This window comes from Acidisoma cellulosilyticum, from assembly GCF_020621385.1.
GTDB classification, from domain to species: domain Bacteria; phylum Pseudomonadota; class Alphaproteobacteria; order Acetobacterales; family Acetobacteraceae; genus Acidisoma; species Acidisoma cellulosilyticum.
Genome location: NZ_JAESVA010000016.1, coordinates 57,672 through 99,737 on the forward strand (window position 1 = coordinate 57,672; position 42,066 = coordinate 99,737).

The following is a 42,066-nucleotide window of genomic DNA, read 5'->3' on the forward strand; positions in this document are numbered from 1 at the left end:
GCGGCAAGGTCCAAAATTGGGAACTTAACCGTGACGTCGGCGCCATGGTGCTGGGGCAAGACGGGCGTGCCGTCTTGGCGCTCGACGATGGCTTTTATTTCTTCGACTTCGAATCCGGCCAGATCGAACCGATCGGCCTGGTCGATGAAGATCAGCCGCGCACGCGCCTCAACGATGGCAAGTGCGATCGACAGGGTCGTTTCTTTGCCGGCGGCATGGATGACAAGGAGGAACTGAAGATTTGCGGCCTATGGCGGCTTGATGCCGACCTGTCGATCACCAAGGTCGATGGTGGAATTATTTGCTCCAACGGGCCCTGCTGGAGCCCGGATGACAAGACATTCTACTTCGCCGATACCTTCCAGGAAGAGATTTGGGCCTATGACTACGATATCGCCACTGGCCTACCCTCGGGTAGACGCCTTTTTGCGAGCACCCGCGACGATCTCGGCGTCGCAGATGGATCGACGGTCGATGCGGAAGGTTATCTTTGGAATGCCCAGTTGATATCCGGGGACCTCGTTCGCTATGCGCCGGATGGCAGCGTCGAGCGGCGTATCTCCATGCCGGTGAAGAATATCACCAGTGTCAATTTCGGCGGTCCCAATCTCGATGAGATCTATGTGACCTCGATGGCTCGGGTCAAGCATCCGGCCGTTCATGACCTCTTCGCGGTCGAGGCCAAACCGCAATTCGGCGCGGGCAATCTGTTCCGCATCAAAGGGCTTGGCATTCGTGGCTTGCCCGAGCCGCGCTTTGCGCTTTAGAAGACCCGGTCAGCAATGCATATGTCGTGTTGCTGAAACTCGATCTCTCAGCAGCAATTGTTCCGTTCCTACGGGAAAGAAAAACTGGGAATTCAACGCCCGTGGGCCGATGCAGACCGCCTGGCCAGCATGAGCGATCTGCCGATCAAAGAGGCCCGAGCGGCTATTTCATTGGCCGCTCGGCCGGCGCCCAGACGATCATCCGGGTCCTTTCGAACTCGGTCTCTGTCGGATCAGGCAGCCGACAGCCGTGCCTGAGCCGGCCGCACCTCAGCCGGCCGCACCTCTGCCAGCATGGAGGCCGCGAGCGCCGCGCGAGCAAGCTCGACCTCCATGCCGGTGACCCGCAGAGGGGCATAGGACAGGCCATCCGTCAGCAGAGCGATATCCCGCGCTTCGGAACCCCAGGCCGGATGCAGTTCGGTGACGGAATGGCCATAGGCGAAGGACGTCCGATCACCGGTATCGAGATAGCTTTCGCAAGCCAGCCCTTCCGCGAGCAGCACGTCATGAGCGTCCAGCTCGACATGGAAATAAGTGACGCTGTCGGCCGTTGTTTGCGCTATGGTTTTGCCGTTGATGAGGTGCTTCACCGGGATCAGCACGTCTTCGGTATAGAGCGCGTGATCGGGCGATAAAAAGAGATCGCGCGTCGGAACGCCGAGGCCGAAAGCGCCGGCTTGGACGCGTACAGGATAGACGGCGGCGGGGCGTCCGTGATGCGCGCAATCGACGTTGCGAGAGCCGAGCCATTTGACCGGCCTGAGCACGCCGGAGACGGTGACGATGAGATCGCCGATGGCCAGATCCTCGACAGCGATATCGCCCCTGGCCGTGCGGATGCCGGTGCCGGACGCGAAACAGGCGGGCGCGGTGAGATTGACCACATGCTGCGTCAGCGACTTGAGCGAACCGATGACATTGCCCGTTGAAGGGTCCAGTAGCTCGACGGTGAAGACTTCATCGCGCGGTGCGGCGGCATCGGCCGAGAGCTCGATGGAAAAAGCTTCATCCGCACTGGTGGCGTTGGAACTGAAGGTGAGGGTGCCGGAAGTCGGGCCCGTGAAGTCTTTGAGCAGCGGGCCATCGGCGCCGGTGAGAATTTTCCATTCGACCGTGCCTGTCTTCGGGCTGGCACCGCTCAACGACTGCGCGTCATAGGTGAAGGTAGTGGGCTTCGACCCGGAGATATTCACGGTCGAGGCTTGGCCGGACAGGTCCGTATTGAGGTCGAAAATACGGCCGTTGATGGTGAGCTTGCCGCTTTCGGTTCCGCCGTCGTTCAGAATATCCTTGGTGGCGGTGCCGGCGGCGCCTGTCACGCCGGTATGGCCTTCATTGCCGGCACTACCGGCGAGGCCGTTGCTGCCGAAGGGATCTCCGGATCCGCCGGTCCCGCCTGCGCCACCCGTTCCGGGGTCGGCCCCAAGACCGCCTTTGCCGCCCGAACCGGCCGTCGCGCTGTCATTCGCCAATACAGCGGCGCCCACGACCGTGACCTTGCCGGTATTGAGGATGCCGCCGACGGCCGATCCTCCGGCACCGCCGTCGCCGCCATTGCCGCCCGATCCGCCATTGCCACCGTCGCCACCGTTGCCGCCGGCACTGGGGTTTACCGGTGGCTGCTTCGGCGCACCGATGCCGATACTGAAGCCGCCGCCGCCACCGGCACCTCCCGCGGCACCGGCACCGCCCTTACCCCCGGCCCCGCCGGCCCCACCGGTGGCCTTGCCGGTGACGATGCTGTCCTCGAGCGTCAGATCGCCAGTGTTGATGATGCCCCCGACCGCTTCCGCGCCGTCGGTGCCGCTGCTGCCGGATCCGCCATCCCCGCCCGTGCCCCCGTTGGCGCCATTGCCGCCGTTCACAAATCCGCTCGGTGAGGCAAAACCGGTACCACCCGTGCCGCCGGCGCCGCCCTGGCCGCCAACAGCGCCCCCAGCACCGCCTGCACCCTTGCCGCCGCTGGCCGTGCCGGTGACCGTGGAGTTGATCAGGGTCAGCTTGCCATCGTTCTCAATGGCTGGCGTGCCGGCGAGCGCGGCAGCGCCATTGGCTGCAGTCGCATCACCACCGGGATCGCCGTCACCCCCCTTTGTACCCGGCTGCCCCGTTTGTGTGCCGGGTAACCCATCGGTTCCCACGCTGCCCTTGACCCCGGCCTGGGCATTCGCGGTCGCCGCCAGACCGGCGCTGGTGCTGACGACCCGCATATCGTTCATCGTCACGTTGCCGGTCAACTGGACGATGACTTCCCCATTGATGGTGACGCTTGCGTTATTATGAGCGTGGTCGCCGTCGATGGTGACGGCCTGGTCGATCACCAGCGGCGAGGTCAGAGAGATGCTGGTGACGCCCGATGCAAAAGCAATCGTGTCGCCGGGGGCCGCTGCGGCGAGCGCGGCACGAAGCGAGCCTGTGCCACTGTCACCCGAGTTTGTGACGGTAATGACGCTCATAGCCGGTCCTCCGAGGATTTTTTAGACATCGCATCGCAACGCATGGCAATCGGCACAGGTCTTTTGCGTTCCGACGCGGCAGGAACGCGTTTCGCCCGCTGCTTCGATATCAGAACGAGAATGCCATCTCAAAGTCAAATATGAAGTTGATCTCGTGAAAGAAGGGGAGCGAAAAAAAGCTGGTCAGACTGGTGTGCGGTCGGGAAGATCTCTCTTTAGGCGACATGGAGGGCAGCCATGGAATGGGTGCTCTTCCGGCCCAAGCCGGGCAATTAAAAGATGCTACATCTCGGATGCGCAGCAACCCAGGCGACCGCGATTCCGCGGATGCGTGAACCCGCAACCACTTCGGCCTGCACACCCCTGGGGACAACAAATTGACGTCGGTAAGGGCAGGGTAGAGGGATGGGCTCTATCCCGCCACAGGCACGCCGCGCTGCTCGGGGATCAGCGTCAGCAGCGCGACGAGAATAAGGATATAGAGGATGCTCAGCACCGCGATCGCGGTGCCGGGTGCGCGCTGCGCCCCAATCCATGTCATGACCACGGGTGCTAAGCCGGAAGCGCCACGCCCCAGATTGAACAGCACGATTAGCGGCGAGCCCCGCGCTGCGTTCGAACAGCGCCGCTTCATGCGAGGTGCGGCGGATGATCGCGGAGAGCAGCGCCGGCAGCAGAACCTACGTCAGCAGCGCCGCCGCCGGTGCGCCGCATTGCGAAGCTACAAGCAGCTTTGACAATGCCAAATATTCAGATCGAGAGCTTGTCAGTTCCGGCGCGGCGTGCGCCTTCGAGGCTTGCTTCGTTCATGCGCTCTCCATTCCACAGGGTTTGAAACTATCAGCCAGTGGACCGGGCCGCGAAGCAACCGCATTAGCTTGCGATCGTCGTCCTCCAGATAAATCGTCCACTTGCCTCGCCATGGAAAATAGCCGCAGCGTACGATGGCTAGAGCACGTTCAGGCAGTCTTACCAAGGTGCGCGGTCCATATCGGAGGGCTGAGGCTATCGTTTTCCGTTCATTCGGTTTGATATAAAAGCGAAGCCATGGATTACATCGTCAGCGCCTTCTACAAATTCTTTCCTCTGCCGGATTATGCCGGCCGTAGAACCGAACTGCTTCGGTTGCTCGAGTCCGAGGGCATTCGCGGCTCGATTATGTTGGCCGCTGAAGGGATCAACGGCACCGTATCCGGTGCCGAAAAGGCAATCGAACACTTGCACCGGGTGCTCGAAGCAATACCCGGCGCCAATCCCCTGTCGCGCAAGATTAGCCGGCACGAAGCCCAACCGTTCAGACGCGCCAAGGTGCGTCTGAAGAAGGAGCTGATCTCCCTGGGAGAAATCGCCGAGCCAGCAAGACGGGTCGGCCGCTATGTAAGCCCCGCCGAATGGAACGTCCTGATCGCCCGAGATGACGTCATCACGATCGACGCGCGCAATCATTACGAAACGCACGTCGGCAAGTTCGAGCATGCGGTCGATCCCGGAACCCGGAATTTTCGCCAGCTTCCCACCTTCAGCCGTCAGATGCTCGATCCGGTCCGCACGCCCCGCGTCGCCACCTATTGCACTGGCGGCATCCGCTGCGAAAAATACACCGCTTGGCTGCTCGACCAGGGGTTCGAGGAGGTCTACCATCTAGAAGGTGGCATCCTGAACTACATGGCGCAAATGCCGGAGAAGGAAAGCCTGTTCGAAGGCGCCTGCTATGTATTCGACGAGCGGGTCGCCGTGCGCTCCGGTCCGCACGGACTCGCCGCCGATCTTTCGATCACCGCCTGCACTGCCTGCGGCTCTGCACTGACGGAGCGGGACCGCGCGCATCCCACTTACCGCGCCGGCTGTCATTGCGCGCATTGCGATGGTTAACTCTCGCCGAACGCGTGAAGCGATGCCACCCACCCAGCCATCCATTATAAGCGTCGCATCCTGCGGCCCAAGACCTGTACGCGGATAGCTCTGTTGGTAGAGCAAGGGACTAAAAATCCGAAACTGATGTTTCGCTCTATTCACGAATCCCGAGCCTGAGTCACTTTTTTAATTTAACATAAAAAATATTCTGCGATTTTGAATTGCTAGCGCCTGGTAGAAATGTCCCCATCGCGCCGGATAAAAATGTCCTTCTTCCCCATGGCTTTGGTCCGGTTCGATTGGGGGTTGGCATGGGTTTGGTGCTGATGAACGAGCGCGACCTGCATCGTGTTGGGGTTCTGGCTGAGATCCTGTCTGGCGATCGGACAGTCGCCTCTGGGGCAGCCTTGCTGGGGCTGACGGCACGGCATGTGCGACGACTTGTGGCGCGCTATGCGCAGTCTGGTGCGGTGGGCCTGGTGCATGGGCACCGCGGCCATCCATTCAATCGACGTCGGCCGATTGCCGAGCGTGACGGCGTTTTGGCGCTCGTGCAGGCGCATTACGGCGGCTATGGGCCCACATTGGCCTTTGAGGGGTGCTGTCAAGTTGTTGGAGCGCGTATGCGTTTGGGCATGAATGGTTGCCAAGTCACGGCGTGATTGCGATGCGGGCGACATCCCGCCAGACACGGAAAGCCGCGTCACGAAAGGAGCGATAATCGTCTGCGGGAATGAGATGGCGGCGAAGTTGGAAGTGGCTATGCATACGGCTATGAGCGGAGAGGAAGCGTTGGGCTTGCCGTGTCGATTTGAAACGCTGCATCTGCCGCTCTCGCCGCCGGGTCGGTTGATGCGAAACCTCTATTCGGTTGTTCAGATAACGGCTTTTCCGGTGTTCGACCTTCGGTAGGATGTCTCGTTTGGCCGCCGCTTAGCTTTTCAGCTTGTCCGTGACGATCACCCGAGGCGCTTCAGTTCCGCCGCTGAGCAGCTTTCGGAAAAACCTCTTTGCCGCATTCGTATCGCGGCGTTTTTGCACCAGAATGTCCAGCACTACCCCGTCCTGATCGATAGCCCGCCAGAGATAATGGATCTTGCCACGGATGCGGATAAACACCTCATCGAGATGCCATTTATCCCCGGGTTTGGGGCGACGGCGCTTGAGGGCGGCAGCGTATTGCCGGCCAAAACGGATGCCCCAGTCCCGGATGCTTTCATAGCTGACGGTCACGCCCCGGGCCGCTAGAATCAGTTCGACATCCCGCAGGCTAAGGCAGAAACAGTGATACAGCCAGACCGCATGGGCGATGATCTCCGGCGGAAAACGGAAGCCTCGGTAGAGGTTCAGGAATCGTCTCATGCTCAGAGCTTGCCAGCGCCTCCCCACCCAGGCAACCTGACAGCACCCATAGACTACCAATGCCGATGCAAAAGGAGCGGAATTCCCGGCATCCTCAAACGCCAGCCGCCCGCGGTGAAACATCACATGCCCATCGTCGGCAACATGGTCATGCCACCATGCGGTATCTGTTCTGGCAGGAATCAACGCGAAAATGGGGCCGCCGTTCTCCTCGGCCTGCTCTCTGCATTTGGCGGTCCATTGACCGATGAGAGTGAGGGCGGCTCTGATGGCGGGAGTGCTGTGTGTGGCGGCGGCGGCCAAAGTGTTATGGGCGGCCTGCGCGGGAGTGTGGCGGCTAGAGATGGTGGAGGCGAACTATAAGTATAGATGCGTTGGATGGGAATTGAGGTGCCTGAACAAATCGTTGGGATCCTAGTCTGAAATCAAGTTGAGTGGTATACGGCGGTTAGCTTGACCACCGAGCATGTCGCGCAACTAGGTAAATCGCCAAAGCGGAGGAAAAGCGTGCTTAGAAATGGCATCTTTGCGCAAGCAGTTAGAAACCAGATGGCACGGCAGGCGGGCGCGCGCAAGCGTGCGGAGGAAAAGGAGCGCGAGGAGCGCGAAGCCGAATTCGCTGCGAAGCCCCTGGTTGAACGTAACGCAATTAAACTAACGGACCTGGAACTCGAATGGTCCGTGCTCGGCCCGCTGCGCATGATTACCTTTTCGGTTTGCCTCGGTCCAGATGGAGACGTGGCGCGAGCTTTCGCAGATGATGTAGAGACGCTAGGCTTTAAATCCCAGTTATCCTTCGATACAGACGAAAAACAATGGTCACTCAATGCAACCCGCGCCATGGAGCCGACCGCAGCGAACGTCACGCATTGGGAAGAATGGTTCAACGCGCGGGTAGAGAAATGCCAATACTCCTCGGAATCAGAGGATTTGGTGAGTTTCGAAGGCTGGCGCTATCCGAAAAGAGTGGCGCCAACGTTTTCGCTGGAAGGAGGCCGCTGGAGAGATGCGAGCGAGCGTGAGCGTGGGCGGATATTGTTTGGGCAGACCCTCGGTTATGATCCGGTCTCTCTCAAGCGTCAATTTGATTATTATCGATCGACACCAATGGCACCACCTTTTCGGCTCGTACCTTCGCAGTTCCTGAGCAAGGCTCGCGCGCAAAGGCCGCACAATGCGGAACCCACAGCTTCCAAATTCGCGCAATGGCTCTATTCGCTTTATGCTGACGCCTACGGAAGCCCGCATGATCGGGACGAAGGTAAGAAAGCGCAAGATGCAATTCTTGCCGCCCGTCGCGGCGCCTATGCCTGTGTCGATGCCGATGTCTTATTGGCCTCGTTCCCGGAATGGCAGTTAGTGCACAACGGCATGCAGATGGCGCAGAGCGCGATACCGGATTATTTCAAGATCGACGACCTGAAGGTCTTCGGAGAAGCGCTGCGCGTGCTGCCGGACCTTATCTATCGCAACCAGAGGACGGGCGAAATCATCATCGTCGAGATCAAGCATTCGCGTATGGCGATTCCATCTAATCTCTGGCCCAATATATGGGGGCAACTCTGGTGCTATGCGCAGCTTGAGCAAGTTCGAGAATCACCAAGCGTGACGATAATCGGCGAAGTGTGGGGGGATGCCTGGGCGTATTTCAAGTGGCGGCGGAGCACGAGCCATCTCGTCTGCCTGCGCGCGAGCGTGCGACGAGATTCACGTGCACCAGCGTATGATCGCTTCTTCCGCACGCTGTTCGACATCTACCGTGGCGTTGAATGAGTTGACCAACGAAATGCTGGCTGGGCTCGGCTCTAGGCGGCTCGGCAGATGGCGTGTCCGAATCCAGCAACAAAATTTATGCGGCGGTCAGCAGCACATTATCGAAAGCAATGGTCCCAGCAAGCAAGGCTATGTTGATACCGGGGCAACACTGGTTCTCCCGCAGAGGTGCTGTCAGGTTGCCTGGGTGGGGAGGCGCTGGCAAGCTCTGAGCATGAGACGATCCCTGAACCTCTACCGAGGCTTCCGTTTTCCGCCGGAGATCATCGCCCATGCGGTCTGGCTGTATCACTGTTTCAGCCTTAGCCTACGGGATGTCGAACTGATCTTGGCCGCCCGGGGCGTGACCGTCAGCCATGAGAGTATTCGGGACTGGGGCATCCGTTTTGGCCGGCAATACGCGGCCGCCCTCAAGCGCCGTCGTCCAAAACCCGGTGATAAATGGCACCTCGATGAGGTATTTATCCGGATCCGTGGCAAGATCCATTATCTCTGGCGGGCTGTCGATCAGAACGGGGTTGTTTGACATCCTGGTGCAAAAACACTGTGACACGAGTGCCGCCAAACGTTTCTTCCGGAAGCTGCTCAGCGGCGGAGCTGAAGCGCCTCGCGTGATCGTCATAGACAAGCTGAAAAGCTACGCGGCGGCCAAACGAGACATCCTACCGAAGGTCGAACACCGGCAAAGCCGTTATCTGAGCAATCGAATAGAGGTTTCGCATCAACCGACCCAGCGACGAGAGCGGCAGATGCAGCGGTTCAAATCGATACGGCAAGCCCAACGCTTCCTCTCCGCTCATAGCCGCATGCACAGCCACTTCCAGCTCCGCCGCCATCTCATTCCCGCAGCCGATTATCGCTCCTTTCGTGACGCGGCTTTCCGTGTCTGGCGGGATGTCGCCCGCATCGCAATCACGCCGTGACTTGGCAACCGTCATGCCCAAACGCACTCGCATTTCAACAACCTGACAGCACCGTCGCGGGCGGCGAATCGGGCCTTGCGGGAAAGACCGACTACCGGCGGGCGGATGGCCCGTTCGAGGAGCCTTCGCAATATGCAGTGATGAGCCTACCGCCCATAACGCTGCGTATTTCCTCCCCGGGTGGGGGTGGCTACGGAGCACCGATGCGAAGAGATCCGGCGCAGGTTCTGCGCGACGTCGAGGACGAACTCGTCAGTGTAGTTGCCGCTCGCAACTTATATGGTGTGAGGATAGACGAGGAGTCGATGACGATCGACGCAGAAGCGACGAAGGCGCTTCGCTCACAACAGATGGACGAGCACAGCCTCTCTATGTAGAGCATTGTCACGTTCACTGGCGGTCCGTAGTGGTTTGGACCAGGATAGCAGCATAAGGTGAGTTGCCCGAACATCAGTCAGCGGTAAGAAACAGGCCGGTGACGAAGACGGTCTGCCTTTTCATATCCGACCCCCGATGGTTCGAACTGCCCTTGCTCAGCTCCACCATTCGACGTGACAATGCCGGTTCTGCAGCTGGACGTTCACCTGGGGTATCGTCCGTGGTATCTTGCTACAACCGCGAAAAGGTGACAAAAAGCAACGAGCCAAGGCAGGGAGGACAGATGGGCAATATCGATCTTGAAACCCTCGGCTTCGTCGATCGAGGCGGAACCTTGTCCGATCAGGTCTATCTGACTGATGCCGCTTGAGATGACTGCGCGGCCACCAAGTTCCGTGATCCTCGGCGCCATCGGGGATGATTTCACAGGTGCGGTCGAACTGGCAGGCATGCTGACGGCGGGCGGCGCACGCACGCTGCTCGTCACCAGCGTCGCCGATATCCCTTCCCAGCTCGTGGCGATCGATGCAGTGGTGATGGCCTTGCGGTCCAGAGTGGCTCCGGCATCGGAAGCGCTGCATGAGATCGGACGGGCTGCGGCAGCGTTCCAGGCGCTGGATGTGCGACAGATCTTCTTCAAATACTGCGCAACCTTCGACAGCACTGATGACGGCAATATCGGAAACTGCGCCGAGTTGCTCATGGCCCATACGGATGCCCGGTCTGTCCTCTTCTGTCCGAGCTTTCCGGAAGCGGGGCGCACCGTCTATCAGGGTCACCACTTCGTCGGCGACCAGCTTCTCGAGAACTCACCCAAGCGTCTCGATCCGCTGACTCCCATGACGCGGTCCGACCTGATGGCCGTTCTGGCACCGCAGACCGCGAAGACGGTCGGGCTCCTTCCCTGGGCCACGGTTCAAGCTGGGGAGGCGGCCGTTCGCGCCTATGCAGCGGCGCGCGCAGCCGCGGGAGTTCCTTTCCTCATCGTCGACGCCCTCAACGAAAACGATCTTCGTGCCATTGCCGCCGCAACCTGGGACTGGCCGCTGATGACAGGCGGATCGAGTGTAGCCGCTTATTTTCCGGCCCAATGGCGGGCCAACGGCCTCGTCGCCGACAACCCCGCGCCGCGACCCGAACGCATCCGCGGAGCTGCTGCCGTTCTAGCTGGCAGCTGCGCGGACCGCACGCGCGAACAGATCGATGCTTTCGCGCAAAACCATCCGATGCTGACGCTCGACCTCAAGGCGGATGAAGACGCAACGATTGCGGCCGCACTATCATGGGCGCACAGAATCGGACCATCCGTCCCGATCTGCATCGCAAGCTCTTCCGGTCCTGAGGCCGTTGCCGAGGTGCAGGCTCGCTTCGGCGTGATCGCAGCCGGCCGGCGGGCGGAGCGGCTGCTCGGTAAGATCGCCATCGGTCTTGTCGATCTGGGCGTGCGGCGCTTCCTAGTGGCGGGCGGAGAGACATCTGGCGCCGTCATCCAGGCGCTCGGCATCAGCCAACTGCGCGTGGCCCCTTATGCTGGCCTCGGCGTCGGCCGCTGCATGGCGGATCATCCCAGCCGTCTGTCCTTCTGCCTGAAGTCGGGTAAGCTCGGAGATATCGACATGTTTGCGCGTGTTCTGACGGAGATGGGAGACGAGGCTTGAGCCTTTCAATCGGTGATGTTGCCTGGACATACCGGGAGATGGGCCGCCTTGGCCTTAACTTCGGCAGCGCGGGCAACGTCAGCCGCCGTCACGGCGCTAGAATGCTCATAACGCCGTCCGGCGCCACGACGGACGGGATACTTGATGCTGCTGTCGTCGAGATGACATTTCAGGGTGAGGTGACTCGCGGGGATGTGCCGTCCAGCGAATGGGCCATGCATGCGGCGATTTACGAGGCCTATCCGCAGGCTGGCGCGATCATCCATAGCCACGCCGATGCGTGTACGGCGCTCGCTTGCCTGCGTGAGCCTCTGCCGCCCTTCCACTACATGGTAGCGGGCTTCGGTGGAGACGATGTCCGCTGCACACCCTATACGACATTCGGCACCAAGGCGCTTGCCGACCTCGCCGTCGAGGCACTGCGGGACCGCACGGCGTGCCTGCTCGGCAACCATGGCATGACCTGTCATGGCCGCGATCTCAAAGCCGCGCTCTCGGCAGCGGTCCGGCTGGAAACCCTCGCGCGGCAATACATGCTCGCCCGCAGCGTCAAGACGCCACAGTTGCTGAATCCGGACGAACTTCTTGCAGCGCGTGAACGCTACCGCAGCTATGGCCAGTCTGCCGCACAAGAAAGCGCCGCCTGAAAAGCAATCAGATGTCGATCGTGATGAGCTGGCCGGGCAGGCCGAGGGTCACCCATAAGCGTCGATCCTGAACACAGCAATTCGTCGGGGTACTGCCCGTCCCGAGATCCATCATCGCCGTGATCCGCGCGACAGGATCCAGCTCGGCGACGCGGTCGCCATTGCTGCCCGTGACGAACAAGCGGTCACCGTCAAAGATCATGCCGTCCGGCGCGAAGGCATCATCGAAGCGGCACCATTCCTCCGGCGGTCCCACGGCATCCCCTAGCCAGGGGAAACGGACAATCCGATGCTCTTTCGATATGCCGACAAGCAAGGATCCGTCGGGATGAAAGGTCAAGCCATTCGGAAACCCCGTCATGCCCGCCAGCCGGGTCACCACGCCATCCGGTCGCGCGAGTAGAAGCTGGCCGCCATTGTAGCCGGACGCGGTCCTCGGCTCGCTCAGCACCTCCCAATTCTGCGGATCGGTGAAGATGATGTCACCCTCTGCGGTGAAGATGAGGTCGTTCGGACGGTTGGGCGTTTCCCCGGGGAGATCGACCGCGAAATCCGTCCACGCGCCATCCAGGGTGACCCGCTGCAGGCGGCCATTGATCGGAGGATCCGACCAATGAATCGCCTTCGCGGCTTCGGGAGAGATGCCACCGTTGTTGCATATCCACAACGCACCATCCGGCCCCAGACGCATGCCGTTCGGCCCACCGGGAAGCGTACAGAGCGTCCGACATACCCCATCGCGGTAGATGCGAATCTTGGCATGCAGGAGATCCACGAAGGCGATCGAGCCATCCGGAAGCACCACCGGGCCTTCCGGAAATCCCAAATTCTCGACGTGGACCTCGTGTTTCGTCATGCCCTCTCCTGGCGCGCCACGCTTGGCTACTTCGGCTCCATACGATAGAGCACGCTGGTCGGGATAGGGTCGGCCGCCGGCCATTGCTCCATCACATGGTCTTTCCCATCCCGGACATCCTCGACCAGCATAGGCGCTGTCGCCTGGATATGCAGCTTGGGAGTGAATGAGCGCGCGCCGAGCGCCGTCGGCTCGTCCCTGAAGGAGTTCATCGCCGCCGTCACTGCCTTCGAATCCACTGAACCGACCTGAGTGACAGCCTTCGCCCAGAGTTGTAGCCAGGAATAAATCGGATAGGCCGCATTCGAAGCGGGCGGTACTCCATACTTCGCCTTGAAGTCCGCCGTCATTGCCTGCACGGCGGGCCTCGGATCAGCGACGGCGGCGATGGCCGCGAAGTAGAAATCGCTCAACCCCGGAACCGCGGCAAGCCAATAGGTGCCATCCATCGAACTGCCGTTCATGATCGGTAACGTGATCCCGGCATCCCTGAGCTGCCGCACGACACCGGTGCCGCCCGGAGTGTGTGTGCAAAGCATCACGGAGTCGACGCCCTGTTCCTTGATCGCCCGATCCAGGCGCGTGATCTGAGATGCGATGGAGGGGTCGGCATTCTTGAAGGTGTCACGGCCAACGATCTGGCCGCCATTCTTCGGAAATGCCCAATCGAAACCGGCACAGACCGACTTGTCGTATTCGGCGGAATCATCGAGCAGCACGTAGGACTTTCGATACTTCTGCTTCTGATAGCCCCAGTTCGCCATCGTCGCGCCCTCAACCTGCGCCGCGATCGAGGAGGTGAACGAAAGCGAGCCCACGCCCAGGACACCGGCTTTCGGATCCTCGGCGCATAAAAAGACTGACATCGTCTTCGCACGCTGAGCCTGGAGGGCGGCAGGTGCGCCATAGTCATAGTCGCAGGTGACGACGACAAGCGACGCACCCTTGTGCAGGACGGCCAAACCCGCCCTTGCGCCCTCGACCCGATCTGACTTTGTATCGACAACGACCGCACGAAGCTGTCGCCCGAGAAGGCCGCCCTTTGCGTTCGTCTGGTCGATAAACAGCTGCGCCATCTTCGCACCATCGGAGTCATAGGCCGCGACCGGCCCGCTTAAAGCCACCGCCATGCCAATGACGATATCATTGTTCGCCGCCAAGCTTGCGCCTGATTGGAACCCGCAGATCATCGTGGCTGCCGCGAGGGAAAGACCCCTCCAACTGTTCAGCATAAATTTTCCCTAATCGGTTCCAGAAACTCTCGAGCCCCGCGCCCGCGCGACATTGACAATACAAGTTATGATATGATGATTAGGCTTTAGCAAACGCTAGATTTGAGCAAGGCCGCCGAAGTAGATCTCCCGGGTGAGCTTATTGGCCCGTAATTCTGCGCCCGTTCCCGATAACACGACCCTCGCGCGCTGCATGACGTAGCCGCGGTCCGCAATCCGCAAGGCCGCCTCGGCATCCTGCTCAACTAAGATGATCGAGAGTCCCGAAGTATCCCTCAGCGACACCAGCGTGCGGAAGATCTGACGGATCACTAGCGGGGCGAGGCCCAATGAGGGTTCGTCGAGCAGGAGGCAGGTCGGTCGCGACATCAGGCCTCGGCCGACGGCCACCATCTGCTGCTGACCGCCCGACAAGGTTCCGGCCAGCTGAGTTTTCCGACGCAGCAGATCGGGAAACAGCGCGTAGACTTTCGCGAGTTCGCTGTCTATCTCACCGCGATGGGCTTTTCGCCGCCAGTGGAAAGCGCCGAGCCTAAGATTCTCGTCGACCGTCAGATCGGCGAAGAGATGCCGGCCCTCGGGAACAAGCGTGATGCCCTGGCGGATCAGGTGATGCGATCCGAGACGCGTCACATCCCTGCCCGCGAACGTGATCGTTCCTGCCACCGGCTGCAGCAATCCCGCAAGCGTACGCATCAGGGTCGTCTTGCCCACACCGTTTGCGCCGACGATGGCAACGATCTCTCCGCCGTCCATCTTCACGGATACATTGTCGAGCGCGACGACAGGACCGTATCGCACCTGGAGATCGGAGGCCTCAAGCATCGTCATCATCCGGCACGCCGAGATAGGCGGCGATCACGTCCTGATCACGACGGATCTCGTCAGGCGATCCTTCGGCAATCTTGCGGCCGAAATCCAGCACCGCGATGCGATCGCTGACGCCCATCACCAGGGTCATGGCATGCTCGACCAACAGGATCGTCACGCCGGTCTCGCGGATGCGGCGAATGAGGACGCCCAGCGCCTCGGTCTCGGCATCATTGAGCCCGGCCGCCGGTTCGTCGAGGAGCAGCAGTTTGGGCTGCATGGCGAGCGCACGGGCGAGTTCGATCAGCCGCTGCTGGCCGTAGGCGAGTTCGCCGGCCTCGCGGGACGCGAGTTTCGCCAGTCCCACAAGCGTCAGCGCCTCCGTCGCCAGCTGCCGTATGGCCAGTTCCTCGCGCCGCTGCCTGGGCAGTCGCAGGACCGCGCCCATCATGCCGCTCCGCCCCCGCAAATGGGCGCCGGCCATCACATTCTCGATGACCGTCTCACCGGGCATCAGCTGAACGTGCTGGAAAGTTCGGGCGATCGACAACCCGGCCCGGCGATCGGGGCTGAGCTTGTCAAGCCGCTTGCCCCCGAAGCGCACCTCGCCGCTATCGGGCCGCAGCATTCCCGATATCATGTTAAAGGTCGTGGTCTTGCCGGCACCATTCGGTCCGATCAACCCGAAGATCGTACCTTCGCTCACGTCGAAGGTCACGCCATCCAAGGCCTGTACGCCACCAAAGCTCTTCGAGATGGCATCGATTGAGAGAATCATCCATGAACCTTCATGCAGGCGGTCTCGGGCGGGCGATGCGAAGGACTGAAGGCACGATGCCCTCCGGCAAGACGATGAGTGCGAGCAGAATGACCGCGCCATACATCACAGGCTGATAGAGCGGGTGATTCCGCAACGGCTCGTTCAGAAAAGTTAGCAGCACGCTACCGAGAATCGCGCCCCGCAGATCGCCTATGCCGCCGACGATCGCCATGGCTATCGCCGCGATGGAGACGTCGATCGTGAAGGAATCGGGTCCGATATAGCCGATGAAGTGCCCGTAAAATGCGCCGGCACCGCCGCATAGCGCTGCCGAGAGGGCAAAGGCATCACTCTTATAGCGGGATACATTGATCCCGCAGGCCTGCGCGCCCTGTTCCGTCACCTTCAGCATATGCATGGCCCGGCCATAGCGCGAATGGACGAGATTATCGGCCGCCAGGAGAACGGCAAACCAGAACGCCGTCAAAATCAGAATGAAGCTATAGAGCGGCTCGATTCCGGGAATCGGCAGAACCGGCTTCGTCATGCCGAAAAGTCCGTTGAAGCCGCCCGTGAGAGACTCCCAATGCAACGCCACTTCATACACGACCTGCGTAAAGGCCAGGGTGATCAGACCCAGAAAATGCCCTTTCACCCTCAGGATCGGCACGCCCAGCGCATAGCCGACCGCACCCGAGACGACCAGTGACGCGATGAAGCCGAAGACGAAGGGCAGATCGAGGTCAAGCGTCACAAGTACCGCAGCATAGGCGCCAATACCGAAGAAACCGGCTTGCGCCAGCGTGACCTGCCCGGCATGGCCGGTACAGATCGTCGTCGCCATCGCCAGCACGCCATAGATGAGCATGAAGGCCAGAATGGTCAGCGCGTAGTCATTTCCTTGCAACAGAAATCCGGCGACGACGGGCAGCGCGAGATAGATGCCGAGCTCCAGCTTCCCCATCGATCAGGTCCGTTTCCCCAGCAGGCCCGCCGGTCGAATAACGATCACCAGCATCAACACACCGAAGACGAACATGTTCTGATAGTCCGAGGAGATCAGACCGGCGACGAAGGTTTCGAGGATGCCGATGAAGACGCCTCCAAGCACCGCGGTCTGCGGCCGATCGATGCCGCCGAGGATGGCGCCGGCAAATCCCTTCAGAGAGAGGCTCAACCCGATCAGGGGATTGGCGCTGATAACCGGCGCAATGACAGCAGCGGCGGCACCGCTGATCAGCGCACTCAGCCCGAAGGCGTAGAAGCTGATCAGCCCGGCATTAAGTCCGATGACCCGTGCACCCTCCCGGTCACCCGCCGCGCCGCGCAAGGCAAGGCCGAACAAGGTACGCGTGAAAACGAAGTGCAGAACCGCCAGGATCACCATAGTGCCACCGACGATCCAGAGCGCCTGCGGCAGGATGGCAGCGCCCGCAAGGTGGATCGGCGCGTCACCGGAGAAGGACGGCACAGACTGCGGCTGAGAGCCCCAAAGCAGCTGGATCAGGCCGCGGATCAGGATGCCGAGCGCCAGCGTGATCAGCAGCTGGACGGAGGGTTCCCGCGATCGCGCAGGCGCGATCAGCAACCGCTCCAGCAAGCCCACGGTCAGGCCCGTGGCGAGGACGGTCAGCGGGATCGCGAGCAGCAGCGGCATGTGGAACGCCACGATGCAGGTCCAGATCGCAATCAAGCCCAGCACGACGAAATCGCCCTGGGCAAAGTTGATGATGCCGGTGCCGGCATGGACGACATAGAAGCAGAGGGCGAGCAGTCCGTAGACACAGCCCATCATGATGCCGCTCGCGAGCAGTTGCGGCATCATGGCAAGATCAGTCATGGCAAGCCTGCTTCACCCGCGCCGTCATGGCGTCCACGGAATACGCTTGCCGTTCTGGAAGGTGCAGAGCGGGATCTGCTCCAGATGCGGGCCATTGTGCCATTCCGACGTGAATCTATAATTCGTGCCGATGCCGTCGAAGCTCAGGTGATCGAGCTTGTCATTGAGGTTGGCGCGCGTCAGCGGCTTGTTCTCATCGGCCAGGGACTGCAGGCTCACGCCGATCATGCGCATCATGTCATAGCCGTTGATGGCACCGTTGGAGAGCGGCTTGTTGTATCGCGCCAGATAATCGCGCTTCAACGCCGGCAGGTTCTGGTTGGCAGGATCGTCGAGACAAGCATAGTCCCAGAATACGACGCCGTTCAGCCGGTTCCCGGCGAGGGCCTGCGATTGCGCGTCGGCAAGTCCGTTCGGACCGACGATCATCATTTTATCCATCCCGAGCTGTTCGACTGCACGGATCATGGCGTTGGTCGCGATGCCCTGGGTGAGCGAAAGCAGTGCGGTGGCTCCTGAGCTTTTAATCCTCGTGAGCTGCGCCGTGAAGTCGGTGTCACCGTATCTGTAATCCTCGCTGTCAACCGCGGTCATCCCGTAACTCGGCGCGCGGCGCTTCGCATCTCGTGCACCATCATTGCCACCGGCGTCAGCCAGGGCAAGAGTTGCAAGCCGTTGACCTTTGCCAAGGTGTTTGACGATGGCGGCGAGGAGCGCCTGATTGCCGGTTTCGAGCGACGGCCCGACCCGGTAATACCAGCTGTAATTGCTTGCCGTCAGCGCAGTGCCGTAGGCGATGGACAGTTCCGGGATCTGGTTCTCGTCGATGATCTGGCGGACCGCCATTGCGGCACCGGACGTGCTCGGCCCGATAATGGCCAGCAGATCTGGATCGCGCACAAGTTCCTGGAACGCGATCACCGTCGGTTCGATGGACGTGCGGTCATCGCGCGACACCGCGACCAACTGGCGCCCGTCGATGCCGCCGCGGGCATTGATCTGCTCCATGGCCAGGATCGCCCCCTGCGCGGACGGGATGCCGAAAGAATCGGCCAGCGCGCCGGTCTGTGCCTGCACGATGCCGATTTTGATAGGTTCCTTCTGGGCCATCGCCGACAGAGGAAGGAAGGCGAGAGCGGTGACCATACACCGCAGGAAGATTTTGCGCATATTAGCTCCTTCACGAATTCTCGGATCGTTCGCCGGAGGATCTGGGTTAGTCTGTGTCCTCAGGACGATGCCGCCGTCTGACTTGTGGCCGGCGTAAGTTCCGGATTCACGAGATCGATGAGTATGCTATGATGTTCGGTAACGTAGGCTTTCGCGGCACTCGGGACGAGTGAGACCGTCAGTTTATCCTGTATCAGACAAGGCCCTTCGACCGTATGGCCGAACGGCATCGTTTCGAGATCATAGACCGCGAGGTCGATTTCGCCGCCCTCCTCCTTCAGGAAGACGCGCCGCCACTTCGGCTGTGGAACGGACTGGACTTTGGCGATCTTGTCGCTCTCAACTCGTGGCTCACCACGACCGATTGCGACCAGGTTGAATTCGGTGATCTCGACAGCATCCTCAGGCGACCGCACCGAATAATGCGTTTCATGCAGCCTATGGAACGCCTCTATGAACACCGCAAGGTCCGTCTCGTCGCGAATCTCCGGCCGTGCAAGCGGCACGGAAAGCTGCCAGACCTGTCCGGCGTATCGGGCCTCTGCCGTAAACTGCAGCTCACGGTGTTGATCCGGCACCCCCATGCGGTCAAGGTACGCGCGCCCCTCCCTCTCCAACTCAGCGAGCACCTTTCCGACCCGTTCGTACGCGAAACCGAGGCTGCTTGTGAACAAGCTCTGGCCGAAGTTGAATTTAACATCGCCGCGGTCGATTCCGAAGGCACTGAGCACCCCAGCGGCGCGGGGCACGATGACCCGGCAAATGCCGAGTTCCCGCGCGATGGCCGCTGCATGCAAGCCGCCCGCTGACCCTCCGGAGACAAGCAGGAAATCGCGAGGATCAACACCGCGACGCACCGTTATTTCCTCGATCGCGCCGACCATGTTCTGCTCGATCGTCAGGCAAATAAGGCTGGCGGCTTCGGCAACCGTCATGCCAAGGGGCATCCCGATGTCGTCGGCAATCACCTTTTCGGCTGCGGCCCGCGAAAGCTGCATCTGGCCATCCGCGAAACCGTCGGGATCGATCAGGCCGCGCACGAGATTGGCATCGGTGACCGTGGCCCGCTGGCCGCCGCGGCCGTAGCATGCGGGGCCCGGGAAAGCACCTGCGCTCTCTGGCCCAACGTGGATAAATCCACCGGTATCGACGCGGGCGATGGAGCCTCCGCCAGCGCCAATGGTCAATACTTCCACAGAAGGGACGCCGAAAAGCTCACCGCCGATCATGCCCTCGCGATGCATGGGCGTCTGCCAAGCCGTCGTGACGCTCACGTCGAAGCTGGTTCCACCCATATCGACGGTGATGATGTTGCCATGGTCAATGCGCTCCATGCGCGCTATCTCGCTGCCGGCATGTGGAATGGCCGATGGCCCGGACATGCACAGGTAGACGGGCTTGGCCATCACCTCCTCGATCGAGGTGCGGCCGCCGTTCGAGGTGACGAGGGTCAGCACTCCGGAGAAGCCGCTCGTCTCGAGCCTCGCCCGAAGTTCGTTGACGTTGCGGTAGACGATCGGTTTCAGCGAGGCGTCGATCGCCGTGGCCGAGGTGCGCCGGTATTCCCGGATCGTCGGGTGGACCTGATGGCCGAGGGAGACAGGTATCTCAGGCCAGGTCTCCGCAATGATTTCTCCAATGCGGATCTCGTGCGCCGGGTTGGAGATCGACCACAGCAGCGAGACCGCGACCGCCTCCACCCCCCAATGCTTCATCTGCGCAATGGCGGCGTGCACCTGGGCTTCGTCAAGGGGTGTCTCCATCCCGCCCTCCGCGTTCATACGCTCGGTGATCCCGAACGTCAGTCGCCGAGGCAGAAAGGGCTCAGGAAAGTCGACCCATAGATTATACGTGTCCGCCTTGCCCCCCTCCCTGATGAGGAGAGTATCGCGAAATCCCTCGGTGCAGAGCAGCGCTGTCTTCGCCGTTTTGCGTTCAAGAATGGCGTTGGTGGCAACAGTCGTGCCGCAGGCGAAGCTACGACATTCTCCAAGGAGGCCGCTGAGGCGGACACCCCGCCGCTCGGCGATCATCGTCAGGCCGTTGAAGATGCCGTCAGAGATGCGGCCGTTCGTCGTGGATGATTTATAGGTCTCAATTCCGCCTTCAGCATCACGGACGACGAAGTCCGTGAATGTTCCGCCGATGTCCAATGATATGGCAACGGCGCTCACTGGCGGATGTCCTCACCGAGGCTTGCGCGCCGGACTTCGGTCGCGGGCACGTCGACCAGGACTCTCTCTCCGTCGTACGAGGTCACAACGCCGTACAATTCACTGGCATGGGACTTGGAAATCCAGCCCTCCTCCAGCCGCTGCGCCACCCGTCCAGGATCGCGTTTGAGAGGATCGCCGAAGCCGCCTCCGCCACAGGCCTGCGATACCAGGCTTTCGCCTTTCTGCAGCACGGTATCGAGGAACGCGGGCATTTCCGTCTTTCTGCCGTCAGTGTCGATCTTCCAGGTGCGGTTGAAGCCCCCTGCCCGGCCCATGGCGATGCCGGCAGGGGGATGATCGCGACCGCCGGAGTTCGCTGTGAACCGGACCTCATCCTGCCGCGCGCGATAGACACAAAGGGCGCCCGGCGCACCATCCCATTGGCCGGGTCCGGCGGAGTCTTCGCCGACTTCCAACCGCTCGACGATGATCGGCTGCTGTTGCTCGACGATTTCCACACTTGCCTGGTTGAGCACACCCGCAGCCCCGCTGCCGCCGTTGGTCAGCCACCCGTCATGACCATGGACTCCGCCGCCGCCCCAGTAGCCCATGATGATTTGGTTGGCGAAGGCGCGCCCGCCATGGCGCATGTCACGTCCAGAGACAACGGCGCATGAGGCTGGATTGCCGACAGTAGCGAAACCGGCGCCAAGACCCGGCGCGACACCGGCAAAGAGCGACTGCACCAGCGGCGACAGCACCTGGCACAAATTCGTCGTCGCGGCGGACGTGGCTGCCGGAAACCGTGGCTTTCCGACCGCAGCCCCTTCACGCAGCAGCAGGCGGATCCGCCTGTAAGCGCCGGTGCAGCGCGGAATGTCAGGACCGAGCATGCTGAGCACCCCATTGCGGCAGCTCGCCGTCGTAGTACTCTCACTCATGTTGATGCCGAGCGGAAGATTGTCGACATTATTGCGCAAGTCGATCTCGATCATCGCGGCGTCAGGATCGATCGTCAGAATGGCGCGAACCGGAATGCCTGGCGCACCGGGGATGACGGCATCGTGGAAAGCCTCTTTCTCAACTCTGAAAGCTGGCAGGCGCCGGATGGCCTCGACCGTCATACGCTCCGCATAGTCCTGATATTGATCGAGGAAGGCTAGTACAGTCTCCCGGCCATACCGGACGCACAGCTCTTCGATACCGCGTTCCCCGGTGCGAACGGCGGCAAGGCAGGCAAGATAATCACCGTAGAATTGCGATGGCGCTCGGATGTTTGCCTTGCAGATGTCGATGACCTCCGTCACATCGCGACGCTCGCGCTGGATCCGGACGCAGGGGATCAACAATCCTTCCTCATAAACGTCCCGCGCGAGCGGGCCGTAGGTCGTGGGCGTGGGGAAGCCCATGTCGGCCAGATGGGCGCGAGCAATTGTGTGAAACACAAGTTTGCCCTCGAAGAACACAGGCGCACACAGCGTAAAGTCGCCGCAGTGGGTATTGCCGTGGTAGGCGCTGTTGTTGGCGAAGCAGTCCCCCGGCCGAATGTCGTCGCCATATTTTTCGACGACCGCACGTGGGATGAGGTCGATCGCGCTCGCGTGTACCGGCAGACCGACCGCGGCACTGACCGTCTGCAGCTTTGCGTCCGTGATGCTGCAGGTGAAGTCTTTGGCCGTGTTCAGAACCCCGGAACGGCCCGATTTGAAGAGCGCGTTGACCATGTCCCCGATGATGGCTTCAAAGCGGCGACGCAAGACCACCATGGTGAACATATCGATGGTGGGCTGAGTTGCTTGAGCCATAAGATTCCTGAGCCGCTTTTCCTCCCACAATCTTGGCCAGATGCGCACTAAGGTCTACCAGGAATTAGGTATCCTGTGATAAGTTTTGTTTATGTCGACCACTTTGCGCCAGATCGAGGTCTTCCGCCTGATTATGCTCACGCGGAATCTTACCGAAGCAGCACGGCTGCTCGGCGTTTCGCAGCCGGCCGTCAGCCAGTCGCTTAAGGAGCTCGAGGCGCAGCTGGGCCTGACGCTGTTTGTACGCTTTGGAAGCCGCATAAGCCCGACAGGGGAGGCCCGGCTGCTGCTGCCGGAGGCTGAGCGGCTTCTCGGGCAAATGGGCGTGCTGCAGGGCCGCGCCACGGAGTTGCGGGATGCCGGAGCAGGGTCGTTGCAGATCGCCTCGATGCCGAACGTCGCCGCCTGCATCCTGCCTGCCGCTGTTACCAGTTTTCTCAAAGAGCGGCCGCGCGTAAACGTAAAGCTCAACGCTTACGTCATCAGGGAAGTGGTAAGGCAGGTCCGGCAGGAAGGAGCGGACCTAGGCTTCGTCTATGCCCCCGTGGACGACCCGGCCGTTGCTATCGAACCAGTAATCCGGGCGCCGATGGTGTGCGTGCTGCGACCGGACCACCGCCTCGCAGCCAGAACCGAGATCGAACTAACGGATCTCGCCGATGAGCAGGTAATCCTGCTCGATCCGCTGAATACGCCCGGTCTATATTTGCATCGGCGCATCGAGGAAACCGGTGTGCGGATCAGGCGCGTAGTCGAAACGAATCTGTCCTTTGCAGCACTGAGCATGGTACGCAGCGGCACTGGCATCTTTGTCACGGACCCCGTCGTTCTCCTCTCTGGCCTTGGACAGGGCCTGGTCATTCGGGAAGTGAGGCCGACGATCCCCGTAGACCTTGTCGCGATCTATGCACGGCAGCGGCCGGTTCCGCGTCTTTCAGTCCGATTTATGGCTCATTTGAAGCCCGCCGCCCTGCGGATATGCGAGATGCTTCGGGAGATGGGTTGCGAAGCATCGGTCGGACAGGGGGATGCCTGATGCGACAACGGGCTTCCCGCTGAAATGCAGCTGGCTGAAGTGCCGCGGCATCGATCGGGGGCGGCAAGGCCATGAGGAGCACCCTTGGTCTGGCACGCGGCAGAGGCGTGCCTCAATGAAGGCGATGGCGTCGCTGACGTGCCAGATCGGCGGCCGCCGCGGGCGATACGGTTCGACGCACTCGGGCAGCTTGAGGACCACGAGGCAGGCCCGCAGCAGCTCCGTAATATCGCTGCCCCTTGGCATACGGCCTCGCAACATCGGGTGGTTACCGGTCTGTCCACTCCAGGGTGGAAACGCGATAAAGCGGTCGGGCGGGCGACAGGCAGCGCGGAGGAGCGACAGTCGCTACCACCCGAAGGAATAATCCTCCCAATCGAGACATAGGCTCTCGCCCGAAGCCATGTGGCGCTCGACGACATCAGCAACGCTGCGCACGCTCGGCTCCAGCGCCATTTCAGCCTCAACGGTGCCTACGAGCGTGCCCATTTCGGTTGACACCCACCCAGGATGAATCGACAGCACGGTGGGTCTGCTAGCGAACTTTGGGTTCTTCCGCATAAAGCGTGCAGATATGGGTTGTACTCCGAGTCAAGATCTGAGAGCGTAGGGATTCACAACTCATTGGATCCTGTACGCTGTGCTTTGTCGTCATCCTCTCGAAATTCCCTCGTGCTTGTTACTATGCCAGGTTGCTTCGAAGTCCGATGGCGTATGGATCGACGTTGAACCGCGGGCGCGGTCTGCGCGCTGTCCGGCTTGCGGCGATCATTCGCGGCAAATTCACAGTCGCTATCATCGAAAGCTTTCCGATCGGCCTTGGCAAGGGCAACGGACCATCCTGGTCGTCTTAGCACCACGTCTCCGATGTTCCCAATCGGCTTGCGGGCGCCGGACATTTATTGAACCTCTCGATGAGGTCGTACCTCGTCGTGGTAGGTACACAAACCGTCTCGCCGACCTGTCAGGGCGACCGCGGTCCGTGCGCCGACGCGGGACGCGTTGGTTGTATATTCGGCGAGAAAGTTGTCGATCACAGATTGAGAAATAACCTTCCTTGATCCAATCCCAAAACGACTTTGCTGAACCGTCCCAATCGGCTGAGGTAAACCTTCGCGGATGCCTGTTGATAGCCTTTATCGAACAACTACGCCGCGACGCGGTCCAGATCGTTGCCCAGGCCGCCCCCTCTCGGGCGGCGCAGAACCCTGCTTGAGATCGGCGAGACGACGCCGCTTGCAAGATTTGCCACAAGTCTTAGGCGCGACGTCAATGCCATCAAGAATGCGCCGGCGACACCCTGGACCACCAGCCCGGTCGAAGGGCAGATCAACAAGCTAAAAATGATCAAGCGCACAATGCATGGCCGCGCAGGATTCCAACTCCTTCGCGCTCGGATTCTGCATTCAATAGCCAGTCGATCTGCACGCTTTATGCGGAAGAACTCAAAATTGGGAGCGCCAACTCCCCCTTGGCCTGGCTGATCAAAACTGCAATCCTGAATCACAAGCAATGAATTGGTCGCAGGTCCCAGCCACGCCTGCACCCGCGTGGCGGTGTATGGTCACACACACGACAGAGCCTTCCCGAAGGCATATTGACGTCTTGAGATCTTACCGTCCGCCTCGACCGTTGATGGGAGGTGCGTTTAAGCCCTCCGTCCCAACCACTCCCCCCGCGTCTGCATCCAAAGATCCGCCTCTGCCCCAACGAAAGGTTCCGGCCGATCCACTTTCCCGCACAGAACCGAGCCTAATCGCCGAGCGAGGGCTGCCGAGCCCTCGTTGGCCTGCTCAATCGTGTGGATGACCTCCGTCCAATCGAGCGTCGCGAAAACCCAATCGATCGCGGCAATGGTGCCTTCCAGGGCAAAGCCCCGCCCTTGGGCAGCACGGGTGATGCCCCAAGTGATTTCGTTGCCGGGCCAGCCCACTGGACGCCAGGGGCCGATGCGGCCGATCCACTGGCCAGTCTCTTTCTCGATTACGGAAAACATGGAGAAGCCCTGCAGCGACCAGCAACCGGCAGCGATCGCAATGCTGCGCCAGGCTTGGGTGCGGGTCTGGGGACCGCCGAGAAAGCGTGTCGAGTGCTCGTCGGCCAGGAAGGCGGCCCAAGCGTCGAAGTCGTCCGCGATGGGCGGGCGCATCAGCAGGCGTTTGGTTTCCAGTATGGGTATAGTCATAGTTTACTTGAAAGCTCTGAACCCGAACGCCTATGGCACGCGAGTGGCCTGTCCGCGAGACATTCTGCGGACAGACAACCCGGCACTCGCAAGATTACAGCGGCGGCGACCCGATATCGTGCCGCCCCAACATCTTGAAGGCTAAGAGAGCTTTTCAAAACCATCATGTGAGTGCGCGCATACAGATCAAAGAGCCTGCGATCAGAGTGAAGGCGAGATGAATGTTGGCTCTGCGTTCGTAACGGACAGTAAGGCGCCCGAACCGAGGGAGCCAGGCAAAGGTTCGCTCGACAACCCAACGATGTTTTCCAAGATGGCTGCTGCTTTCAATCGCTTTTCTGGCAATCCGATGTTTGAAGCCGCGGTATGTGCATGCCCTACGACAACGCGTGTAATCATATCCCTTGTCAGCATGCAGTTTCCCCGGCCGGCGCCTTGGGCGTCCCCGCTTTCCATGCAGGGATGGAAGGGCATCAAGAAGTCACTTAAGCATGCGGCTATCATGAATAATGGCTCTAGTCAAAAGGACTGTATTCGGAACGCCCTGTCGATCGGTGATGATGTGGCGTTTCGTATCCGGGCGTCCGCGATCCCTAGGGCTCGGTCCTGTGGCTTCGCTCCCCTTTTGCTGCAGTCGAAGCGTATCCATGCAGGCCCGGCCCCAATCCAGCCAGTCAGCTTGATAGAGGCGCGTCAGCAACTCACGATGTAAACCGTCCCACACACCGGCTATCTGCCAATCCCGAAGACACATCCAACAGGGCGCGCCAGAACCGCAACCCAACTCCCGAGGCAGCATTTCCCATGGAATGCCGGTCAGCAACACAAACAAGATCCCCGTCAGCGCCGCTCGGTCGAAAATGCAAGATCAAGGGCACGAGGTCCGGCTTAAGCCACCTGAATATGTGTGTTCCTACGTTAAGGCACAGAAGAACGACGACCGGGATGCCGAGGCAATTGCCGAAGCCGCCACCAGGCCGGCGATGCGGTTCGTCGAGCTAAAGAGCGAGACGCGGCTCAACATGGAGAGCTTTCATCGTGCACGCGATCGGCTGGTTAGTGAGCGGACAGCTCTGATCAATCAACTACGCACTCTTCTTCTCGAGCGCGGCGTGATCGTTCTGCAGGGACGACGCAAGCTGGAGGGTTCTGGTGCAAAATTCTGTCGGTGTGGTAATCCCGGTGGATAATGGTTGGATACGGATGGTGGTCTTGGATAGTTGTTTTCGGATCATCATTTTGTGTATACGGTGGTATCTGCGTTTCAAGCTCAGTTTCCGCGATTTGGTAGAGATGATGGCGGAGCGCGGCCTATCGATGGCGCACACCACCATCATGCGATGGGTGCGCCGCTATACACCCGAATGCGAACGACGCTGGCAGCGCTTCGCCATTCCGGCCGGGCAATCATGGAAAGTTGACGCAACCTATATCAAGGTCCGGGGAGAATGGGTGTATCTTTATCGGGCGGTTGATAGGTCTGGCCAAACCTTGGATTTCCGTCTGAGCCGCCGGCGCGATGTGGCCGCTGCCAAAGCGTTCTTCAGCAAAGCGATCAAACGCCAAGGATCTGCGCCGCGGACGACCACGTTGGACGGATATGCGGCTTCCCACCGGGCCGTGCATGAGATGAAGGAGGACGGCTTATTGGCGGCCGGCACAAAGCTGCGGTCGTCAAAATATTTGAACAATTTGATCGAGCAGAATCATCGTGGGATGAAGGCCAGAACAGGGCCTACGCTCGGCTTCGAACGTTTCAAGACAGCCTCGATTACACTTGCCGGAATTGAATTGATGCGCCGCGTATACGAAGGGCAATTCAACCTCCGGAAATTGAGCATCGAAGGCACAACCACGCCCGCTATCTGGAATGCAGTGCTAGAAGCATGAGGATATGAGACCATATTTTTGTGCAATCCACCAAACACTCAGTTTGCACCAGAATCCCCCGTGCTAGCCAAAAGCGCAACAAAGCCGGTCCGTGCGCCCTGCCACATGGCAACCATCTCCCTTACAACCCGATAGGCTGTGCTTAACGTATATCATATACTTCGTCACTTGAAATTTAAGCCGCACGGTGGCTTGGTCGATGCGGAGAAACAAGGAGCGTGACGTGATAGCCGCGGTAGACCAGGGTAGCCTTTCCTTCAGGGTTTATCTTATGCTCAGGGACGCTCTGACGGAGGGCTCGTTCAGGCCTGGTGAACGGATCATCATCCACGAGCTTGCCACGAAGCTGGGAACCAGCGTCACACCTGTGCGTGAGGCCTGTCTTCGCCTCGTCAGCGAACGTGGCCTCGAACTTCGCTCGGGCCGTTTTGTGACCGTGCCAGACTTGACGCTTGAGCGCTACATGGAAATTCGGACCATTCGACTGGCGCTGGAGGGCCTGGCGGTGGAACTCGCCGCCGGCCTTGCCGAAGAGGCGGACATCGAAAGTCTGACCGAAATTCAGCGAAAATTCGAGGCGGCCCGGGAGAAAAAGGATTTTGCCTCCGAGAACAAGCTCAACCGCGATTTCCATCTCGGCGTCTACCGCCTATCCCGGATGAGTATTCTGGTCAATCACATTGAAAGTCTCTGGGTTTCCATGGGACCGATCCTGAAAGTCTATCACGAGGAAATAAATGCCGATGCGTCAATTCCCGATCGGCACACAGCCCTTATCGCGTCTCTCAAAGTGCGCGATGCCGTGCGCGCCCGCGCCGCGCTTGAACAGGATCTGACCGAAGGCGGCACCGGCATTCTGCGCTATCTCAACGCGCTTTAGACGAGCGGAGGCATGCAATCTGCCCAAGGCCGTGCTTGTTCCAGCAAGGCTCCGACGCGAAGCACATCAGCGTCGCCGTGCCGCGGCCCCACGATCTGAACACCCGTCGGAAGGCCGTCATTGGCGAAGCCAGAGGGCACGCTCAAGGCAGGATGCCCGGTGAGATTGAAGGGATAGACGAAGCCGGTCCATTGCGGTTGCACGGGACCCATGGACTGGCCATCGATCATCACGCTGTCGAAAGCGCCGTCAAAGGTCGCTGGCAGGGCCGTGCGGGTCAGCGTCGGAGAGATCAGAAGATCGTAGGTCAGGAACAGATCCTGCACCGCCCGGAACAGCCGTGTCCGTGCTCCGATCGCCCGGATATAGGCGGCGACATCGTATTTCTTGCCGGCCTCGACATAGGCTCGCAGCACGCTGTCTGTTTTGTCGCCGAACCGCTCGACGATGGGCCCGAGATTATGGGCGATCGAGCACAGATAGAGCACGCGCTGGTCGTCGCTCATCCAGTCGATGGCGGCGGTTACCTCCTCGACCTCGGCACCGAGGTCGCGCAGGGCACCGATCGACGCGAGCGTATTGGCCTCCACATCGGCCGCCACCGCCTTGTTCGCGGCCTTGGCGATATAGCCGATGCGCAGACCTGACAGCGTCTCCGCCAGCAGCCTTGGAGAGACAGGGCCCAGCGCTGAGGCATTCGCCGTCCACGGGTCTTGCGCATCGGCCCCCCCCATGCAGGCGTGCATGACAGCCGCATCGGCGATGGTGCGTGTCAGCGGGCCGGCGGCTACGACATTGCCGAAAGCATCCCGCGAATCCTGGAAAGGAATGGCGCCGGTCGTGCCCTTGAAACCCACCAGACCGCAGCAGGCGGCCGGAATGCGGGTCGAACCGGCTCCGTCGCTGCCGAGACCGATCGGCCCGAGGCCGGAAGCAACCGCGGCTGCCGCGCCGCCGCTCGATCCTCCAGGCGTGCGACCGAGATCCCAGGGGTTCAGCGTCCTGCCATAGATCGGCGCGTCGGTTTGCCCCTTAATGCCGAATTCGGGTGTGGTCGACTTGCCAATCACGATCGCGCCCGCTGCGCGCAGACGGGTGACCAGCACATCGTCATGGTCCGGCACATGATCAATATGGGCGATGCTGCCGAAGGTGGTCCGGATGCCCTGTGTCCGGAATAAATCCTTGATGCTGACCGGAATGCCGTGCAGCGGACCCAAGGGCTCGCCCGCCATCACCGCCGCCTCCGCCAGTTTGGCCGCCTCGCGAGCATGCTCTGCGGTCACCGTGACGAAGCAATTTAGCGTCGGCTGCAGCGCCTCCACCCGTGACAGCACGGCGTCGATGTATTCGACCGGCGATATCTTTTTGCTGCGAATCAGTGCAGCGGCGGTGGTTGCCGGCACAAAGGCGAGCTCGTCGCTATGCATGGCTATGGCTCCGTCGTTTCGGCTGCGGTGAAAAGATGGCAGGCGACCTGCCGCCCGGGCGCGATCTCCAGCAGGCGCGGACTCTCGTCGCGACAGCGTGGCATGACATGCGGGCAGCGCGTGTGAAACCGGCAGCCTGATGGTGGCGCCAGCAGGCTTGGCACTTCGCCCGGGATCGTGCGCGGCCTGATCCGTGTGGGATCGGGGCGGGGCATCGCATCGAGCAACGCCCGGGTGTAAGGGTGAAGCGGGTCGGCATAGAGATCGGCGTTCCGCGCAATCTCGACGATCGAGCCTGCATACATCACCGCGACCCGTCGGGCGATGGCGCGCACCACCGTCATGTCATGCGCAATGAACAGATAGCTCAGACCGAAGCGGTCCTGCAGATCCATGAGCAAATTGACGATCTGCGCCTGCATCGACACATCCAGCGCCGAAACCGGTTCGTCGCAAACCACGAAGTCGGGCGAGAGCGACAGCGCGCGGGCAATGACGATACGTTGCCGCTGACCACCCGAGAATTCGTGCGGAAAGCGGTCTGCGCTGTCCCGCGGCAGGCCGACCAGTTCCAGCAATTGCCGCACCCGGTCATCGCGATCCCGGCGGGAATGTTTGCCGGCGATATCGATCGGCTCGGCAATCGAATGACCGACGCGAATGCGCGGGTTCAATGCTGCATGCGGGTCCTGGAACACGAATTGCACGCGCGAGCGCACAGCGGCGAAATTCGCCGCACGGTCGGCCCCGGTGACACTGCGCCCAAACAGCCGCACGCTGCCGCCTGTTGGTTTCAGCAGGCCCACGAGAATGCGCCCCACGGTGGATTTACCGGAACCGGATTCGCCGACCAGGCCCAACGTCTCGGCAGAACCAATGTCGAATGTCAGGTCGTGCAGAACTTGGACCATGGTCGGGCGTCTACCCGCGCCTCCCGATCCGAAGCTCATGGTAAGATCGCGGACCTCGACGGAGGTTTCGCTGGTCACAGGCATGCTGGCGCCAGGGCTTGCGAGCGCGGGGTGCAGCGGACGTCGTGATTCTCGCTAATTGATACGAGTGCGGGGACGGCCGCACGGCAGACCGCTTCGACATGCGCGCAACGGGGGCCGAAGCGGCAACCAGGAATGCTTTCGTCCGGGTCGGGCACCCGACCGGGAATGGAACCAAGCCGCTGCCCGGGAATGTCGCGTCCGCGAAGGGACGTCATCAGTCCTTCGGTATAGGGATGCCGCGGCGCGCTAAACAATGTCCCAACCGGGGCCTGTTCCACGATGCGCCCTGCATACATGACGACGACGCGATGAGCGAACTCCGCGATCACGCCGAGATCGTGAGAGATCATCATCACCGCCATGCCAAGCTCGGCACGCAAATCCCGCAACAGTTCCAGGATCTGCGCCTGGATGGTGACATCGAGCGCCGTTGTCGGTTCGTCGGCTATCAGCAGACGGGGCCGGCAAGCGATCGCAATCGCGATCATGACGCGCTGACGCATGCCGCCCGACAAACGATGCGGATACTCGTCAGCGCGGCGCGGCGCATCGGCGATGCGGACCAGGTCGAGCAGCTCGATCGCCCGGCTGCGCCCCTCGGCACGTGACAGCCCCTGATGCAGCCGCAGGGATTCCGAGATCTGATCCGCAATCGTGAGCACGGGATTGAGCGACGACATCGGGTCCTGGAATACCATCGCAATGTCGCCGCCGCGCACGCGGCGCAAGTCCCGCTCAGGGGCCCGCAGCAGGTCACGGCCGTCCAGCATGATGCTGCCGCGTGCCGCGCGGGCCGTGCCGCGCGCATGCAGTCGCAGGATCGACAGCGCCGTCACGCTTTTGCCGCTGCCGGATTCGCCCACCACGCCCAGGCACTCGCCGGCATTGATATCGAGCGATATATCCTCGATAGCGCTGACCCAGCCGCGATCGGTGCGAAACTGCACGGTCAGGTCGCGGATTGAGACGAGCGCGTCAGCTGGCATCGTCATCCCTTCAGCTTCGGGTCGAGCACGTCCCGCAGACCATCGCCGAGCAGGTTGAGGCCGATCGTGGCGAGGCTGATGCCGATGCCCGGGAACAGCACGATCCACCATGCCTGCAACGCGTAGTCGCGGCCCTCGGCGATGATATTGCCCCAGCTCGGCGTCGGCGGCTGCACGCCGACACCAAGGAAGCTCAAGGCCGCCTCGGCCAAAATCGCATAAGCAAAGACGAAGCTCAGATGCACCAGCAATGGGCCGATGCTGTTCGGCAGAATATGGCGCAGCATGATCCGCGGTGCTCGCGCACCCGCGATTAGCGCCGCCTGGACATAGTCGAGTTCTCGCACCACCAGTGCCGATGCGCGGACAATCCGCACGCCGGGCGGCACATAGGCCACCGACAGCGCGATGATGACGCTGTTCATGCTGGGTCCCAAGGCCGCGGTGATGCCGAGCGCCAGGAGGATGGCCGGGAACGACATGAGCGCGTCCATCAGACGCATGATCGCGCCTTCCAGGCTGCGGAACTGCGCTGCCAGCACGCCCAGGGTGGTTCCGAAAACGCCCGCGATCGCCGCGACGGCGAAGCCGACCCAGAGAGAGACGCGCGCGCCGTAAAGCACCCGCGTAAAGATGTCGCGGCCAAACATATCCGTGCCAAACAGGAACTTCGCCTGGGGCGGGCTGAAGCGATGGCTTATATGCATCGCGGACGGTTTGGTGTTCGTCAGCATCGGTCCCAGCACGGCGGCAATTGCCAGGACACCGACCAGAAAAAAGCCGATCTGGAACGAACGATGTGCGACCAGCCGCCGCAGAATCATCGAACGCTGCCGCGGTGCCAGCGTCGTCGCTGCGAATTCCGGAACCGTCGAGGCCTCAATCATAGCGCACCCGCGGATCGGCAAAACTATAGGCAAGATCGACGATCAGATTGATCAGGACGAACGTGAGACCGTAGATCAGCATGACGCCCTGCACCAGGGGATAGTCGCGTGCCAGGATGCCCTCCACCACCAGGCGGCCGACACCCGGCAGCGCGAAGACCTGCTCGATCACCACGGAGCCGCCGATCGCCGCAGAGAGCAAGATTCCGGTCGCCGTGATGACCATGACGAGGGCATTGCGAAATGCATGCTTGCTGACGATCCGCCACTCACTGATGCCCTTCGAGCGGGCGGTACGGATGAAGTCCTGACCGAACACGTCGAGCATGGCGGAGCGCGTCATGCGGGACAGGAACCCAATCTCGAACAGGGACAGAATGATTGACGGCAGCAGCAAGGCACGAAGCCACTGCGCGGGGTTCTGCGCGAAGGGCACGTATCCGCTGGAGGGGAACCAGCCGAGAACCACGCTGAACAATGCGACGGCAAGGCCGGCAACCCAGAATGACGGCACGGAGACGCCGACAAGCGCTACCGTCATCACCGACGAATCGATCCAGCTTCCCCGGTAGTAGGCGGCCAATGAACCGAGGCCGATGCCGATGGGCAGCGTGATGGCAAGAGAAAGTCCGGCAAGCGACAGCGTGACAGGCAGTCGCTGCAGCATCGCGCTCGCGACAGTCTGGTTGAGCACCAGCGAATTGCCGAAATTGCCATGGACGATGTGCAGGAACCAGATGCCGAGCTGCACGATAAACGGCCGGTCGAGCCCCAGACTGTGCCGCACCGCCTCAATTGCGGCGGGCGTTGCCTGGTCTCCCGCGATGATCACGGCGGGGTCACCCGGAAGCAGGTTCAGAACCAGGAACGCCAGGATCGACACGATCAGGACGACCGGCACCGCCTGGAGCAGCTTGATCAGGATCAGGCGAATCGCCGGGGTCACCGGCGACGTGCCGCGGCATGCGGGTCAGGCAAGGGACAACCCCCAAAGCTGAAGAATGCCTGGATAATCGGTCTGGCCGTGCAGGGTTTTCGCGTAGCCGAAGAGACGCCCCGAGTCGGCGATCTTGACCATGTAGCCGCCACCCAAAACCTGCTGCTGAATGGTGAGCCAGGCCGCCCGGCGCGCGTCCAGCCCGGGGCTGGCGAAGAACGCGGCATAGGCATCGTCGAGCGCCGTGTTGCCCTTGATATTGGGAAAACCATAAAGCAGCGGCCGCCACTCCTGAGGACCCAGAATATGGTCCGGTCCGAACAAGGTCGTGGACAGGTTCCACTGGCCGGTATGTTCCTGCATGTCGGCGGCATTCGTGGTCCAATCCACCACGCGCACATCCACGTTCATGCCCGCCGCCTGCAATTGCGCCTGGACCACCAGCATGGTGGTCTTCATCCAATCATAGTTGTCGTTGGTCTCGATGATGATCTTTTCGTTGTTATAGCCGGCCTGCTTCAAAAGAGCAGCGGCCTTGGCGGGGTTGTTCTGATTGTACCAGGGCGTCGGTGTCGTCGTTCCCAGATAGTATGGCGTATTGGGAAACGACATCCACGGATTGGGCTTGTTGAGACCGCCGGTCGCGTCCGTGATATCGGAAATGTTGATCGCCGCCGCAACAGCCTGACGGATCAGCACATTGGAAGTCAGGCCATATTGGGAATTGAGAATGATATATGAGCCACCGACCGGAAAGACCTCGTGGATGGCGAGTTTGCTCTGGCTCTCGACCTGATGGCGCAGCTCGCTGGGGATATTGCTCGCCAGTTGGGCCTCGCCCGTCTGCAATGCCGCAATCCGGGTCGACGCTTCAGGTATGAAATTGAACCGGACGGCGTCCAGATAGGCGATCTTGCGTCCCGCATAACCATCGCGGCCGGGCGAACTCATGTCCACCGCGTAGCCGTCGAACCGCTTGATGGTCAGATGACCGTCCTTCACCCATTCGCCCAGTGCGAAAGGTCCGGTGCCGACAATATCGATACCGCGCGCCGGCTTCGCCGATTCCGAGGCCGGCAGGATCATGAGCGGAAAGATCGGCGATTTCAGGATGTCGAGAAACACATAGTTTGGTGCTTTGAGGTGGACCACGAAGGTATAGGGATCGGGCGTCTCGTAGTGATCGACGACGCTGAAGTTTTCAGCATTCGGACTGACACGCTGATAACGCTCGAAAGAGGCCTTGACATCTGCGGACGTCATTTCCGCACCGGTATGGAATTTCACACCCCGGCGCAGCACGAAAGTATAGGTCTTTGAATCGGCGGATGCCGTGGCGGTCGACGCCAGCATGGTCTTGGTCGCGTTCGCGTGATCCAGCGCGACGAGCCCCTCGAACACGTTGTGTATCACTTCAAGTTCGACGAGGCTGGAAGACACATGCGGGTCTAGCGTGCCCGGGCCGGAGACGGTCGCATATATCAGCGTACCACCCTTGCTTGGCGTCTGCGCATAGGCAGGCGGAAGCAAGCCCGATGCGCCTAGCGCTACACCACCCAATAAAATACTGCGACGCGTGGGTTGAACCATCATGCAACTTCCTTCGCCGCTGTCAGAGCAACATCCTATCAGGAAGATTCCTGCGATGGGAAGATTTGTCTTCCCATCGCAAAACCGGAGCAGAATAAGGCGATTTATCCGAAGTTAATCCACGTCTAGGAACGGTCAAGAACCCCGAATGCCTCACGCGTCACCGCAAGCGCTTCGTCGATATCGGCCGCGGTATGGGCCGCGGACAGGAACATATTGTGACGCGGATGCAGGTAAACGCCGCGCTTGAGCGCCTCCTGGCAAAACAGAAAGCCTTTAGCGCAATCCGGATCGTCCTCGAACATGAGCGTGGGCATTTGCGGCGGCCCACTCTGTCGAATGCCGATGCCGGCGGCGGCGGCTTGTGCTGCCAATCCCTCGCGCAGACGCGTTCCCATTGCATGCATCTGCGCCGGCCCGTCAATCCGCTCCAGCTCATCAAGCGTGGCAAGCGCCGCCGCCATCGGCACGGAGCCGCACCAGAAAGAACCGGTCACGAATAATTGCGAGGCAGCGTCTCGGAACTCGTCGTTTCCGGTCACGGCGGCCAGAGCGTGGCCATTCGCTATGGCCTTGCTCCAGGCGGAGAGATCAGGCTGCACGTCGACCAGATCCCAGCTTCCGGCCAGGGTCAGGCGGAACCCCGCGCGCACGTCGTCCAGAATCAGGGCTGCTCCACTCGCATCAGCCAAGGCGCGGGCGCACTTGGCGAAAGCGGGATCCGGCAATTCTTGATCGAAGCCGTAATCGTGCCGGAAGGCAGAAACCACGATGCCGGCAAGATCATCGCCGGCACGCGCCACTGCCTTTTCGAGACTGGCAATGTCATTGTAGATGTAGGTCGAAAGATGCGCGCGATCTTCGGCCGTTACACCCAAGACAGAAGGTGAGCACCACGGCACGGCACCGTGATAGGCACCTTTGGCGACCACGATCTTGCGCCGACCGGTTTTGACCCGCGCCAATGTGACGCACGTCGTCGTCGCGTCCGTGCCATTCTTGGCGAAGAGCGCCCAGTCGGCATGGGCGACCAATCGCACCAGACGTTCGGCGAGTTCGACCATCCGTTCAGTGGGACCATTGAGCAGGTCACCCTTGGCCATCTGGCGCTGAACGGCCTCTTCGACGGCGGGATGCCGATGGCCCAGCACGATCGGCCCCCACGCACACATGAAATCGAGATAGCGGCGGCCGTCGGCATCCCAAATGTGACAGCCCTCGCCCCGCTCAAAAAACTGCGGATAGCCGGCCGGCAGCGTGGCGGTTCGCATATGGCCATACATACCACCGGGAACAACCCGCAGCGCACGGGCGCGAAGCGCCTGATCGCCTGTGTCGATATGCATGTCCATGACGGCCTACCAACCAAATTCAGCCGAGTTATATCATATAATTTGAGACTGTCAAAGCCATCTGTTGCAGTAACAAACCGGCCGTTGCGCGATCAAATTTGCAATTCGCGCCGCTCTACCGCCTCGACCGAGATCTGCTCCCAGTCATACATCATCGGGACCATCTCGCCAGCCGCCCAATGGGCGTTCTGATTGAGATACCAAGGGCTGGCGGGCTCGCCGGAAGCACCGTGAAAGACGATCCAGCAGCAATTGTCCCAAGCGCCCACGTCGAACACATAGCGGCAAAGCGAACCGTAGACGGCGCGCGTGCCGACCGTCGCCGTGCAGCCGGTTGCGAATACCGTATCGTTGTCACCACCGACTTCCGCCGATAGACGATCGAGCGCAGCCGCATGGTCGGGAAAGGCTGCAGAAAGACTATGCGTCAGCTGAGGCTGATGAAGCCTGCCCCAAGGCTCTGCCACCCTTTCGGATGCCTGGCTCAAAGCGATTCGCAACAGGTCGTCCCAGGAAGCGCCAGCCAATATTGACGTATCATCGGCCCGCAGCAGGCCGGGCACGAGCCACCATAGCTGGTTCTCCGGGATGATATTGGGCGATACCCGCGTGTATGGGCTCTTCGTCACCTCGCTGAGTCCGGAACGCTCAGAGACCAACCGTGTCAGGGCAAGCCGAACGGCGATATAGGCGCTCGCCGCCTCGGATTCGGTGCTCATACGGCCGTCCCACGCCAGAATCAGGCGATGCACGTCAGTCGCCTTGGCGTCGATGCCGCCAAGACCGCGCAGTCGATCCCGCAACTCCTGGCCCGGGATCGTCTCCAGGTCGCGATGAATCGCCGCCATATCGGCGATATTCGCCTTCCCGAGCGCGGCGAGCCGGCTCCAAATCCGGCGCGCGCGGTGTGGCGGCATCGCGTCTGTTGATAGATAATGCTCTCCGTCATCGCGTGTGACGCGGTTGTTTGCGGTCACAATGACGCCGCCGGCCGGGTTGACGGCCGCGGGCATCGCCTCCCACGGCACCATGCCGTCCCATTCGTGCGCGCCGGTCCAGCCCGGCACCGGCAACCAGCCGTTCGAGCGCGGACGTTTCGGCACCTTGGCGCGGACGCGATAACCGATTGTCCCCGCCGTATCACCGGCGACAAGATTATGGTCGATCAACCCCCAGTCGCGTGTCGCCTCGTATAGGCCAGCGACCGTGTTCGCCTGCATCATCGCGATCATGCAGTCGAAGGATCGATCTGTTTCCGCAAACTGCATGGAGCGCAGGGCGAGCGCGGAACCCTTGGCCGGGTCGCCGGCAATCACCGGACCGTGACGGGTCTCCACCACATCCACCAGGACATTCGCGCCGCCCCGGACGGCAATCGTTTCCTGCCGTTGGCGCACCGGTTCCCACTGGTCCTGATACAACGCGGTCGCGCCGCCATTCCCGAAGCGTTCAACGTAAATGTCGTGAATATCGACGAAGGCGTGCGTGACGCACCAGGCGACCGACGCGTTGTGACCGAAATGCGGGAAGCCCGGCACGCCGGGCACCGTCAGCCCGATGACGTCAAATTCGTCACAGGCGAGATGAACCTGGGCATACATATTCGGCATTTCCAGCACGCGATGCGGGTCGCCGGCCAGCAGGGGGCGCCCGGTCGCCGTATGCTCGGGCGATAACGCCCAATTGTTGCTGCCGCCGCCGCTGACATCCTGGGCGGCGACCGCCAGCAATGCCTCGATACCGGGTTTCAGCGCTGCTAGATCAGCTGTGAAAGCGCCGGTGTCGGCGCCCGGTGGCAGGCACAGCAATTCGTTGCCGCCGTCGTCAAATCGCAGCTTGCCGACATTGTCTGTACCGACAATGGGTAGGGCGGCCGCGCGCCACAGCTTCCACCAGACAGATCCCATCAGAAAACCGATTTGCCGCATCACGGCGATGGAATGCCAAGGCAACCAAGCCTGCGGCTCGGCGTTCAGAATGCCATATTCCACCGGACGGCGGCCCGTCGCGATAAAGGCATTGACGCCGCCTGCATAGGCTTCCAGCATCGTCCGCGCGTCGTCGCCAAGTGCTGCAAAATCGCGCTGGGACGCACCTGCGGTATCCAACCGGCGCGCCAGCATGTCGCCTGCCACAGCCGGCTGCCCCACCCACTCGGCATAGCGGCCGGTGCCGCGGCGCAACAGCCCCTCCATCTGCCACAGGCGATCCTCGGCATGCACATAGCCGAGGGCGGCGAAGGCTTCGTGTCGGCCCGGCGCCTTGATATGGGGAATTCCCCATGGGTCACGCCATGTCTCGGTCACGCCGCCAGGTAATCCTCGCGTGTCTCGCATGCCCATGGACAGGCTCCTTCGGATGTGAACGCAGTCAAATAATATCTTATAACTTATTCTTTAAATGCAAACCCTCTAAATGCCGCTGTCGATAAGAGGGTCAGGACCCCGCTTTCGCTTTGCCGTCAAAAAGCTGGCGTGCCTTCTCAACGTGGTCGAGATTCTCCGCGGCCCAGACCCAAACCCCACAAAACGCAGAACCGAGCCTCAGGCCCAGGCCGGTAAGGCGATATTCGACTTTCGGCGGCACCACGGGATGCACGGTACAAATAACAAGTCCGTCGCGTTCCATATTGCGCAAGGTCTGGGTCAGCATTTTCTGGCTGATACCTTTCACGAATTCGCTCAAGCGCGTGAACCGCAACTCCCCCTGCTCCGCCAAGGTTTCAAGAATCATCATGGTCCACTTGTCAGCAACCCGCCCGATCAACTCATTGACCAGCGCTCCGATCCGAGGGTCGAGATCGGCCGGAGGTATAGCGGAAGCGTAGCGCTTCGCCCGTTCAATCTCCGCCGTCGTGAAATTGGCCAATGCACGCATCCGACACTCTCTTTCAAGTAACTATAGCACTTTCAAGTGCCTTCTTTCATTTGGAGAGTGTGGACGACTATATGCCGGGAGCAAGTCCGAATTTCCGTTACAAAGTCATTATTAAACTGAATCAAAAGACCATCCTTATGATTCTGTCATGTCTCGCGCCAAGTGGAAGTTTGGCGACCAGTGGCGTCATCCTCAAAGAAGGACAGGCTTGCCCAAAGGAAGGCGATGACGTCGACCTCGTGTTCGGTGCCGCGCAGCAGGCCTATGCTTTCCGGGCGGCCGCGAGCGAAGACGGTCTCGCCCAGAATGGGCTGATCGCCAAGCCGCGCGAAGGCCGCTCGCATCGCCACCAACTCGTCGAGCCGCCGCAGATCTGTCGCCGCCTCTTGCTCCGCGGCGACGGCTGCCTCTGGGGTCTCTGGGAAGAGCAAACGCGAACGGAGCAGCACGAGGCGGGTGGCCATGACGAGCCAATCGGCCCGGCACACGATCGGGACACGATCCCGCAGTTGCTCGAACGCCGCCAGGAACTGCTCGACAGGCATCAGGATCGACATCCGACCGATATCGATCGCTACCGCTCCGCCAGATCGAGCAGCAGGTCCATCGGCCTATCGAAGCCGTCGAGATGCAGCATGGGCATGGCCGGCAGTCCAGCGGCCGGCTTGCCGGTTGTGGGCGCACGGCTAAGCGGCTGGTCACCCTCCCAGCTGAGGTCCAACGTCTCACAGGCGACCGGCACGCCGCCACTGTGTTCCCTATCAGCCGACATCAATCGATCGGCCGGGGTCACGGCACGAAACGTAGCGCCGGCCAGGCGGCGGCGATCCTGGCCACGCCCACATGCGGCGTATCACCAGGGATAAAGAAGACATAGCCGAGGACGGTATGGCCCGCCGGCGACCGCCGACCCGGTTTCGCATCAGGGCGCAGCCCAACCAGCCGCGGGAGGTCAGACAGACCCCAATCGGTCAGTTCGTAGAGTATGATCCGCCAGCACCAGTGTTTGCAGCTCAAACGGACAAGACTGACTCCGACCGACCAGGGCGGATGACGGCGATGCCGGGCTGGGTGCGTTGACATGGCTGGACCCCCAACGTTTCCGTGAAAACAGCAGCTATTGACGCGTCGCTTGTAAAGCCTGAGCGTCCGCGGCGCGCACGTGCGCGCGGCTTCGGCTTTAGTTGTCTACTAGGAAAAATGACATGGCGATCGGTACGGTTAAGTGGTTCAACGCCACCAAGGGATTTGGCTTTATCCAGCCCCAGGACGGCGGCAAAGACGTGTTCGTGCATATTTCGGCGGTCCAGCAGGCCGGAATGCGTGGGCTCGATGAAAATCAGAAAGTCAGCTACGACATTGTGCAAGACCGGGGCAAGGAATCGGCAAGCAATCTTAAGGCTATCTAGGCTCCAGTCGGTGCTGGTGCCGGATTATTCTGGCAGCCGATGCCGCAGGCGGGGCGCGTTACTATAATTGCGCCTCGCACCCAGTTCAGGCTGGTATCGACAATTTACGATAGCCATTGGCGCCGCTGCAGCAGATCCCACTTAGGAAAGAGCCTTTCCGACCTCAAGGCCGCTCAGTCTTGATCTGCGAATGCTCTCAAAGCGTGATCTCTATGATTCGGCGATAAGCCGAATATGCCCAGTGCTACGGCCTCAACCGCAATATGGAGTTAGCCGATGTCTAACCGGCGAGAGCTTTACCGCAGCCCACAGGGCGACATCTGGTACCTGGGCCGTGAACCCGCGGACGGGCGCGCATTCATCATCCACCAGCCTAACGGGCCGTCAGGCGGACACCTCTCTCATATCGAGCTCGGGGATTTTCTGCGAGCGGGGGCAGGTAGTCCGGAGCATCAGGCGCTATTCCGGCTGATCGCGTCGCTGGTCGACGTGCCACCCTTCGCGGAGCCGGTTTAAAACATTCGTGCTTTGCGTCGGCTGCTTCAGGAGCGTTTCCAGTAAAGGCAGCAGAGCGGTTTAAGCGCTTGAAAACGCTGCCGGACCCGACGCAATTTGACTCGTCCCGGCTGACTGACAGACCTGAATTACGCAGAAGGCTTCCGGTTGAGCTAAAGTGATATCGCTTTGCTTCGCCAATTCCAAGCTGGCGCTGAAGGTCGTCGCCCAAGCCGATAAGCGGTGCAGCACGGCCTCAATTGCCGTACCGTCCTCATCAGTAACCGCTGAAAAATCCGGCAAAAAGTGGTCGAGCGTTCGGGCGTCGCCTCCCTCCCCCAACATACGAAGAATCCGGTCGCGCGCCTCGGTCGCGCATTAGAGGTCGCTCCAGGATGGACGGATCCGGCTCAGCGGCGTGATCCTCAAAAAGCCCGAGGCTCGCCCAGAGGGAAGCAATAACATCGACCTCGTGTTCGGTGCCGCGCAGCAGGCCTATGCTTTCCGGGCGGCCGCGAGCGAAGACGGTCTCGCCCAGAATGGGCTGATCGCCGCGCCACGCGGAGGCCGCTCGCATCGCCACCAACTCGTCGAGCCGCCGCAGATCTGTCGCCGCCTCTTGCTCCGCGGCGACGGCTGCCTCTGGGGTCTCTGGGAAGAGCAAACG

General features: G+C 61.0%; 40 protein-coding genes and 4 pseudogenes (1 of these 44 cut by a window edge). 15 read left to right on the forward strand and 29 right to left on the reverse strand.

Annotation, left to right across the window (positions count from 1 at the left end):
* Positions 1–767, forward strand: partial view of an SMP-30/gluconolactonase/LRE family protein gene (locus tag ACELLULO517_RS26275; RefSeq protein WP_227310493.1) — the 3' portion only. It extends 148 nt beyond the left edge of the window; 767 of the gene's 915 nt are visible here — the last part of the coding sequence; the start codon falls outside the window, past its left edge; the stop codon is at positions 765–767.
* Between the two features lie 233 nt (positions 768–1,000).
* Here ACELLULO517_RS26275 and ACELLULO517_RS28805 read toward each other — a convergent pair whose 3' ends face one another.
* The gene (locus ACELLULO517_RS28805) at positions 1,001–3,226 is read right to left on the reverse strand and encodes a Hint domain-containing protein (RefSeq protein WP_264481682.1); all 2,226 of its coding nucleotides are present in this window, start codon (positions 3,224–3,226) and stop codon (positions 1,001–1,003) included.
* A gap of 412 nt (positions 3,227–3,638) precedes the next feature.
* The gene (locus ACELLULO517_RS28810; protein ID WP_264481683.1) at positions 3,639–3,767 is read right to left on the reverse strand and encodes a hypothetical protein; all 129 of its coding nucleotides are present in this window, start codon (positions 3,765–3,767) and stop codon (positions 3,639–3,641) included.
* A gap of 506 nt (positions 3,768–4,273) precedes the next feature.
* Here ACELLULO517_RS28810 and trhO point away from each other — a divergent pair.
* A complete protein-coding gene (trhO, locus tag ACELLULO517_RS26295; protein WP_227310495.1) occupies positions 4,274–5,098 on the forward strand; it encodes an oxygen-dependent tRNA uridine(34) hydroxylase TrhO in 825 nt (274 codons plus the stop codon).
* A gap of 293 nt (positions 5,099–5,391) precedes the next feature.
* A complete protein-coding gene (locus ACELLULO517_RS26300; protein WP_227310497.1) occupies positions 5,392–5,742 on the forward strand; it encodes a helix-turn-helix domain-containing protein in 351 nt (116 codons plus the stop codon).
* Here the strand turns inward: ACELLULO517_RS26300 and ACELLULO517_RS26305 are convergent.
* Positions 5,732–6,442 (reverse strand): annotated as a pseudogene (locus tag ACELLULO517_RS26305) (IS6 family transposase). The gene ACELLULO517_RS26300 and the pseudogene ACELLULO517_RS26305 sit on opposite strands and share 11 nt — an antisense overlap.
* A gap of 453 nt (positions 6,443–6,895) precedes the next feature.
* Here ACELLULO517_RS26305 and ACELLULO517_RS26310 point away from each other — a divergent pair.
* The 5 genes and pseudogenes from ACELLULO517_RS26310 to ACELLULO517_RS26330 all read left to right on the forward strand — a co-directional run bounded on the left by ACELLULO517_RS26310 (position 6,896) and on the right by ACELLULO517_RS26330 (position 11,821).
* Entirely contained in the window at positions 6,896–8,215 is a 1,320-nt protein-coding gene (locus ACELLULO517_RS26310; RefSeq protein WP_227310499.1) for a ribonuclease E inhibitor RraB, read from the forward strand.
* A gap of 214 nt (positions 8,216–8,429) precedes the next feature.
* Positions 8,430–9,138: pseudogene (locus ACELLULO517_RS26315) on the forward strand (IS6 family transposase).
* A gap of 475 nt (positions 9,139–9,613) precedes the next feature.
* A complete protein-coding gene (locus ACELLULO517_RS26320; RefSeq protein WP_227310501.1) occupies positions 9,614–9,886 on the forward strand; it encodes a hypothetical protein in 273 nt (90 codons plus the stop codon).
* Position 9,887: 1 nt separating this feature from the next.
* Complete coding sequence (gene otnK / locus ACELLULO517_RS26325; protein ID WP_227310503.1) at positions 9,888–11,174, forward strand: 3-oxo-tetronate kinase; 1,287 nt, start codon at positions 9,888–9,890, stop codon at positions 11,172–11,174.
* Positions 11,171–11,821, forward strand: a complete 651-nt coding sequence (locus ACELLULO517_RS26330) for a class II aldolase/adducin family protein (protein ID WP_227310505.1) — start codon at positions 11,171–11,173, stop codon at positions 11,819–11,821. Before otnK ends, ACELLULO517_RS26330 begins: the two co-directional genes overlap by 4 nt.
* Before the next feature lie 7 nt (positions 11,822–11,828).
* Here ACELLULO517_RS26330 and ACELLULO517_RS26335 read toward each other — a convergent pair whose 3' ends face one another.
* The 9 genes from ACELLULO517_RS26335 to ACELLULO517_RS26375 all read right to left on the reverse strand — a co-directional run bounded on the left by ACELLULO517_RS26335 (position 11,829) and on the right by ACELLULO517_RS26375 (position 22,498).
* Positions 11,829–12,677 carry an SMP-30/gluconolactonase/LRE family protein gene (locus tag ACELLULO517_RS26335; protein ID WP_227310507.1) on the reverse strand — a complete coding sequence of 283 codons (849 nt, stop codon included), beginning with the start codon at positions 12,675–12,677 and terminating at the stop codon, positions 11,829–11,831.
* A gap of 26 nt (positions 12,678–12,703) precedes the next feature.
* Positions 12,704–13,837 carry an ABC transporter substrate-binding protein gene (locus ACELLULO517_RS26340; RefSeq protein ID WP_227310508.1) on the reverse strand — a complete coding sequence of 378 codons (1,134 nt, stop codon included), beginning with the start codon at positions 13,835–13,837 and terminating at the stop codon, positions 12,704–12,706.
* Between the two features lie 168 nt (positions 13,838–14,005).
* Positions 14,006–14,743 carry an ABC transporter ATP-binding protein gene (locus ACELLULO517_RS26345; RefSeq protein ID WP_227310510.1) on the reverse strand — a complete coding sequence of 246 codons (738 nt, stop codon included), beginning with the start codon at positions 14,741–14,743 and terminating at the stop codon, positions 14,006–14,008.
* Complete coding sequence (locus tag ACELLULO517_RS26350) at positions 14,727–15,497, reverse strand: ABC transporter ATP-binding protein (protein WP_227310512.1); 771 nt, start codon at positions 15,495–15,497, stop codon at positions 14,727–14,729. Before ACELLULO517_RS26350 ends, ACELLULO517_RS26345 begins: the two co-directional genes overlap by 17 nt.
* Positions 15,498–15,507: 10 nt before the next feature.
* Positions 15,508–16,443, reverse strand: coding sequence for a branched-chain amino acid ABC transporter permease (locus tag ACELLULO517_RS26355; RefSeq protein ID WP_227310514.1), 936 nt, complete (start codon positions 16,441–16,443; stop codon positions 15,508–15,510).
* A gap of 3 nt (positions 16,444–16,446) precedes the next feature.
* Positions 16,447–17,319 (reverse strand): branched-chain amino acid ABC transporter permease, encoded by an 873-nt coding sequence (locus tag ACELLULO517_RS26360; RefSeq protein WP_227310516.1) that lies wholly within the window; start codon positions 17,317–17,319, stop codon positions 16,447–16,449.
* Between the two features lie 24 nt (positions 17,320–17,343).
* Positions 17,344–18,489, reverse strand: a complete 1,146-nt coding sequence (locus ACELLULO517_RS26365) for an ABC transporter substrate-binding protein (RefSeq protein WP_227310517.1) — start codon at positions 18,487–18,489, stop codon at positions 17,344–17,346.
* A gap of 59 nt (positions 18,490–18,548) precedes the next feature.
* On the reverse strand, positions 18,549–20,663 hold the full coding sequence (locus tag ACELLULO517_RS26370) for a hydantoinase/oxoprolinase family protein (RefSeq protein WP_227310519.1): 2,115 nt from the start codon (positions 20,661–20,663) through the stop codon (positions 18,549–18,551).
* Complete coding sequence (locus tag ACELLULO517_RS26375; protein ID WP_227310521.1) at positions 20,660–22,498, reverse strand: hydantoinase B/oxoprolinase family protein; 1,839 nt, start codon at positions 22,496–22,498, stop codon at positions 20,660–20,662. Before ACELLULO517_RS26375 ends, ACELLULO517_RS26370 begins: the two co-directional genes overlap by 4 nt.
* 43 nt (positions 22,499–22,541) lie before the next feature.
* Between ACELLULO517_RS26375 and ACELLULO517_RS26380 the strand changes: the two genes are divergently transcribed.
* Complete coding sequence (locus ACELLULO517_RS26380; protein ID WP_227310522.1) at positions 22,542–23,486, forward strand: LysR family transcriptional regulator; 945 nt, start codon at positions 22,542–22,544, stop codon at positions 23,484–23,486.
* 348 nt (positions 23,487–23,834) lie between these two features.
* Here the strand turns inward: ACELLULO517_RS26380 and ACELLULO517_RS26385 are convergent, their stop codons facing one another.
* Entirely contained in the window at positions 23,835–23,975 is a 141-nt protein-coding gene (locus tag ACELLULO517_RS26385; RefSeq protein ID WP_227310524.1) for a hypothetical protein, read from the reverse strand.
* Between the two features lie 151 nt (positions 23,976–24,126).
* On the opposite strand from ACELLULO517_RS26385, the gene ACELLULO517_RS29105 reads away from it, so the two are divergent.
* Entirely contained in the window at positions 24,127–24,537 is a 411-nt protein-coding gene (locus ACELLULO517_RS29105; protein ID WP_227310525.1) for a transposase family protein, read from the forward strand.
* Positions 24,538–25,134: 597 nt separating this feature from the next.
* Here the strand turns inward: ACELLULO517_RS29105 and ACELLULO517_RS26395 are convergent.
* From ACELLULO517_RS26395 to ACELLULO517_RS29115, 3 genes are all read right to left on the reverse strand, one after another.
* On the reverse strand, positions 25,135–25,671 hold the full coding sequence (locus ACELLULO517_RS26395; RefSeq protein ID WP_227310527.1) for a GNAT family N-acetyltransferase: 537 nt from the start codon (positions 25,669–25,671) through the stop codon (positions 25,135–25,137).
* Between the two features lie 163 nt (positions 25,672–25,834).
* Entirely contained in the window at positions 25,835–26,131 is a 297-nt protein-coding gene (locus tag ACELLULO517_RS29110; protein ID WP_227310552.1) for a transposase, read from the reverse strand.
* 21 nt (positions 26,132–26,152) lie between these two features.
* Positions 26,153–26,470 carry a hypothetical protein gene (locus tag ACELLULO517_RS29115; RefSeq protein WP_406566300.1) on the reverse strand — a complete coding sequence of 106 codons (318 nt, stop codon included), beginning with the start codon at positions 26,468–26,470 and terminating at the stop codon, positions 26,153–26,155.
* A 10-nt stretch (positions 26,471–26,480) separates the two neighbouring features.
* Here ACELLULO517_RS29115 and ACELLULO517_RS26410 point away from each other — a divergent pair.
* From ACELLULO517_RS26410 to ACELLULO517_RS26420, 3 genes and pseudogenes are all read left to right on the forward strand, one after another.
* Positions 26,481–26,813 (forward strand): annotated as a pseudogene (locus ACELLULO517_RS26410) (IS110 family transposase); the annotation flags it as partial.
* 61 nt (positions 26,814–26,874) lie between these two features.
* Complete coding sequence (locus tag ACELLULO517_RS26415; RefSeq protein ID WP_227310554.1) at positions 26,875–27,561, forward strand: IS6 family transposase; 687 nt, start codon at positions 26,875–26,877, stop codon at positions 27,559–27,561.
* A 271-nt stretch (positions 27,562–27,832) separates the two neighbouring features.
* Entirely contained in the window at positions 27,833–28,441 is a 609-nt protein-coding gene (locus ACELLULO517_RS26420; RefSeq protein ID WP_227310528.1) for a GntR family transcriptional regulator, read from the forward strand.
* Here ACELLULO517_RS26420 and ACELLULO517_RS26425 read toward each other — a convergent pair.
* The 12 genes from ACELLULO517_RS26425 to ACELLULO517_RS26480 all read right to left on the reverse strand — a co-directional run bounded on the left by ACELLULO517_RS26425 (position 28,438) and on the right by ACELLULO517_RS26480 (position 40,578).
* Positions 28,438–29,871: an amidase gene (locus ACELLULO517_RS26425; RefSeq protein WP_227310529.1), complete on the reverse strand. Its 1,434-nt coding sequence runs from the start codon at positions 29,869–29,871 to the stop codon at positions 28,438–28,440. The genes ACELLULO517_RS26420 and ACELLULO517_RS26425 overlap by 4 nt on opposite strands.
* Before the next feature lie 2 nt (positions 29,872–29,873).
* A complete protein-coding gene (locus ACELLULO517_RS26430; protein WP_227310531.1) occupies positions 29,874–30,866 on the reverse strand; it encodes an ABC transporter ATP-binding protein in 993 nt (330 codons plus the stop codon).
* The gene (locus ACELLULO517_RS26435; RefSeq protein WP_227310532.1) at positions 30,857–31,858 is read right to left on the reverse strand and encodes an ABC transporter ATP-binding protein; all 1,002 of its coding nucleotides are present in this window, start codon (positions 31,856–31,858) and stop codon (positions 30,857–30,859) included. The genes ACELLULO517_RS26430 and ACELLULO517_RS26435 overlap by 10 nt, the downstream gene beginning before the upstream one ends.
* Positions 31,855–32,739 carry an ABC transporter permease gene (locus ACELLULO517_RS26440; RefSeq protein WP_227310535.1) on the reverse strand — a complete coding sequence of 295 codons (885 nt, stop codon included), beginning with the start codon at positions 32,737–32,739 and terminating at the stop codon, positions 31,855–31,857. The genes ACELLULO517_RS26435 and ACELLULO517_RS26440 overlap by 4 nt, the downstream gene beginning before the upstream one ends.
* Positions 32,732–33,685 (reverse strand): ABC transporter permease, encoded by a 954-nt coding sequence (locus ACELLULO517_RS26445; RefSeq protein WP_227310536.1) that lies wholly within the window; start codon positions 33,683–33,685, stop codon positions 32,732–32,734. The genes ACELLULO517_RS26440 and ACELLULO517_RS26445 overlap by 8 nt, the downstream gene beginning before the upstream one ends.
* A gap of 24 nt (positions 33,686–33,709) precedes the next feature.
* A complete protein-coding gene (locus tag ACELLULO517_RS26450; RefSeq protein ID WP_227310537.1) occupies positions 33,710–35,269 on the reverse strand; it encodes an ABC transporter substrate-binding protein in 1,560 nt (519 codons plus the stop codon).
* 122 nt (positions 35,270–35,391) lie between these two features.
* Positions 35,392–36,612 carry an aminotransferase class III-fold pyridoxal phosphate-dependent enzyme gene (locus ACELLULO517_RS26455; protein WP_227310539.1) on the reverse strand — a complete coding sequence of 407 codons (1,221 nt, stop codon included), beginning with the start codon at positions 36,610–36,612 and terminating at the stop codon, positions 35,392–35,394.
* Between the two features lie 98 nt (positions 36,613–36,710).
* Entirely contained in the window at positions 36,711–38,960 is a 2,250-nt protein-coding gene (locus tag ACELLULO517_RS26460; protein WP_227310541.1) for a penicillin acylase family protein, read from the reverse strand.
* Between the two features lie 94 nt (positions 38,961–39,054).
* Positions 39,055–39,495 (reverse strand): winged helix-turn-helix transcriptional regulator, encoded by a 441-nt coding sequence (locus tag ACELLULO517_RS26465; RefSeq protein WP_227310542.1) that lies wholly within the window; start codon positions 39,493–39,495, stop codon positions 39,055–39,057.
* Between the two features lie 146 nt (positions 39,496–39,641).
* On the reverse strand, positions 39,642–40,052 hold the full coding sequence (locus tag ACELLULO517_RS26470; RefSeq protein WP_227310543.1) for a hypothetical protein: 411 nt from the start codon (positions 40,050–40,052) through the stop codon (positions 39,642–39,644).
* Between the two features lie 17 nt (positions 40,053–40,069).
* On the reverse strand, positions 40,070–40,267 hold the full coding sequence (locus ACELLULO517_RS26475; RefSeq protein ID WP_227310544.1) for a hypothetical protein: 198 nt from the start codon (positions 40,265–40,267) through the stop codon (positions 40,070–40,072).
* A gap of 17 nt (positions 40,268–40,284) precedes the next feature.
* Positions 40,285–40,578 (reverse strand): hypothetical protein, encoded by a 294-nt coding sequence (locus ACELLULO517_RS26480; protein ID WP_227310545.1) that lies wholly within the window; start codon positions 40,576–40,578, stop codon positions 40,285–40,287.
* Positions 40,579–40,700: 122 nt separating this feature from the next.
* On the opposite strand from ACELLULO517_RS26480, the gene ACELLULO517_RS26485 reads away from it, so the two are divergent.
* Positions 40,701–40,904, forward strand: a complete 204-nt coding sequence (locus ACELLULO517_RS26485) for a cold-shock protein (protein WP_227310546.1) — start codon at positions 40,701–40,703, stop codon at positions 40,902–40,904.
* 276 nt (positions 40,905–41,180) lie between these two features.
* Complete coding sequence (locus ACELLULO517_RS26490) at positions 41,181–41,420, forward strand: hypothetical protein (protein WP_227310547.1); 240 nt, start codon at positions 41,181–41,183, stop codon at positions 41,418–41,420.
* A gap of 256 nt (positions 41,421–41,676) precedes the next feature.
* Here ACELLULO517_RS26490 and ACELLULO517_RS26495 read toward each other — a convergent pair.
* Positions 41,677–42,066, reverse strand: a pseudogene (locus ACELLULO517_RS26495) (hypothetical protein); the annotation flags it as partial.

Bases quoted from the DNA above. Each gene is read 5' to 3' on its own strand.
- ACELLULO517_RS26385 (WP_227310524.1), bottom strand. From the start codon at position 23,975: ATGGGCACGCTCGTAGGCACCGTTGAGGCTGAAATGGCGCTGGAGCCG.
- ACELLULO517_RS26380 (WP_227310522.1), top strand. From the start codon at position 22,542: ATGTCGACCACTTTGCGCCAGATCGAGGTCTTCCGCCTGATTATGCTC.
- ACELLULO517_RS26475 (WP_227310544.1), bottom strand. From the start codon at position 40,267: ATGTCGGCTGATAGGGAACACAGTGGCGGCGTGCCGGTCGCCTGTGAG.
- ACELLULO517_RS28805 (WP_264481682.1), bottom strand. From the start codon at position 3,226: ATGAGCGTCATTACCGTCACAAACTCGGGTGACAGTGGCACAGGCTCG.
- ACELLULO517_RS26360 (WP_227310516.1), bottom strand. From the start codon at position 17,319: ATGACTGATCTTGCCATGATGCCGCAACTGCTCGCGAGCGGCATCATG.
- ACELLULO517_RS26345 (WP_227310510.1), bottom strand. From the start codon at position 14,743: ATGATGACGATGCTTGAGGCCTCCGATCTCCAGGTGCGATACGGTCCT.
- ACELLULO517_RS26420 (WP_227310528.1), top strand. From the start codon at position 27,833: ATGCTCAGGGACGCTCTGACGGAGGGCTCGTTCAGGCCTGGTGAACGG.
- ACELLULO517_RS26440 (WP_227310535.1), bottom strand. From the start codon at position 32,739: ATGATTGAGGCCTCGACGGTTCCGGAATTCGCAGCGACGACGCTGGCA.
- ACELLULO517_RS26470 (WP_227310543.1), bottom strand. From the start codon at position 40,052: ATGTCGATCCTGATGCCTGTCGAGCAGTTCCTGGCGGCGTTCGAGCAA.
- ACELLULO517_RS26335 (WP_227310507.1), bottom strand. From the start codon at position 12,677: ATGACGAAACACGAGGTCCACGTCGAGAATTTGGGATTTCCGGAAGGC.
- ACELLULO517_RS26490 (WP_227310547.1), top strand. From the start codon at position 41,181: ATGTCTAACCGGCGAGAGCTTTACCGCAGCCCACAGGGCGACATCTGG.
- ACELLULO517_RS29115 (WP_406566300.1), bottom strand. From the start codon at position 26,470: ATGCTGCCTCGGGAGTTGGGTTGCGGTTCTGGCGCGCCCTGTTGGATG.
- ACELLULO517_RS26355 (WP_227310514.1), bottom strand. From the start codon at position 16,443: ATGGGGAAGCTGGAGCTCGGCATCTATCTCGCGCTGCCCGTCGTCGCC.
- ACELLULO517_RS26455 (WP_227310539.1), bottom strand. From the start codon at position 36,612: ATGCATATCGACACAGGCGATCAGGCGCTTCGCGCCCGTGCGCTGCGG.
- otnK (WP_227310503.1), top strand. From the start codon at position 9,888: ATGACTGCGCGGCCACCAAGTTCCGTGATCCTCGGCGCCATCGGGGAT.
- ACELLULO517_RS26415 (WP_227310554.1), top strand. From the start codon at position 26,875: ATGGTGGTCTTGGATAGTTGTTTTCGGATCATCATTTTGTGTATACGG.
- ACELLULO517_RS26350 (WP_227310512.1), bottom strand. From the start codon at position 15,497: ATGATTCTCTCAATCGATGCCATCTCGAAGAGCTTTGGTGGCGTACAG.
- ACELLULO517_RS26480 (WP_227310545.1), bottom strand. From the start codon at position 40,578: ATGTCAACGCACCCAGCCCGGCATCGCCGTCATCCGCCCTGGTCGGTC.
- ACELLULO517_RS26430 (WP_227310531.1), bottom strand. From the start codon at position 30,866: ATGCCTGTGACCAGCGAAACCTCCGTCGAGGTCCGCGATCTTACCATG.
- ACELLULO517_RS28810 (WP_264481683.1), bottom strand. From the start codon at position 3,767: ATGACATGGATTGGGGCGCAGCGCGCACCCGGCACCGCGATCGCGGTG.
- ACELLULO517_RS26395 (WP_227310527.1), bottom strand. From the start codon at position 25,671: ATGACTATACCCATACTGGAAACCAAACGCCTGCTGATGCGCCCGCCC.
- ACELLULO517_RS26300 (WP_227310497.1), top strand. From the start codon at position 5,392: ATGGGTTTGGTGCTGATGAACGAGCGCGACCTGCATCGTGTTGGGGTT.
- ACELLULO517_RS26425 (WP_227310529.1), bottom strand. From the start codon at position 29,871: ATGCATAGCGACGAGCTCGCCTTTGTGCCGGCAACCACCGCCGCTGCA.
- ACELLULO517_RS26485 (WP_227310546.1), top strand. From the start codon at position 40,701: ATGGCGATCGGTACGGTTAAGTGGTTCAACGCCACCAAGGGATTTGGC.
- trhO (WP_227310495.1), top strand. From the start codon at position 4,274: ATGGATTACATCGTCAGCGCCTTCTACAAATTCTTTCCTCTGCCGGAT.
- ACELLULO517_RS26460 (WP_227310541.1), bottom strand. From the start codon at position 38,960: ATGGGCATGCGAGACACGCGAGGATTACCTGGCGGCGTGACCGAGACA.
- ACELLULO517_RS26465 (WP_227310542.1), bottom strand. From the start codon at position 39,495: ATGCGTGCATTGGCCAATTTCACGACGGCGGAGATTGAACGGGCGAAG.
- ACELLULO517_RS26450 (WP_227310537.1), bottom strand. From the start codon at position 35,269: ATGATGGTTCAACCCACGCGTCGCAGTATTTTATTGGGTGGTGTAGCG.
- ACELLULO517_RS26365 (WP_227310517.1), bottom strand. From the start codon at position 18,489: ATGCGCAAAATCTTCCTGCGGTGTATGGTCACCGCTCTCGCCTTCCTT.
- ACELLULO517_RS26435 (WP_227310532.1), bottom strand. From the start codon at position 31,858: ATGACGATGCCAGCTGACGCGCTCGTCTCAATCCGCGACCTGACCGTG.